At 61.3% G+C, this 57671-nt stretch carries 49 protein-coding genes and 2 tRNA genes (2 of these 51 running past the window's edge); 11 read left to right on the top strand and 40 right to left on the bottom strand.

Annotated elements, in window-relative coordinates:
- From TK06_RS06405 to TK06_RS06440, 7 genes are all read right to left on the bottom strand, one after another.
- Window positions 1-134 carry the start of a hypothetical protein gene (locus TK06_RS06405; protein WP_063321336.1) on the bottom strand. Its footprint begins 157 nt before the window's first position, so the window shows 134 of its 291 coding nt (coding positions 1-134); its start codon is at window positions 132-134; its stop codon lies beyond the left edge, outside the window.
- Window positions 134-2608 (bottom strand): toprim domain-containing protein, encoded by a 2475-nt coding sequence (locus TK06_RS06410; RefSeq protein WP_238992596.1) that lies wholly within the window; start codon window positions 2606-2608, stop codon window positions 134-136. Before TK06_RS06410 ends, TK06_RS06405 begins: the two co-directional genes overlap by 1 nt.
- 122 nt (window positions 2609-2730) lie before the next feature.
- Window positions 2731-2952: a helix-turn-helix transcriptional regulator gene (locus TK06_RS32940; protein ID WP_063321337.1), complete on the bottom strand. Its 222-nt coding sequence runs from the start codon at window positions 2950-2952 to the stop codon at window positions 2731-2733.
- Window positions 2953-3029: 77 nt separating this feature from the next.
- Entirely contained in the window at window positions 3030-3689 is a 660-nt protein-coding gene (locus TK06_RS32395) for a hypothetical protein (protein ID WP_123358466.1), read from the bottom strand.
- Window positions 3680-4999, bottom strand: a complete 1320-nt coding sequence (locus tag TK06_RS06430) for a tyrosine-type recombinase/integrase (protein WP_063321340.1) — start codon at window positions 4997-4999, stop codon at window positions 3680-3682. The genes TK06_RS32395 and TK06_RS06430 overlap by 10 nt, the downstream gene beginning before the upstream one ends.
- A gap of 160 nt (window positions 5000-5159) precedes the next feature.
- Window positions 5160-5246: transfer RNA gene (locus TK06_RS06435), tRNA-Leu, on the bottom strand.
- Window positions 5247-5438: 192 nt separating this feature from the next.
- Window positions 5439-5512 (bottom strand) — tRNA-Cys (locus TK06_RS06440).
- Window positions 5513-5905: 393 nt separating this feature from the next.
- Between TK06_RS06440 and TK06_RS06445 the strand changes: the two genes are divergently transcribed.
- On the top strand, window positions 5906-6685 hold the full coding sequence (locus TK06_RS06445; RefSeq protein ID WP_063321341.1) for a TSUP family transporter: 780 nt from the start codon (window positions 5906-5908) through the stop codon (window positions 6683-6685).
- Here TK06_RS06445 and nudC read toward each other — a convergent pair.
- The 24 genes from nudC to TK06_RS06565 form a co-directional block, all read right to left on the bottom strand.
- Window positions 6653-7483, bottom strand: coding sequence for an NAD(+) diphosphatase (gene nudC / locus TK06_RS06450; RefSeq protein ID WP_063321342.1), 831 nt, complete (start codon window positions 7481-7483; stop codon window positions 6653-6655). The genes TK06_RS06445 and nudC overlap by 33 nt on opposite strands.
- A gap of 6 nt (window positions 7484-7489) precedes the next feature.
- Window positions 7490-8302: a crotonase/enoyl-CoA hydratase family protein gene (locus tag TK06_RS06455; protein WP_063321343.1), complete on the bottom strand. Its 813-nt coding sequence runs from the start codon at window positions 8300-8302 to the stop codon at window positions 7490-7492.
- Window positions 8303-8596: 294 nt separating this feature from the next.
- Window positions 8597-10072: an efflux transporter outer membrane subunit gene (locus TK06_RS06460; RefSeq protein WP_063321344.1), complete on the bottom strand. Its 1476-nt coding sequence runs from the start codon at window positions 10070-10072 to the stop codon at window positions 8597-8599.
- On the bottom strand, window positions 10069-13173 hold the full coding sequence (locus tag TK06_RS06465) for an efflux RND transporter permease subunit (RefSeq protein WP_063321345.1): 3105 nt from the start codon (window positions 13171-13173) through the stop codon (window positions 10069-10071). Before TK06_RS06465 ends, TK06_RS06460 begins: the two co-directional genes overlap by 4 nt.
- Window positions 13174-13363: 190 nt before the next feature.
- The gene (locus TK06_RS06470) at window positions 13364-16459 is read right to left on the bottom strand and encodes an MdtB/MuxB family multidrug efflux RND transporter permease subunit (RefSeq protein WP_063321346.1); all 3096 of its coding nucleotides are present in this window, start codon (window positions 16457-16459) and stop codon (window positions 13364-13366) included.
- A complete protein-coding gene (locus TK06_RS06475) occupies window positions 16456-17772 on the bottom strand; it encodes an MdtA/MuxA family multidrug efflux RND transporter periplasmic adaptor subunit (protein ID WP_063321347.1) in 1317 nt (438 codons plus the stop codon). Before TK06_RS06475 ends, TK06_RS06470 begins: the two co-directional genes overlap by 4 nt.
- 177 nt (window positions 17773-17949) lie before the next feature.
- Entirely contained in the window at window positions 17950-18450 is a 501-nt protein-coding gene (gene tpx / locus TK06_RS06480) for a thiol peroxidase (RefSeq protein ID WP_063321348.1), read from the bottom strand.
- A gap of 127 nt (window positions 18451-18577) precedes the next feature.
- Complete coding sequence (locus tag TK06_RS06485) at window positions 18578-19249, bottom strand: DUF3313 domain-containing protein (RefSeq protein ID WP_063321349.1); 672 nt, start codon at window positions 19247-19249, stop codon at window positions 18578-18580.
- A gap of 92 nt (window positions 19250-19341) precedes the next feature.
- Window positions 19342-19836 (bottom strand): hypothetical protein, encoded by a 495-nt coding sequence (locus tag TK06_RS06490; protein ID WP_063321350.1) that lies wholly within the window; start codon window positions 19834-19836, stop codon window positions 19342-19344.
- 99 nt (window positions 19837-19935) lie between these two features.
- Window positions 19936-20433, bottom strand: coding sequence for a GNAT family N-acetyltransferase (locus TK06_RS06495; RefSeq protein WP_063321351.1), 498 nt, complete (start codon window positions 20431-20433; stop codon window positions 19936-19938).
- A 143-nt stretch (window positions 20434-20576) separates the two neighbouring features.
- The gene (locus tag TK06_RS06500) at window positions 20577-21557 is read right to left on the bottom strand and encodes a LysR family transcriptional regulator (protein WP_063321352.1); all 981 of its coding nucleotides are present in this window, start codon (window positions 21555-21557) and stop codon (window positions 20577-20579) included.
- A gap of 213 nt (window positions 21558-21770) precedes the next feature.
- On the bottom strand, window positions 21771-22715 hold the full coding sequence (locus TK06_RS06505; RefSeq protein ID WP_063321353.1) for a peptidylprolyl isomerase: 945 nt from the start codon (window positions 22713-22715) through the stop codon (window positions 21771-21773).
- Window positions 22712-23191 (bottom strand): YbjN domain-containing protein, encoded by a 480-nt coding sequence (locus TK06_RS06510; RefSeq protein ID WP_063321354.1) that lies wholly within the window; start codon window positions 23189-23191, stop codon window positions 22712-22714. Before TK06_RS06510 ends, TK06_RS06505 begins: the two co-directional genes overlap by 4 nt.
- A gap of 22 nt (window positions 23192-23213) precedes the next feature.
- Complete coding sequence (locus tag TK06_RS06515; protein ID WP_063321355.1) at window positions 23214-23861, bottom strand: hypothetical protein; 648 nt, start codon at window positions 23859-23861, stop codon at window positions 23214-23216.
- A gap of 15 nt (window positions 23862-23876) precedes the next feature.
- On the bottom strand, window positions 23877-25568 hold the full coding sequence (locus TK06_RS06520; RefSeq protein ID WP_063321356.1) for a putative porin: 1692 nt from the start codon (window positions 25566-25568) through the stop codon (window positions 23877-23879).
- A gap of 39 nt (window positions 25569-25607) precedes the next feature.
- Window positions 25608-26312 (bottom strand): energy transducer TonB family protein, encoded by a 705-nt coding sequence (locus TK06_RS06525; RefSeq protein ID WP_063321357.1) that lies wholly within the window; start codon window positions 26310-26312, stop codon window positions 25608-25610.
- A 2-nt stretch (window positions 26313-26314) separates the two neighbouring features.
- Window positions 26315-26740 carry an ExbD/TolR family protein gene (locus TK06_RS06530; protein ID WP_063321358.1) on the bottom strand — a complete coding sequence of 142 codons (426 nt, stop codon included), beginning with the start codon at window positions 26738-26740 and terminating at the stop codon, window positions 26315-26317.
- A gap of 10 nt (window positions 26741-26750) precedes the next feature.
- Window positions 26751-28550, bottom strand: a complete 1800-nt coding sequence (locus tag TK06_RS06535; protein ID WP_063321359.1) for a DUF2341 domain-containing protein — start codon at window positions 28548-28550, stop codon at window positions 26751-26753.
- A gap of 17 nt (window positions 28551-28567) precedes the next feature.
- On the bottom strand, window positions 28568-30130 hold the full coding sequence (locus TK06_RS06540) for a ShlB/FhaC/HecB family hemolysin secretion/activation protein (RefSeq protein WP_409077377.1): 1563 nt from the start codon (window positions 30128-30130) through the stop codon (window positions 28568-28570).
- 68 nt (window positions 30131-30198) lie between these two features.
- The gene (locus tag TK06_RS33370) at window positions 30199-30801 is read right to left on the bottom strand and encodes a transposase (protein WP_063321361.1); all 603 of its coding nucleotides are present in this window, start codon (window positions 30799-30801) and stop codon (window positions 30199-30201) included.
- A gap of 456 nt (window positions 30802-31257) precedes the next feature.
- The gene (locus TK06_RS06550) at window positions 31258-32055 is read right to left on the bottom strand and encodes a transglutaminase family protein (protein WP_063321362.1); all 798 of its coding nucleotides are present in this window, start codon (window positions 32053-32055) and stop codon (window positions 31258-31260) included.
- Complete coding sequence (locus tag TK06_RS06555; protein ID WP_003201699.1) at window positions 32052-33002, bottom strand: alpha-E domain-containing protein; 951 nt, start codon at window positions 33000-33002, stop codon at window positions 32052-32054. Before TK06_RS06555 ends, TK06_RS06550 begins: the two co-directional genes overlap by 4 nt.
- A gap of 3 nt (window positions 33003-33005) precedes the next feature.
- The gene (locus tag TK06_RS06560; protein WP_003201697.1) at window positions 33006-34415 is read right to left on the bottom strand and encodes a circularly permuted type 2 ATP-grasp protein; all 1410 of its coding nucleotides are present in this window, start codon (window positions 34413-34415) and stop codon (window positions 33006-33008) included.
- Between the two features lie 813 nt (window positions 34416-35228).
- Complete coding sequence (locus tag TK06_RS06565) at window positions 35229-37340, bottom strand: TonB-dependent siderophore receptor (protein WP_063321363.1); 2112 nt, start codon at window positions 37338-37340, stop codon at window positions 35229-35231.
- A gap of 290 nt (window positions 37341-37630) precedes the next feature.
- Between TK06_RS06565 and TK06_RS06570 the strand changes: the two genes are divergently transcribed.
- Window positions 37631-39427: a methyl-accepting chemotaxis protein gene (locus TK06_RS06570; RefSeq protein ID WP_063321364.1), complete on the top strand. Its 1797-nt coding sequence runs from the start codon at window positions 37631-37633 to the stop codon at window positions 39425-39427.
- Window positions 39428-39759: 332 nt separating this feature from the next.
- Here TK06_RS06570 and TK06_RS06575 read toward each other — a convergent pair whose 3' ends face one another.
- Entirely contained in the window at window positions 39760-39957 is a 198-nt protein-coding gene (locus TK06_RS06575) for a YbdD/YjiX family protein (RefSeq protein WP_003201656.1), read from the bottom strand.
- A gap of 15 nt (window positions 39958-39972) precedes the next feature.
- Window positions 39973-42033 (bottom strand): carbon starvation CstA family protein, encoded by a 2061-nt coding sequence (locus TK06_RS06580; RefSeq protein ID WP_063321365.1) that lies wholly within the window; start codon window positions 42031-42033, stop codon window positions 39973-39975.
- A 314-nt stretch (window positions 42034-42347) separates the two neighbouring features.
- Between TK06_RS06580 and TK06_RS06585 the strand changes: the two genes are divergently transcribed.
- Together TK06_RS06585 and TK06_RS06590 are read left to right on the top strand one after the other, a co-directional pair.
- Window positions 42348-43709 carry a cache domain-containing protein gene (locus tag TK06_RS06585; RefSeq protein ID WP_013693309.1) on the top strand — a complete coding sequence of 454 codons (1362 nt, stop codon included), beginning with the start codon at window positions 42348-42350 and terminating at the stop codon, window positions 43707-43709.
- A gap of 31 nt (window positions 43710-43740) precedes the next feature.
- Window positions 43741-44373 carry a response regulator gene (locus tag TK06_RS06590; RefSeq protein ID WP_063321366.1) on the top strand — a complete coding sequence of 211 codons (633 nt, stop codon included), beginning with the start codon at window positions 43741-43743 and terminating at the stop codon, window positions 44371-44373.
- A 110-nt stretch (window positions 44374-44483) separates the two neighbouring features.
- Here the strand turns inward: TK06_RS06590 and TK06_RS06595 are convergent, their stop codons facing one another.
- Entirely contained in the window at window positions 44484-45353 is an 870-nt protein-coding gene (locus TK06_RS06595) for an SDR family oxidoreductase (protein ID WP_063321367.1), read from the bottom strand.
- A gap of 60 nt (window positions 45354-45413) precedes the next feature.
- Window positions 45414-46643, bottom strand: a complete 1230-nt coding sequence (locus TK06_RS06600; protein WP_109790736.1) for an arabinose transporter — start codon at window positions 46641-46643, stop codon at window positions 45414-45416.
- Between the two features lie 141 nt (window positions 46644-46784).
- On the opposite strand from TK06_RS06600, the gene TK06_RS06605 reads away from it, so the two are divergent.
- Both TK06_RS06605 and TK06_RS06610 read left to right on the top strand, forming a co-directional pair.
- Window positions 46785-47420 (top strand): TetR family transcriptional regulator, encoded by a 636-nt coding sequence (locus TK06_RS06605; protein WP_063325090.1) that lies wholly within the window; start codon window positions 46785-46787, stop codon window positions 47418-47420.
- 108 nt (window positions 47421-47528) lie between these two features.
- On the top strand, window positions 47529-48320 hold the full coding sequence (locus TK06_RS06610; protein ID WP_063321368.1) for a transporter substrate-binding domain-containing protein: 792 nt from the start codon (window positions 47529-47531) through the stop codon (window positions 48318-48320).
- 157 nt (window positions 48321-48477) lie between these two features.
- Here the strand turns inward: TK06_RS06610 and TK06_RS06615 are convergent, their stop codons facing one another.
- From TK06_RS06615 to TK06_RS06625, 3 genes are read right to left on the bottom strand one after another with little or no spacing between them, the layout of a single operon-like run.
- Window positions 48478-49497 (bottom strand): TRAP transporter substrate-binding protein, encoded by a 1020-nt coding sequence (locus TK06_RS06615; protein WP_063321369.1) that lies wholly within the window; start codon window positions 49495-49497, stop codon window positions 48478-48480.
- A 50-nt stretch (window positions 49498-49547) separates the two neighbouring features.
- Window positions 49548-50828 carry a TRAP transporter large permease subunit gene (locus TK06_RS06620; RefSeq protein ID WP_063321370.1) on the bottom strand — a complete coding sequence of 427 codons (1281 nt, stop codon included), beginning with the start codon at window positions 50826-50828 and terminating at the stop codon, window positions 49548-49550.
- A complete protein-coding gene (locus TK06_RS06625) occupies window positions 50825-51385 on the bottom strand; it encodes a TRAP transporter small permease (RefSeq protein ID WP_063321371.1) in 561 nt (186 codons plus the stop codon). Before TK06_RS06625 ends, TK06_RS06620 begins: the two co-directional genes overlap by 4 nt.
- 489 nt (window positions 51386-51874) lie before the next feature.
- On the opposite strand from TK06_RS06625, the gene TK06_RS06630 reads away from it, so the two are divergent.
- On the top strand, window positions 51875-52123 hold the full coding sequence (locus TK06_RS06630; protein ID WP_063321372.1) for a hypothetical protein: 249 nt from the start codon (window positions 51875-51877) through the stop codon (window positions 52121-52123).
- A gap of 171 nt (window positions 52124-52294) precedes the next feature.
- Here TK06_RS06630 and hpaR read toward each other — a convergent pair whose 3' ends face one another.
- Together hpaR and hpaA are read right to left on the bottom strand one after the other, a co-directional pair.
- Window positions 52295-52717, bottom strand: coding sequence for a homoprotocatechuate degradation operon regulator HpaR (gene hpaR / locus TK06_RS06635; RefSeq protein WP_063321373.1), 423 nt, complete (start codon window positions 52715-52717; stop codon window positions 52295-52297).
- Window positions 52718-52779: 62 nt separating this feature from the next.
- Window positions 52780-53685, bottom strand: coding sequence for a 4-hydroxyphenylacetate catabolism regulatory protein HpaA (gene hpaA, locus TK06_RS06640; protein WP_063321374.1), 906 nt, complete (start codon window positions 53683-53685; stop codon window positions 52780-52782).
- Between the two features lie 186 nt (window positions 53686-53871).
- Here hpaA and TK06_RS06645 point away from each other — a divergent pair, with 186 nt between their 5' ends.
- The 4 genes from TK06_RS06645 to hpaD all read left to right on the top strand — a co-directional run.
- Entirely contained in the window at window positions 53872-54549 is a 678-nt protein-coding gene (locus TK06_RS06645; RefSeq protein ID WP_063321375.1) for a fumarylacetoacetate hydrolase family protein, read from the top strand.
- Window positions 54546-55316, top strand: a complete 771-nt coding sequence (locus TK06_RS06650) for a fumarylacetoacetate hydrolase family protein (RefSeq protein WP_063321376.1) — start codon at window positions 54546-54548, stop codon at window positions 55314-55316. The genes TK06_RS06645 and TK06_RS06650 overlap by 4 nt, the downstream gene beginning before the upstream one ends.
- A 5-nt stretch (window positions 55317-55321) precedes the next feature.
- Window positions 55322-56782: a 5-carboxymethyl-2-hydroxymuconate semialdehyde dehydrogenase gene (hpaE, locus tag TK06_RS06655; RefSeq protein WP_063321377.1), complete on the top strand. Its 1461-nt coding sequence runs from the start codon at window positions 55322-55324 to the stop codon at window positions 56780-56782.
- Window positions 56783-56969: 187 nt separating this feature from the next.
- A protein-coding gene (gene hpaD, locus TK06_RS06660; RefSeq protein WP_063321378.1) for a 3,4-dihydroxyphenylacetate 2,3-dioxygenase crosses the window boundary here: on the top strand, window positions 56970-57671 show its 5' portion. The gene runs 156 nt beyond the window's last position; only the first 702 of its 858 coding nucleotides appear in the window; its start codon is at window positions 56970-56972; its stop codon lies beyond the right edge, outside the window.

The following is a 57671-nucleotide window of genomic DNA, read 5'->3' on the forward strand; positions in this document are numbered from 1 at the left end:
ATCAGCTCCAAACGGTGCAACTTGATATAGCGGCGCTCCTCCTGTGTCAGCCTGATAGATGGCCAGACGATTAAGCGGTTACCCACCACCTTGGCACTGAACCCGCGATCACGGAGATAGTCGATAACTTTCATCAGAAGGCCTCCGCGTCGGATTCATCGAAGACCATGTCCGGCGAAGTACCGGTGTTGTCGGGGGATAGTTGCCGACTCGAAGTCCTGCAAGTCCCAATGTCCTGCTCGGGGTGATCGTCTGGCAGGACATCAGGACTTGCAGGACATTGCTTCGATAACTTTCTCCCGATGCCCCACTTCACCGTCCCCCCAGATTTACCCAGGGGCTTGCACTCGATGCCTATCTGCCGAAGAGCTGGAGCGGCACGTCGCAGGGCGTCCCCTAGCCCCTTCGCGGAACGCGGCCACGAATCGCAGCCGGTTGGACGGTACTGTTCCAGGGTACGTAGAATCTCCTTTACCGGGGCGGTAACTCCGTGCGGACGCGCCTCGACCAGTTCCACTACGGCAGCAGCTACCGGGCTAGCGTCAATGGTGCGAGCCAGACTTTCCTGCCGACTGGAATTGAACTCGTGCAGGAAATCCTTGGGCTCATGTCCCGCTGCGGCGGCGACAGCCATACCCAGGCGAGCGAATTCAACCAGCCGCGGACGCTCGTCAGCGGGGATGTGCATCTGCGGAACTAACTCCAGCGCCTTGGCGAAAATATCCAGCAGCGCCCCCAGCAAACACGGACGCTCGGCTTCGTGTTCCCGCCAAAGGTCTGTCACTTCCAGCCGCTCGCTGATAACCGGCGTCTCGATAGTGATCGTTCTGTCCACCAGATCTTGCGCCGTGACTGCCGCTGATATTCCATTCAGCACGACAGGGCGCTTCACGCTGATAACACTTTCGTCGGCATCCGAGTACAGCTTGCGCTTGGCAAAGCCGCCTCCGGTTGCCAATACGCACATGGCATCCTGAGTTGCTGCGGGCAAGTGCGAGACGTTCTCCAGGCTCACTACCGCACACACACCAGCAGAAACGAATAGGTCTTCCGACGACTTCGGTGCACTGCGCAATGGGCAGGAGTTCGGATCAATGAGCTGGCGCAGTGCTGTTTGTGTCGTGCTCTTCGCACTCCCCTGCTCGCCCAGCAGCTCTAGCACTGGATAAGGCGTATCAGGACGCAGGCATTCGATCAGCCAAGCCAGGGCAAGCAGACGGGAGCCGCGCGGGATGTTCGCCACGTGCCAAAGTTGCTCGATCGATCCACCCGGAGCGGGAGCCGGAATCGGCTGCATGGATTCAGGTCGAACGAACATGGCCTCGGGTGACTCGGCGATCTCCCACTTACCCGGCCGGATGTGAACCGCTCGACTACTGCCTGGTACAGCCAGGTCGAGAAAGTAATCACCAGCGGCACCGGCAGTGCGCAGGTGTACCTCCTGACAGTCTCCATGGAATCGGCCGAGGCCGGCCAGGGTGCCCAGCGCCTCCCGGACCGATTGATCTCGGGGCGCCTTTCCACTGTCGGAGTAAAAGCCGGCGACCAGTGCATCTCGGAACTGGCGCGCGGCTAGATTACGCACTTCGCCCGTCGTGCGATCCTTGGCGAAGACGTCCTTGTTTTGATCGTGGAACAGCTCGAAGCGTTGCTCCACGAACTTGACCAGCAGAGAAGCCTGGCTCTGTTTTTCGTCAGCATCATCACCGGGCTCGAAGTGTTCCTCGTCTGACTGCTGATCGTCGTCTTCGAACTGCTGTTTACCGGGAGCGTCCACCATTTGCAGGAGTTGCTCGCCGGTGCCGCCCGCGTCCAGCCAGTCGGATACATCGCCCTTCGGCAGCAGCCCAGGAAGGCAGAGCACGCGAACTCCGGCCTCTGCCAGACTTAGAGCCCGACAAACCTTGGCGGCGTGCTTATGTCCCGGTTCATCGTTATCAGCCAGAATCACTACGCGGCGACACGCGAAGAATTCGTTGAGCGCATCAGGCCACTTGCCAGCGCCGCCGGCGTTGCAGGTTGCGACCAGCCCCAGCGATTCCAAGCGCAGTACGTCCTTCTCGCCCTCCACGACAAACACTGGCTTACCCAAGGGTGCGTGCAGCAACTGCGGCAGACGGTAGGGAACCTGACGCACACCCTTCACAGACCACACCCAGCCGCCTTTTCCGTCCGAGCGGCGCTGGCGAAAGTCCTTTGGCTCGTAGCGAACAACTTGAAACAGAAAGTTGCCGTCTTCGTCGGTGTAGTCATAACAAGCCGACATGCGACGGCTGGCCGGTAGGACATTAGGACTTTCAGGACAGGGCGCCGGCTGCTTTTCTTTTAAGCCGTGCTGCTCAAGCCAGCCCATTTGCTCAGCCCGACTTGTGATGCCGGTTTTCCAGGCAATCAAATCCAATACGCCGCCACCGCGCCCGTCTTCGTGCGAGTGCCATACCCCCTTTTCCAGATCGACGGATAAAGAGCCATGCGCTCCGAATCGAAACTCGGTCGGCTTGCTCATTGCGGCATTTGGCTCGCCAAGAAGGTACCGGGCTACTGGCCCAATCATGGATTTCAGCCAAGCCGATCCCGCCGGCGCATGGGCGCCGTTTTGACTTTTCATGGGTTACACCCCGCGCTGCTTGGCTTTGCGCCAGGACCAATTAGAAGGAGACGGGAAGAAATCAACGTGCAGGGCGGCCATTACGCGAAGCTTCCAGGAAGCTGTAAGCGATGATGAATGGCTCATACTGCGTCTCTCGCTTCAATCTTGGTCCGTAACCAAGCCTCCACCTCAGCCAAGACGTAATAAGCCGCGGCTTGTCGGCTTTCGTTGGCCTTAATTGGCTTCGGGAACGTCGGGTCTTTCTTGCGGAGTTTGTCTAGGCCAGAGCGGGACAGGTCCAGCCATAGACAGAGCGCTGGCTGACGGATGAGAGCTTTCGGGGGAATTGTTGCTGGCTGCATTTGAGTGACTCCGTATCGGGTACAGAGTCATTTTTGTTGAACCCCCGATTGCTGTCGCAGTGCTCAAAAGAGATTAGTTAGAGGCTTATTTCCCCCCTTTTTGCACGTCGGATCAATTTTTCATATTCGACAATGTCCGCTGGCACCTCGACTCCTGCAGCAACGAGAAGCTCTCGGGCGAGCTCTGCTGCTTTGCGTTTGGTCATCTTCGCTAAGGAAGACTGCCGTAGCTTGTCCGCGGTATCAGCCAACAAATCATCTCGCGGATACTTCGGCTTCACGCCACGAATAGTTGGAGCCGCCTCCAACTTCTGCTCGGTAATGTCCAACACATCGGACACCATGGCGGCCTTCGCCATAAGGTCAGAAAGCAAGCCACCGCTGAAAAAGCACCCATGGCTTCGCCAGCAGGCGTCGTTGATGTAACCCTCGGCGAAAGGAGGGAGATTGTTTAGCCCCCGTAACGTTTCCTGAAGATGCAGTTGCACCTGCCGCACATGGCGAAGTTCTTCGTGGCGCGCGGGGCCTTTTTCCGTTTCGCGGATGACCGCTCTGTAGGACCCAAGCCTTTCCTTGAACCATTCCTGAAGATCGCCGTCGTGATGTCCGGCCAAGTCAGCGATAATTGCCCGCGCAGCATCAGACAGGCTTTCATCGACCAAATCACCTGTACCCCATTCGGGTTGATTGTCGAATACTGGAAGTGCCTTTGATCGCTTGCCCCTTTTTATTTCCATGCTTGTAGCCCCCTCTCCACGCTCACCACATCAGTGTTCCGGTGTGCAAAATCATAGGGCGTGATGTGCTTTTCCCGGTTGGCGTCCAGGTAGTCAGCCCACCACGTCATCATCAGCCGACGCTCTTCCAGGTGCTCAGCCTTGTGGATATAGGCCGCGCGCACGCCGTTGCGCTCTTGGTGGCTCATTTGCCGTTCAACCGCGTCACGCGACCATAGGCCGGACTCGACCAACGCGGAACAGGCCATAGTGCGGAAACCGTGCCCGCAAACCTCTATCTTGGTGTCGTACCCCATACGGCGCAGTGACTTGTTTACGGTGTTCTCCGACATTGGCCGCCAGTAGTAGTGATCGCCAGGCAACACCAGATCAAAACGCCCGCTTAGCCGGCGTATCTGCTCTAGCACTTCAAGCGTCTGGCGTGACAACGGGACAAGGTGCGGAGTCCCCATCTTGGCTCCTCGGTGCGACCTCTTGACGCCCTCGATTGGTGCCCGTTCGCCGGGAATCGTCCACATGCTCCGGGTAAAGTCGAACTCCGACCAGCGAGCAAAACGCAGCTCACTAGAACGAATGAACACCAGTAAAGCGAGGCTTACAGCAAGACAGGTAAGCGGTCGTCCGGTGTCAGCCTCGCAGCGTTGCAACAACTCCGGCAACCGCTCAAGGGGCAAGGCCGGGCGGTGTTTGGTCTTGCGGGTGGCAGTCCCCCCCACCAGATCAAGCGCCGGGTTGTATACGATGAAGTTGCGCTGAACGGCGATTCGCATGATTCCGGCGATGCGCTGACGCAGTCGCCCAACCACATCAAGCGCGCCGCGCTTCTCTACCGTCTTCAGACAGGCCAGCAGGTCGCGGGTTTTCAAGTCGGATACGGGACGTTTGCCCAGCATGGGGAAAAGATCAACCTCAATCTCTTTCAGCACCCTGACCGCGTGATCCTTCGACCATTTGCCGGCCATGCTGGCGTGCCATTCCAGGGCCAGCGCCTCAAAGGTGTTCCCCGCCTCATTGGCCGCCTCGATCTTTGCTTGCTTAGCGCTCTCGATGGGGTCTTGGCCATGCGCCAGCAACTCGAGTGCATCGGCTCGACGCGCGCGGGCGGCTTTCAGACCGAGAGCCGGGTAGTTGCCGAACGTTGCCAGACCAGGCTTACCGCTTGGCTTTTTATACTTGAAGCGCCAGACCTTGGTGCCGGTGGCCCTTACAAGCAAAAAAAGCCCTTGCCCGTCGAACAGGGTGTAGTCCTTTGCGCGGGGTTTGGCGGCCTCGCATTTGGGGTCAGTAAGGGGGGTTACGGTGCGCGCCATAGGTATACGCCTCGATATCGAACCGATATATACCTAAACGTATACCTAAATCGTGGGGCTGTACAGGAACATACGGGGATATTCAGACACAAAAAAACCGGCTACAAGGCCGGTTTCTCTAGGTTTCAGATGTTTACGGGAACATCTGAAATCATACTATTGGTGCCCGAAGCCGGAATCGAACCGGCACGCCCTTACGAGCGGGGGATTTTAAGTCCCATGCGTCTACCAGTTTCGCCATTCGGGCGGTAGCGCGGTTAGCCATGGAAATATCGGCAAAATCCAATGGCCGATGTTCTGGCTGGTGCAGCAAGAGGGGGAATATATACATCCCTCCCCCGCGAAGCAAGGCAGCTCATGTCCTTTTCAATACAAAAGCTTTCAATGCTTCGAAATAAAAAAGCTCCGTAAATCATAGATCTACAGAGCTTTTTAAAAGTGGAGGCCGAAGTCGGAATCGAACCGGCGTAGGTGGATTTGCAATCCACTGCATAACCATTTTGCTATTCGGCCTCAGAACGCTTGATGCGATGCTGCCACATCAACCGCAGTACAAACTGATCAGGAAACAAGCCACTTACTCAGCGCTATCTCCTTGAAAACATTGAGATTTTTTACGTCTCAGTGCGTTCGATGGGCGCAATTATGTACTCATTTGCCTAGGCTGGCAACCCCTTGATTTCAAAAAAAAATCGTCCAGCGGTCTCGGTGTGCCAGGCAGATATCAGAAGCCTTTTGGGACGGCTGCGCAGCCCTGGGTGGGCAAGCTCCCTCGCCACGGGCGATTTGCGGGGTTGTGAGGTCTACGGTGCACCGCCCAACCGGCTGTCGCAGCCCTGCACCATTATGGGTAACATACCGCCCTTCCCCGCAGCCCTTCTGCGACCTGCTAAATAAGCCTATTCCATGCCTTTTGAACTCAGCGTTGACCTCTCTACCCTCGCTATTCTTGCTGTTGTCGCATTCATTGCCGGTTTCATCGATGCCATTGCCGGTGGCGGTGGGTTGCTGACCACGCCAGCCCTGCTGACGGCAGGCTTGCCGCCTCATCTGGTCCTGGGGACCAACAAACTCAGTTCGACCTTCGGCTCGGCGACGGCCAGCTTCACCTTCTACAAGCGCAAGCTGTTCCACCCAAGGCAGTGGACTCATGCCCTCGTCGGCACTCTGGTCGGGGCCCTGACCGGCGCCATCGTCGCCCATTACTTGCCCGCCGAGTGGCTGAACAAGATGCTGCCGGTGATCGTCTTCGCCTGCGGCCTGTATCTGTTGTTCGGCGGCACGCCCAAGGCACCGCTGGACAGCGATGCACCGATCAAGAAGACATGGCAGTCGCCCCAGGGCTTCAGCCTGGGTTTCTATGACGGTGTGGCCGGGCCGGGTACGGGGGCGTTCTGGACTGTGAGCAGCCTGCTGCTCTACCCCATCGACCTGGTCAAGGCCAGTGGCGTGGCCCGTAGCATGAACTTCGTCAGCAACATCGCGGCACTGTCGGTGTTCATCTTTTCCGGGCAAGTGGATTGGGTCATCGGCCTGAGCATGGGCCTGTCGGTGATGATCGGCGCGTTCTTCGGCGCTCGCACCGCCATCAGCGGCGGTGCGAAGTTCATCCGACCGGTGTTCATCACCGTGGTGCTGGGCTTGACCGTGCGCCTAGCCTGGCAGCACTGGTTCAGCGTGGCCTAAGCGCCGCGCCACATACAGATCGATCAGGTAGCGGGCGATGGAGCGCGAGGCCGGCAATGGTGGCAAGTCATGGACGTTGAACCACTGGGCGTCCTCGATTTCATCTTCCTGGGGCACAATGTCGCCACCAGCATATTCAGCGTGGAAACCGAGCATCATCGAATGGGGGAACGGCCAGCACTGGCTGCCCATGTACTGGATGTTCTTCACCTCGATACTGACTTCCTCGCGAACCTCGCGCACCAGGCAATCCTCGGCCGATTCGCCAGGCTCGGCAAACCCCGCCAGGGTGCTGTAGACGCCCGGGACGAAACGCGGCGAACGGGCCAGCAGGACTTCATCGCCGCGAGTAATCAACACGATCATGCTCGGTGATATCCGCGGATAGTGCCGCAGCTCACAGGCATCGCAATACATGGCTCGTTCCAACGGAATCTGACCCATGCGCTTGCCGCAACTGCCACAGAAACGATGTTCGCGGGCCCAGGTGCCGATCTGCGCGGCATAGCCCAACACTTTGTACAGCGTGTGGTCATCCTCGAGCATGAACGCCCGCAGGCCTTTCCAGTTACAGCCTGGGATGTCCAGCGAGCTGTGCAATTCCAGCAGGTAGACCGGCTCGCCATCCAGGTGACCGATGCCGTGCTCGGCGAGGACCGACAGGTCTTGGCGCTTGAGCCATTCGCGGGGAAACAGCGCGCCGTTGTCATCGAACAGAAAGCCCTCAGGGCTGCGGGCGACGGCCCAGCCGCCAGCAAGAGCGGTATCGAGTACTGCGGTGGTCCAGCGTGAAATCATGGTCAATCAATCCTGAAAATCAGGTTTCTGTTTGCTCATATGGGCGGCCATGGCCACGCGCAGGTCGGTCGATTGCAACATGGCGGCGTTCCAGGTGGCGACGTATTCCAAGCCGTCGTCGATGCGGTGGTCGCGCATGTAGCTGATCATTTCCTTGGTGCCGGTCACGGCAATCGGCGACTTGACGGCGATTTCCCGGGCGATGCCCATCACACCGTCGAGCAGGCTGGCGGTGTCACTGTAGACACGATTGACCAGGCCGATGCTGCGCGCTTCGTCGGCTCCGAAGGTGCGCCCCGTATAAGCGAGTTCACGCAGCATGCCGTCCCCGATGATCCGGGGCAAGCGTTGCAGTGTGCCAACATCGGCGGCCATGCCGATATCGATCTCCTTGATGGAGAACTGGGCGTCCTCGGCCGCGTAACGCATGTCGCAGGCGGCAATCAGGTCGATGGCCCCGCCCAGGCAGTAGCCCTGGATCGCGGCGAGCACGGGTTTGCGGCAGTTGTCCACGGCGTTGAACGAGGCTTGCAGTTGCAGGATCTTGCGCCGCAGCAGGCGTGCATTGCGCCCTACGTCCTTGCCCAATTCGTTGGCCACGCCCGCCAGCATCATCAGGTCTATCCCCGAGGAGAAATGCTTGCCGGCGCCGCTCAGCACCACCACCCGTGCGGCATCGGTGTCGTCGATCCATTGGAAGATCTCGATGATCTCGCTCCAGAACGCGGCGTTCATCGAGTTGATCTTTTCCGGGCGATTGATCTGCACATGGGCAATGTTGTCTACAAGTTCGACGTTGAACGCTTGGTATTGCGACATGGCAGTGATCCTTTACCGGCTGAAAAGAGGCTTGAACTATAACAAGCCAGCGCGACAGGACGTAGGCAGTGCATCGGCCAAAAGCGGGACTGCTCGCCTTTCATGAAGATCGACCCGTGGCGAGGGAGCTTGCTCCCGCTGGGGCGCGCAGCGGCCCTAGAACCCGGCGACACGGTGGATCAGGTTGATTGAGTGAGCATGAGAGGGGCTGCTGCGCAGCCCAGCGGGAGCAAGCTCCCTCGCCACAAAAGCATCCCGGTTCTTAATACCGTGCAGCGTTACCGGCTCGACGGATTACTCATCCGTCTCTAGCTGCCCATCCCAACCACCCCCCAATGCCGCAATCAACTGCACGCTGGCGATCAACCGGCTCTGTTGCAGGCTCAGCACGCTGCGTTCGTTGCTCAGGGCGGTAGCCTGGACGGTCACCACATCGAGGTAGGCAATCAACCCGGCCCTGTACTGGTTCTGCGTCAAGCGCAGGGATTCGCGGGCGGCGTCGAGGGCTTCCTGGCGCACGCGGGCTTCGTCTTCCAGCACTTTGAGCTGGATCATGTAATTTTCCACCTCGCGCAAGCCGTCGAGCACGGTCTGGCGATAGGTGGCGACGGTCTGATCGTAGGCCGCGACAGTACGGTCGACCTCTGCCGAACGCTGGCCGCCATCGAACAGCGTCATCGCCAGTTGTGGCCCTACCGACCAGAACCGGTTCGGCACGCTCACCCAGTTGTCGTAGGTACTGCTGCTGTAGCCGCCACTGAGGCTCAGGGTCAGGTCCGGGTAATACGCGGCCTTGGCGACCCCGATGTTGGCGTTGGCGGCCATCACCGAACGTTCCGCCGAGGCGATATCCGGCCGGCGTTCGAGCAGTTGCGACGGCAGGGCCACCGGGATCTGCGGCAGCGACGGAATGTCCTGGGTCTCGGCCAGGTTGAACTCGGCCGGCGGCAGGCCGACCAGTACGGCAATGGCGTTTTCAAACTGGGCCCGTTGCCAGATCAGGTCGATCAGGTCGCCCTGGGTGGTCTTGAGCTGGTTTTGCGCCTGAGCCACCGCGTCCTTGCCGGACACCCCGGCGCGGTACTGGTTTTCGGTCATTTTCAGGGAGCGCTGATAGTTGTCGACGGTGGTCTGCAACAGGCGCTTCTGTTCATCGATCACCCGCAACTGCAGGTAGTTCTGTACCAGTTCCGATTGCTGGCTCAGGCGCATCGCCGTCAGGTCGGCAAAACTGGCTTGGGCGCTTGCCTCGTCGGCTTCCAGGGTGCGGCGCAACTTGCCCCATACGTCCGCCTCCCAACTGACGCCGGCCTGGGCGCTATAGGTGTCGCGAATGCCGCTGGACGAACTGCTCAGGCTCGAACTGCTGCTACCCGTGCCCTGACTGGAGCGGGTCTTGCCGACGGTCAGGTCCACGGTGGGGAAAAATGCGCCACGGGCGTTGCGCACCAGCGCCCGGGCCTGCCGGTATTGGGCGTCGGCCTGGGCCACGGTCTGGTTGGACGCATTGAGCTGGTCTACCAGAGCATTGAGTTGCACATCGCCATACAGCTCCCACCAGGCGCCCCTGGCCATCGCATCGCTGGGGTTGGCCTGGCGCCAACCCTGGGCCTCCTTGTATTGCACCGGCTCGGCAGCCTGGGGACGTTGATAATCCGGGCCGACGGCGCAGGCACTGAGCATCGCCACGCACAGCACCAGGCTCAGCACCCGCGAACCACGGGCGGTGGCCAGCGTTGCGGCAAGATTGAAAGGCGAACGGTCGGTCATAGCGGAGTTTCCAGGGCAGCATCAGTGCGCACACCGCGCCAGCGATTGAAGCGATGGCGCAGCTTGTCGAGATAAAGGTAAACCACCGGGGTGGTGTAGAGCGTCAGTACCTGGCTGAACACCAACCCACCGATGATGGTCAGGCCCAATGGCTGGCGCATTTCCGAGCCTTCGGCGGCGCCGAGCAACAGAGGCAAGGCACCCAGGATCGCCGCCAGCGTGGTCATCAAGATCGGCCGCAACCGCAGCAGGCAAGCGCTGCGGATCGACTCCAGTGGCGTCTGCCCGGCACGTTCGAGTTGCAGCGCCAGATCGATCATCAGGATGGCGTTTTTCTTCACCACGCCGATCAGCAGGAACAGCCCCAACAGCGAGATCAGGCTGAACTCGCCACCCAGCGCGTAGATCGACAGTAACGCGCCGACCCCGGCCGATGGCAACGTAGACAGGATGGTCAACGGATGGATGTAGCTTTCATAGAGCACACCCAACACCAGGTACACCGCCAGCAACGCCCCGAGGATCATGAACGGTTGGCTTTTCTGGGTGGCGGCGAACGCATCGGCGGTGCCGGCCATTTTCACGATGACATCCTCGGGCAACCCGAGCTTGGCAAGTGCCCGTTCGATGGCCGCGGTGCCCTGCTCCACCGTGACACCTTCGGCCATGTCGAAGGAGATGCCCTCGGACGCGAACTGACCTTCATGGCTGACCCGATCGTCCTCCAGGCTGTTCTCGTAGTGGGCAATGGCCGACAGCGGTACGCGCGCGCCATCGGCGGTGATCACCTGGACCTGCTCGAGGGTACTCGGATCCTGGGCATACTTGGGATTGACCTCCATCACTACCTGGTACTGGTTGAGGCTGTCGTAGATGGTCGAGATCTGCCGCTGGCTGTAGGCGTTGTTGAGCACCGCGGTGACCATGTCCATGTCGATGCCCAGGCGCTTGGCCTGGTCGCGGTCCACCACCAGCGTCACCTGCTGCGCCCCGCCGCCGTCACGAGCGTCGATGGCGGTCAGCTCCGGCAAGGCCCTGAAGGCCGCCACGACCTTGGGGTACCACGCGCGCAGCGACGCCAGGTCGGCGCTTTGCAGGATGTAGGAATACTGCGAGGTGGTCTGCTCGCGACCGCCACCGAACTGCAGGTCCTGGTCGGCCATCAACATCAACTGAGCGCCGGGGACCTTGGGCATTTCTTTACGAAGGCGCTCGATGACCTTTTGTGCAGAAATATTACGCTCCTTGATCGGCTTGAGGCGCACCAGCATGAAGGCGTTGTTGGTGCCGTTGTTGCCACCGATGAAACCGGCGACGCTTTGCACCGCCTCGTCCTTGAGTACGGCGCGGCGGAAGATTTCCATCTTCGGCTGCATCACGTTGAACGACAGCCCGTCATCGCCACGCACGAAACCGATCAACTGGCCGGTGTCCTGCTGCGGCATGAAGGTTTTCGGCACCACCACATACAACGCGACGTTCACGCCAATGGTCACCAGCAGGCTCAACAAGGTCAGGCGCCGATGGCGCAGCACCCAGTCTAGGCTGGTGGCGTAACCACGGACCATCCGCTCATTGAGCCGCAGGCTCCAGCGCTGCAAGCGATTCTCCTGCCCCGGCACGTGAGGCTTGAGCCAGCGGGCGCAGAGCATCGGTGTGAGGGTCAGCGAGACCACCAGCGAGACCACGATGGACGCCGCCAGGGTGATGGAAAACTCACGGAACAGGCTCTCGATGATCCCGCCCATGAACAGGATCGACAGGAACACCGCCACCAGCGAGACGTTCATCGACAGCAAGGTGAAACCCACCTCTTCGGCCCCCCTGTATGCCGCCGTCATTGGGGGAACACCTTCGTCGATATGCCGGGAAATGTTCTCCAGCACCACGATGGCATCGTCCACCACCAACCCGGTCGCGAGGATCAACGCCATCAAGGACAGGTTGTTCAGGGAGAAACCGTACAGGTACATCACCGCAAACGTACCCACCAGCGACACCGGAACCGCCAGCGTCGGGATCAACGAGGCGCGGAAGTTGCCGAGGAACAGGAACACCACCAGCACCACCAGGGCCACGGCGATCAGCAAGGTCATTTCCGCTTCATGCAGGGTGGCCTTGATCACCGGCGAGCGGTCCATCGCCAGGTTCAGCTTGACGCTGGCCGGCAGCACGGCCTGTAACGCCGGCAGTTGCGCCTTGATTTCGTTGACCGTCTCGATGATGTTGGCCCCGGCCTGGCGGTTGATCACCAGCAACACGGCCGCATCGTTGTTGAAAAAACCGCTGTTGTAGCGATCCTCGACGCTGTCGGTGACTTTCGCCACGTCCTTGAGTCGCAGTACCGAGCCATCCTGATAACGGATGATCAGCGTTTCGTAGTCCTTGGCCTTCTCCAGTTGATCGTTGGCCTGGACCTGCCACATGCGCCGATCGTCCTCCACCGAGCCCTTGGGCCGGCGCACGTTGCTATCGGCAACGGCAGTGCGCACATCATCGAGGGCCACGCCGTACTGGTTGAGCAGATGCGGCTCGAGTTCGATGCGCACCGCCGGCAACGAGCTGCCGCCGATCTGTACCTCGCCGACGCCCGATACCTGGGACAGGCTCTGGGACAGGATGGTCGAAGCCAGGTCGTAGAGCTGGCCTTTTTTCAACACATCCGAGGTCAGCGACAGCACCATGATCGGCGCCTGGGACGGGTTGACCTTCTTATAGGTCGGCATACTGCGCATGCCGCTGGGCAACAGGTTGCGCGACGCATTGATGGCCGCCTGCACTTCCCGGGCGGCACCGTTGATGTCACGGTCCAGGTCGAATTGCAGAATGACGCGGGTAGAACCCTGGCTGGAACGGCTGCTCATGGTGTTGACCCCGGCGATGGCGCCGAAGGAACGCTCCAGGGGCGTAGCCACCGTCGAAGCCATCACCTCGGGGCTGGCCCCTGGCAAGTTGGCCTGGACCACGATCACCGGGAAATCCATCTGTGGCAGCGGTGAAACCGGCAACAGCCCGAAGCACACGCCGCCGAGCAACGTGATGGCGAAGCTCAGGAGCATGGTCGCGACGGGGCGGCGGATGAAGGGGCCGGAGAGATTCATGGGTGAGCGCTCCAGCCATCAGGCGTCATGCAGCACACACTTTTGTGGCAGGCACTTTTGTGGCAGGCACTTTTGTGGCGAGGGAGCTTGCTCCCGCTGGGCTGCGCAGCAGACCTTTTTGTGAGTGCTGCGCACTCAAGCGGGAGCAAGCTCCCTCGCCACAGGGTGTACGTCCGGCCCACGCTAAGCGTCATGCCCGCACCTCTTTCCCTTCTGGCTTGGCGAAGCGGCGTCCGAGGCGATCGAAATACAGGTAGATCACTGGCGTGGTGAACAACGTCAATACCTGGCTCACCAACAACCCACCCACCATCACCAAGCCCAGGGGTTGGCGCAGTTCAGCGCCGGAACCGGTGGCGAACATCAGAGGTATTGCGCCGAACAAGGCCGCCAGGGTGGTCATCAGGATCGGGCGGAAGCGCAGTAATGCAGCCTGATAGATCGCCGTCTGCGGGTCGACACCTTGGTTGCGTTCGGCGTCGAGGGCGAAGTCGATCATCATGATCGCGTTTTTCTTGACGATGCCGATCAGCAGGATGATGCCAATGATCGCGATCATGCCCAGGTCATTGCCGCTGAGGATCAAGGCCAGCAAGGCGCCGATGGCCGCCGAGGGCAAGGTGGAAAGGATGGTGATCGGGTGGATGTAGCTTTCGTACAACACGCCCAGCACTATATACATGGTCACCACCGCTGCCAGGATCAGCAGCAAGGTACTCGACAGCGACGCCTGAAATGCTTGGGCTGCGCCCTGGAACTCGGTCTGCACGCCCACCGGCATGCCGATGTCCCGCTGGACCTTTTCGATCACGTCCACCGCATGCCCCAGGGCCACGCCCGGCGCAAGGTTGAACGACATCATCACCGCCGGAAACTGGCCAATGTGGGCAATCGCCAGTTGCGCCTGGCGTTCTTCGACCCGAGCCAGGCTCGACAGCCGTACCTGCCCACCGTCGGTGGTCTTGACGTGAATCTGGTCCAGCGCCTGGGGCCCGATCCGTTCCCCGGCCTGGGCCTGCAACACCACCCGGTACTGGCTGGCCTGGGTGTAGATGGTGGAAATCTGCCGCTGGCCGAAGGCGTCATAGAGCGCATCGGTGATGTTCGACACGGAGACGCCCAGGCGTGAGGCGGCGTCGCGGTCGATCACCAGGAAGACCTGCAAACCCTTGTCCTGCAGGTCGCTGGCCACATCGGTCAGCTCCGCCTGTTGGGCCAGGGCTTCGACCAGGCGCCCGCTCCAGAGGCTGAGCAATTCGGCGTCCGGCGACGATAAGCTGAATTGGTACTGGGTCCGGCTGACCCGGTCTTCGATGGTCAGGTCCTGCACTGGCTGCATGAACAGGCGAATGCCCACCAGCCGATCCAATTGCGGCTGCAAGCGGGCAATGATCTCGGTGGCACTGTCATCCCGTTCACTGTGGGGCTTGAGGTTGATCAGCAGGCGACCGCTGTTGAGCGTGGCGTTGTCGCCGTCCACACCGATGTAGGATGACAGACTCTCCACCGCCGGGTCCGCCAGGATCACTTTCGCCAGTTGCTGCTGCCGCTCGCTCATGGCGGCAAAGGAGATCGATTGCGGTGCCTCGGAAATGCCTTGGATCACCCCGGTGTCCTGCACCGGAAAGAACCCCTTGGGCACGGCCAGGTACAGCACCACCGTCAGTACCAGGCTACCCACCGCCACCAGCAGGGTCAGCGGCTGGTGCCTGAGCACCCACTGCAATTTGCGCCCATAGGCGGCGATCAGCCAGTCGATCCAGGCGCCGCTGGCGCGGTAGAAGCGGCCCTGTTCCTCTTCCTTGGGCTCGCGCTTGAGCAAGCGGGCACACATCATCGGCGTCAGGGTCAGGGAGACCACCAGGGAAATCAGGATCGCCACCGCCAGGGTGATGGCGAACTCGCGAAACAAGCGTCCGACCACGTCGGCCATGAACAGCAGCGGGATCAACACGGCGATCAGCGACAGCGTCAGGGAAATCAGCGTGAAGCCGATCTGCTTCGCGCCCTTGAGCGCGGCCTGCAGCGGGCTGTCGCCCTCCTCGATGAAACGCGCGATGTTCTCCAGCATGACGATGGCATCGTCCACCACGAAACCGGTGGCGATGGTCAGGGCCATCAAGGTCAGGTTATTGACGGAAAAACCGGCCAGGTACATCACGCCGAAGGTGCCGATCAACGACAACGGCACGGCCACCGACGGAATGATCGTAGCGCTGACGCGACGCAGGAACAGGAAGGTCACCATGACCACCAAGGCGATGGCGATCAGTAATTCATGCTGCACGTCGGTGACCGAAGCTCGGATGGTCTGGGTGCGGTCGGTCAGAACGGTGACATCCAGGCCGGCCGGCAAGTTGTCGGTGATGCTCGGCAGCAGGGCCTTGATCCGGTCCACCACTTCGATGACGTTGGCCCCCGGCTGGCGCTGGATGTTCAGCAGCACGGCCTGGTTTTCATTGGCCCAGGCGGCAAGGCGTTCGTTTTCGGCACCGTCGACGATCTGTGCCACGTCCTTGAGCCGCAACGGCGCGCCATTGGCGTAGGCCAGGATCAGCTCGGCGTAGTCCTTGGGCGAGGTCAACTGGTCGTTGGCGTCGAGCATCGAGACCCGGGTCGGGCCATCGAAATTGCCCTTGGGCTGGTTGACGTTGGAGGCACCGATCAGCGTACGCACATCCGCCAGGTTCATGCCGTTGGCCGCCAGGGCCTCGGGGTTGACCTTGATCCGCACGGCCTGGCGTTGGCCGCCGGCGATGGTGACCATGCCGACGCCGCTGATCTGGGCGATTTTCTGCGCCATGCGGGTGTCCACCAAGTCGTTGAGCTTGGGCAGCAGCATGGTCTTGGAGGTGATCGCCAAGGTCAGCACCGGGGTGTCGGCCGGGTTGACCTTGTTGTACACCGGCGGTGCCGGCAGGTCCTTGGGCAGCAGGTTGGTGGCCGCGTTGATCGCCGCCTGCACCTGCTGCTCGGCGACGTCCATGTTGATGTCGAGGTTGAAGCGCAGGGTAATCACCGACGCACCACCGGAACTGGTGGAGGCCATCTGCGTCAGCCCCGGCATCTGCCCGAACTGGCGCTCCAGGGGCGCGGTCACCGCGCTGGTCATCACATCGGGACTGGCGCCCGGGTACAGGGTCATCACACGGATGGTCGGGTAATCGACCTGGGGCAAGGCCGACACCGGTAGCAGCCGATAGGCGATCAGGCCGGCCAGGATGATCGCCAGCATGCTCAGGGTGGTGGCGACCGGGCGAAGGATGAACAGCCGCGAGAGATTCATGCGCCGCCCTTTTTCGCCTTGTCGGCCGCAACTGGCTCTGCGGGCACCGCTGCGGACTTGCCCTGCAGGTGCTCGGTCGGCGTGGTGGGCACTTCCTGGCTGTCGCTGACCACTTCCACTTCACTGCCTTCCTTCAAGCGATCGGTGCCTTCGAGCACCACCCGGTCACCGGCGGCCAGGCCTTCGGTGACCACAGTATTCGCACCGTCGCTGGCGCCGATCTTCAGCTTTTTGATGGTGACCTTCTTGTCGCCCTCCAGGGCATAGACGAAGGTGCCATTGGTCCCGAACTGGATGGCCGCCGTCGGCGCCAGGGTCACGCCTTTGAGGGTGTCGGCCAGCAGGCGGACATTGACGAACTGGTTGGGAAACAGTGACTGGTCGCGGTTCTCGTAGCGGGCCTTGAACTTCAAGGTGCCAGTGGTGACATCGATCTGGTTGTCCAGGCTTTGCAGCACGCCGCTGGCCTGCAGCTTCACATCGCCCCGGTCCCAGGCCTCGACGGGCAGTTTCGCCCCGCTGCGATAACGGGCGAGCACCGTGTCGAGGTTGTTTTCCGGCAAGGTGAACACGACGCTGATGGGTTGGGTCTGGGTGATGACTGCCAGGGCCGTGGTGTCGTTGGCCGCCACCAGGTTGCCGATATCCAGTTGCCGCAAACCGACCCGCCCGGAGATGGGCGCACGGATCTTGGTGAATTCGAGGTTGAGCTTGGCGTCGTTGACCGCCGCCTGGTTGGTCTTGACCGTGCCCTGGTACTGGCCCACCAGCGCCGCGGCGGTGTCGAGGGTTTGCTTGGCAATGCTGTCTTCGGCGTACAGGCCGCGATAGCGCTCAAAGTCTACCTGGGCATTTTTCAGTTGGGCCTGGTTCTGCAACAGCGTGCCTTCGGCCTGGAGCAAGGCGTTCTGGTACGGGCGTGGGTCGATCTCTGCCAGCAAGTCCCCAGCCTTGACCATTTGTCCCTCTTCGAAGGCGATCTTGACCAGTTCGCCCCCCACGCGGCTACGCACATTGATGGTGTTGAGGGCCGTGACCGTGCCCAGCGCCTTGAAGTACAGAGGGAAATCCCCGGTCACCGCCGGCGCCACCCGTACCGGAATCGGCCCCGTCGCCCCACCGAACCCTGGCCGCATGCCACCCGAGCGCCCCATGTGCCCCGCCGCGGCCTTATCCCCTGCCCCAGGCTTCTGCGCCGAGCCACTGGGCCAGAACTTCCAGGTCAGCGCCGCGACGACCAATACGATGAACAGGCCGAACAGCCAGCGACGGGAATTGCGGGAAACAGAGGATTGCATGGAGTGATCAACCATTGGACGCGTGGACTTCTTTTACGGGAGGCTGAACGATAAGCACTGGCGGGTGTTTAGCAAAGCGCCTTTACCGGCAATTTACGTTGGGCTTACCTGGCACATAGTCAGCTAACGCCTTGAAGCACAAAAGAAAACGGCCTGGACAGGGCCAGGCCGTTAACAATTGTAATAAATACCTTATTTCAGAACGGCCAGCGCAGCGTCGTAGTTCGGCTCTTCACCGATTTCCTTGACCAGCTCGCTGTGCAGCACGGTGTCGTTTTCGTCCAGCACCACCACGGCACGGGCGGTCAGGCCTTTCAGTGGGCCATCGGCGATCGCCACGCCGTAGTCCTGGATGAACTCGGTACCGCGCAGGGTCGACAGGTTCTGGACATTTTCCAGGCCTTCGGCGCCGCAGAAACGCGCCTGGGCGAACGGCAGATCGGCGGAGATGCAGAGCACCACAGTGTTGGTCAGGCCGTTGGCCTGGGCATTGAACTTGCGCACGGAGGTGGCGCAGGTCGGCGTGTCGACACTTGGGAAAATGTTCAGCACTTTACGCTTGCCGGCGAAGTCCTTCAGGGAAACGTCCGACAGATTGCCGGCAACCAGGGAAAAGGCTGGCGCCTTGCTACCGGCTTGTGGCAACTGGCCGTTGACTTGGACCGGGTTGCCTTTGAGGGTGACTTGAGCCATGAACGGATTCCTTCTGACAGGTTTGAAAAAGGTGAAGGCCGGAGTTAACCACGAAATGCTTGCGCGACCTATGGTTGGACATAAAAAGTCGTGGTTTGGACGCCGGCGCGTGAGGTTGCGGCGGTGGCTATTCAGCCTTGAATTTCAGAAACGACTGATGCAAATCCGACGCCCAGCCATCGATGACCCCTTTGACGTCATCGGGCTTCATCACCTGGGACTCGTTGGACAACGGCTTGCCCGTGCCTTTGCGCACCACCTGGGCGACCACCGCGTTGTTGCCACCGTCGAGAAAAACCGCTTCGGTGCCCAGGGTGGTTTCCTGGTCGCGAATGCCGCTTGCCGTGCTCACAGCGGCCGCCACCAGCGCAATCGGGATCACCTCATACGGTTTCAAGCCTTCGGTCTTGCTGCCGACAGCCGTGATGGCCGCCCGCATCACCAATACACCCGGCCCAGGCGCTGTCGCCAGGGGCAAGGATTTTCCTGCTTCCCGCTTGAGGGCCTGATCGTAATAAGCGGTGATACCCGACAGCGTCGCCTGAGGGATCTTCTCGGTCGGCTGCGGCTTGGGGTAAAGCTGTGTCGGCTCGATATAGAGACTGGTGTACTTGCCTGGGTCGATCTTCGGATCGACCCAACGCATCACCTCGGCCCCCGACGGCGACTTTTCTTCCTTGAGCCGACTGTAATCCCCCAGGAACCCGGAGTACTCATCCGGCTGTGTGACTTTGCTGGAGCAACCCGCCAAGGCGAGCGAGGCAATGCAAACAGTGCCGATCATCGACGAAAACTTCATGCTGTCACTCCTGTAAGCCACACGAGGCGGGGCCGGAACTACAGGTATAGCCAATGGACAGGTTTTTGCCTGCTCTGAAAAGAATGCGTGATTCAGCCGCGCTCGCGCGGTATCAGGCTCTGCAACTGTTGTGCGAGGAAGTTGGCATCGAAGGCAAACGTGTCGGGGTCCTTCAACCCGTTGGTCCGGCGCCATTGCCATTGCACCGATGGAGGTTGGCAAACCAGGGAAATACTGCCGTGACGGGTCGCGGCCAGGCCAATGATCGACAATGAAATCAACCCACCTACGCCCATCACCTCCGGTACGAATTCCACCGGCCTACCGGTAATGGTCAAGGTCAGTTTTTCAGTCTTGAAACCGGACGTCTCTACCGGCTCACTCGGCCCGTGCGCCACATACGTCTCACGGCTCAGTTCCAGCAGACCGAGCGCCATGACAGGCGCCAGCCATTGCTCGATTTGCCCATACAACGCCTTGATCTGCTCTGCCCAAACCGTCGACTGGGCCTGGTGCAATTGTTTCTTGTGCGCTTCGCTGTCGGCGTAGTGACGAAGCATCTCGCCCAATTGCTGTACATCGTCCATGGGCCGGTCCTCGATTAAGGGAGTACTGCGAAGAGCGATGATGACAGGTTCAAGACGTTGGCGTACGTAAAAGCCCTCTTTGCCTGCGAGCTGGGCCTTTCAGCGCAACCGTGCCATGGCCAGGGTGTCCACCCAGCGTCCGTCACGCACGGCGTAGTCGCGCATCAGGCCTTCGGTTTCGAAGCCAAACTTGCGGTACAGCCCGATGGCCGCTTCGTTGTCGGCGTACACCGTCAACTCGACCCGCCGCAGGTTCATCCAGTTGTCCGCGACATCCAACGCGGCGGCCAGCAACATCGAGCCCACACCCTTGCCCTGCCAGGCGACCGCCACGCCCATGCCGAGGCTGCCGCAATGGGCACGACGCACGCGGGAAAACTGCTCCAGCCCCAGGTTGCCGATGACTTCACCCTCGTGCAGGGCCACCAGTTTCAATAAACGCTCGTCGTCCATTGCCAGGCGCTTGCGCCAGACTTCGGTGGACTGGAAAGGCATCTGCAGCACCTGGCGAGTCACCGCCGGATCGTTGTAGAGCGCGGTGACACCGGCGATGTGGGTTTCAGTGAAGCGTACGAGGGTGATCGATGATTCGGACATGCGGCTCCTCCCTGGAGACGGTACAAGGCCGATCACTATAAGCCGCACCAGGCACTACGGGGAACCTGTGGGAGCGGTGGTTCAGTTGGACGCCGCTATCGCGAGCAAGCTCGCGCCCACAAGGGCGAGACACCTTTTTTCGATTATGCCTGGAACCAATCCCGGCGCTCATCCAGCGTGTGATGGATCAGCTCACGAAGCATCTGCACCTCTGGCGAGCCTTCGGCCTGGACACTGACGGCCATCCACAAGTGCCGCTGCATCGACAAGCCGAACACTTGCGGCAACGCCACCAGGCCTCGGTCGAAACGGCTCATGTACTGCGGCAACAGGCCGATGCAGGCGCTGCAGCGAATCATTTCCAGCATCAGTTCGTAGGATTGCACCTGCACCACACCGGCCCGGCGTTGTTCTATCAGGGCGTTCCACGGGGCGAAGCCGTCCACGTGTCGGTCCGCCTGCCATTGCACCAGCATGTAATCGTTCAGGTCGTCCAGGCAGTCCGGGCGCGTGGCCGAGCGGGAGTAACGCTTGGCAATGTGCGGCACATAGTCCAGCCGCGCCAGGCGATCCGCAGGCAACGTGGCGAAACTCGGCCCCGGCCCCAACGTGTGGGCATCGCTCAACCACAGCACCAGGTCGGCGCTGACGGCTTGCAGCGCCAGGTCACTGTCCAGGGTAATGATCTGCAGTCGCACGCGGGCATTGCGCCGTAGCAACGAGATCAAGTCGCGTCCCAGGATGTCATGCAGAATCGACTCGGCCACGGCGAGGCGAATCATGGGTTGTTCGTTCAACGGCGGCGCGCTTTCGTGGGCCAGAGTAATCAATCGCGCCTGCAACTGCCGGCCTTCGCGAGTGAGGGTCAAGGCGCTGCCCTGGAAGCTGAACAACGAGCGTTGCAGCCGCGTCTCCAACTGCGCCAACTGCTTGCGCAGAAAGGTTGCCTTGACGTTGAGGCTACGGGCCGCTTGCATGAAGCAGCCGCAACGGGCACTGACCAGGAAACACTGCGCCACCTGCGGTTCAATACCGCCGGCCAATGTCAGCCAGGGATCGGGGACACGCAACGGCGTGCGGTATGCGGTGACAGCCTGGCGTCCTGCGGGCTCGGTGAAGGTCATGGGTGACTCCCTGTCGGTTGTACGAATACGTGGTGCTGCGCGAGTCTTCAGCACAAACACCCTGTGGCGAGGGAGCTTGCTCCCGCTGGGTTGCGCAGCAACCCCAAAAAGCTCTGCCGGGCTCTCACTGAAGGACTGCGGTCAGTTCGTGAGGGGGCTGCTGCGCAACCCAGCGGGAGCAAGCTCCCTCGCCACAGGTCTGGTGTGAACGGTCTAAAGCCCCTCCTCCAGCACCTTGCTCAACTGCGCGCCATCGATGCTCAATGTGGCCGTGTCGAGCATGCCGTCCAGGTAGGCCTTGGCGATCTGTTCCTGGCGCTGGGCGCGCAGGGCCTGGGTCAGGCGTTCGCGGACTTCGTCCAGGGTCGCTTCCCGGGCCGGCTGTTGATCGGTGAGCTTGATGACATGGAACCCTGCCGGGCTCTGCACCGGGTCCGATACCGCGCCGACCTTCAAGCGTGCCACCGCCTCACGCACCGGCGGGACCAGTTGCTGCAACGGCTGGTAACCGCTGTCACCGCCGCGTTCGGCACTGGTGCGGTCCTGGGAGAAACGGCTGGCCAGGGCGGCAAACTCGACAGGTGACGCCTGGGCCTTTTTACTCAGTTCCGACGCTTGCCGGCGCACCGCCTCTACGGTTTGCGGCTCGGTGGCTGCCAGGAAAATCTGGCTGACGCGGTACAACGCCGGTGCGGTCCAGTTGGCTTTCCCGGCGTCGTAAGCCTGCTTCAGTTCTTCGTCACTGGGATACCCGGCCGGCACCTGACTGACCGACTGCATGTAGTCGCGAAACACAATCTGCTCAGCCGCCGCTCGCGTCTGCCGCTGCACCTCGGGCCGCTCGCGCCAACCCTGGGCGTCGGCTTGCTCCAACACGGCCTTTTCCGCCAGGCGCGCACGGATCCAGCCTTCCAGTGCAGCGCGATTGCCACGCATTTGCTGGCGAACCTCCGGGGCCAGTGCGGCCAGCAAGGTCTTGAGCTCTTCGGGGCTGACCTGCTGGTTGCCCAGTCGGGCCAAACTCGGCGTGTCGGCCGAAACAACGCTGGCGGTCTGTACCGCGGCGACCGGATCGCTGCCCGGCCGCAGGCCCAGCACCAGCGCCACGGCAATCAGCCCCAGTGCGGCGGCGCTGATGACGAAGGTCGGCTTTTTCACGATGCGACGGCCTCCTCCGATGGCGCTTCGACGGGCTCGGCCGGGGTTTGCAGGTGCGCCGCGTTCTGGCTGTACTCACGCAGGTAGACAATGAACTCCTGCAACAGGCGGTCCCACAGCTCCAGGTGGCTGCGCAGATGATCGGCACTCACGCCCGCCGCAACCACGACGTCCATTTCCATCACCAGGAATTCGCCTTGCAGCGACAACCGGGCAAAGCGGCGCGAGGCGTTCCACAACGCTACCAACCCCACTGGCAACTCGCCCTGTACCCGCAAGGCACAACTGAACGTGAAGTCCAGGTACTGGCCCGCTGTTGGCGCAGGATTACCCAAACGCACCGCGAAGCCGATGCCCTGGCTGGCACTGAGCAGCTGCACGATACCGTTCTGCTCGGTTTCATTGACCCGATAGCCCGCGGCCTGCAACCACTCGGTCAGGGATTTTGCACCAACGTATTCAATCATTGAGGTCATGTTCGCTTCTTCCTTGTTCTGTTCAGTGAGTGATCGAGGCCTGGGGGGCATCGAAACGGTTCTTGTAGAGATCATCGCCGAACCCCTGGGCCAGCTCTTCGAAACGTACCCGGGCCTTGGCCGCGAACGGCTGGCGGATCTTCACGATGTCGGTCACATCAATGGTTTCGTAGGCATGCAGCAGCGCCTTGGCGACTTCGTACATTTGCTGATTCTTGACCGAACATTGCTGCACTTGTGTGTCACGCTCGGTCAATTGCGCCTCCAGGCGAGCGCGCTCGGTCTCTTTGCCGCGAGCCAGGACCAGCAGCTCGTCGTAGGCTTTCTTGAACTTGCCCATTTGCTCGTTGCTGGCCGCCACCTGGGCCTGGGCCTGGCTTTGCAGGTTTTGCTGATGCCCAGCCAGTTGCTCATTCAGGCCCTGGGCCTTGGTCAGTTGTGCGGTCAATTGCTTGATCTGCGCCTGGGCTTCTCTGGCCTGGCTCTCGGCAGCCTGGCGAGCGGCGCTGGCCTGGGCCTGCTCGCTTTGCAGGGCCTGCAACTGGGCGGTGGTGCTGCGCAGTTGTGCCCGCAGCCGCTCTTCCAGGCCTTCGCCATGAGCCACGCCACTGAGCAGCAGGCCCAGCACCAATAACGCGGCCGGGCATGGGTATTTGGCTCGCCTTTTCATGAGGCCTCCCTGCGCTTAGAAGCGCGTGTTGATTTCAAGCTGCAAGACATCGATGTCGTACGGCGCGCCGTACACCGCTTCGGAACTCAACCAGCGACCGGTGGCGAAGACGTTGCTCGCCAGGCCATAGTTGCCACCCAGGAAATAACCCTTGGCGTTGGTGCCCCCCAGATGGAATGACGAATCGTTGAAGCCGTCCGGCAAGGCATCGGGCTGGATGTACTTGTAGCCGGCGAACAGGTTCCAGTCGCCCTCGCGCTTGAGCTCCAGCGAGTTGCCAAGGGTGAACTGGAGCATCCAGGCGTTGGCGCCGCTTTCCACCTCGCCATTGCTGTCCAGGTTGTTGGCGAACTGCCCCGCGGAGCGCTTGCGCATCTCGCCTTCGTCGTAGCCCAAGTTGTGGACGTAGTGGGCCTGGCTGCGCAGTTTCAGGTCTTCGGGAAGATCGGTGTCCAAGGCCAGATTCAGGTCCAGCAGGTTGAATTCCGAGGCCAGGCCGACGTATTGCGGCTGTGGCGTGGTGGACGGGTTGAGGGGATTGGGCGTGATGTCGCGCAACAGGAACACGGTGTTGCCCTTTTGCATGAACGCAACGCGTGAACCGTCGCTGTCGCAGCCTGGATCACCGACCCAAGGCTGGCACGGCGAAGAGCGCTGGCCTTCGATGTCGTCGAAGCGGTAATAGGCCATGGCCCCCTTGATCCGGTTACTGTCGTTGATGGCCCAGTTGGCCCCCAGTTGCGCGCCGTACAGCCACTTGTTGTCGCTCTCTTCCTTGTCGCTGCCATTGCTGGTGCTGGTGTCGTTGGTGTACTCCACCGGGAACGCGCCAACAGTACCGAACACGCCCCAATCCTGATTGAGCTTGTGGTTGAAGTTCGCCGCCACACCGTCGAAGTTCAGGTCACCGGAATACAACAGGTCGGTGGAGAAGAACGGGTTGGCGAAACGCCCGCCGGTGAGGGTCAATTCGTCCGAAGGCTTCCAGGTCAGGTAGCCCTGGTCGAGCCAGATGTCTTTCTTGCCAAAGCCACCACCGAGGGTCTGAGTGGTGGACACCGGGTTGTTGTCCGAGCCGGTGCCGATGCGGATACCCGCCGTCCATTGCGGGGCAATCACGGCCTTCATGCCCAGGCGTGCGCGCAGGCGGAACAGGTTCTCGCGGTCTTCACGGGTATTGAGCAACGGCGGCAGGCTGGAGCTGCTGTTGGGGTTGACGTCGTAGGGCCCCTTGTCATTGAGCCGGGCGAAGTCGACGATTTCGTTGCTGTTGGTGCCCGAGTAATAGCGCGACTCATCCCGCAGGCGAATGTCGCCGTCAAAACTGATGCGCGAAACCCAGTCCGGGAAAGTATTGGGTTGGGCCCAGTTTTCCTGCTTGGCGGTGGCCATGACTTCAGCCTTGACCTGGTCGCGGATCTGCTCACGCACGATGTTCGGCACGTATTGCACCCGCACGTCCCCCGGCGCACCGGCCGGCGCTGCGGCAACCGCCGTGGCCGCCTGGCGGGCCTGCACGGCTTCCCGTTCGGCCTGGGCAATCAGGCCGTCGGCCTGCTCCTGCTTCAATACGCCCTGCTGCACCAGCAGGCGGATCAGATTGATCGTGGCGTTTTCCGAAGGCGCCGGGGCGGCCAACGAGTGCCCGGACAGGCCCAGAACGATCAGGCCGACTGCCCACGACAATCGATTCACATTGGAAATCATCTGCACACAACTCCTGTTGGCAAACTTTCAAATAGTCGGTTAACCCGGCCGCCGTCCCTGCAAGGACAGGCGCACGGGTAAAGTCAGGGAGGCCGGTGGCCGTTCACTCAAATGGGGTGCGGCACGCAGGGCGGAAATCACTTGTTCGTCCACCTGCGGGTTGCCGCTGGACTTGACCAGCTCGACCCGGGTGATTTCGCCCACGGCACTGAGCCAGACATCGGCCTGCAGCGAGAACGCCAGGCTGCGCAGGTCAGGGTTTTCCCGCAGCAAGCGCTGGAAGGTGAACGCCAGGAACTGGCTGTAAGTGCCATTGCCGAGGCGTCCGCCCCCTGCCCCGGCCATGCCACCGCCCTTGCCGGCACCGATGTTGAAGGCGTCATTGCCGGACTGGGCATCGCCGTCCATCTGCATCGGATTCGCCAGGTCATCGACTGGCGACGGCGGTGCCTCTTCCTCGGGCTTGACCTCTTCGGGCTCCGGGGTCGGTTCTGGCTCGACCACCTTCTCCTCGACCTGAGGCTCCGGCTCCTTGGGTTTCTCCGGCGGTGGTGGGGGCGGAGGCGGCAACGGGATGATGGTCGGCACCTTCGGTGCTTCACGGCGCACGCCACTCATGTCGTTGGCCCACTGCCACAGCAGCCAGGCCGCGACGGCGCCCAGCAGCAGGCCGGCGGCCCACTTGAGCAGGCGCAGCGGCGAAGTCTTCACCGGGGGCGGATCGATGGGAAGTCTGGCGGTCATGATCAGCCCCGGCTCGGTTTGCCGGTCACCAGACCGACCTGGGACAGTTCCAGGCGCCGCAAGAGGTCTAGCACTTCAATGACTTTCTGGTACTGCACCGTCGCGTCGCCGCGCACGATCACCGGGAAGTCCGGGCTCTGGGCCTTTTCGATGCGCAGGCGCTCTTCCAACTCGACCAGGGTCACCGGATAGGCATCGAGGAAAACCTGCCCGCCGTCGTTCACCGAAATCGCCTTGGTCTTGGCTTCGGACAACGACACCGAGGCACTGGCCTTGGGCAGGTTGATCTGGATACCCGACACCTGAGCCGTGGCGGTGAGGATGAACATCACCAGCACCACCATGAGCACATCCACCAGCGGTGTGATGTTGATGCTGTCGACTGCGGCATCATCGTCGTCATCATGTGAGGCGTTTACGCTAGCCATGGCGATTTCCTCAGGCCGGAACGGACGATGGGGCGTGATGATTGCGCCGATGCGCCGCTTCACCGGACTGGCCTTCGCCGTGCATCTCCGCCAGGCGCGTGATGAACTCGTCGACGAACACGCGCATGTCGGCGCTGACTTCCTTGTTACGGGTGATCAGGCGGTTGTAGCCAAACAGTGCAGGGATCGCGACGAACAGCCCCATCGCAGTGGCGAGCAATGCCGCGGCCATGCCCGGGGCAATGGCGTTGATGTTCACGTCACCGGCCATGGCCGTGCCGAGGAACACCACCATAATCCCCAGCACGGTGCCAAGCAGGCCGATGTACGGGCCGCCGGCAATGGCGTTGGACAGGGTCGAGAGCTTCGAGCTGAGCTGCTGGTTTTCCCGGGTACGCACGCCGTCCATGGAACAGCGGATCGCTTCGATGGTGGCCGCCGACACCGACGAAGTGTCGGCGCCTTGCTCGCGACGGGTGCGGATTTCCTTGACGGCCACCAGGTATAAGCGCCACAGCGATGAATGTTGCAGGCGCTGGGCGAGGTCCTGGTCGTCGGCGAACATTTCCAGGCGCGTGCCGATCCTGGCGAATTGTTCACGGAAGGCTTCGTTGGCCGCGCTGAGACGGCTGACCATGCGGTTCTTGCGGATCATGATGATCCACGACTGGAACATCATCAGCACCAGCACCCCGATGATCACCCAGGCGTCCATCGGCACGGCGTTGAGCAGGAAACCCAGGCTGCCGAAACCGAAGCCGGACTGCTCTTCATCGACGCCGTAGGCCACCAGTTTCGATTCGGCGCCCTGGGCATTGGCGTCAGCCAACAACAGTGGCGCCGGGCGGGCGACCTTGGACAGGCGCGCTTCGTCCATGGCCCCACCAAATGGCGCGAAGGCACCGGCGGACACGTCTGCGCCCAAGGCCATCGGCGAGTTGAACGCGGGCATCGCCACCGCCAGGCTCGCGGTTTCACGCCCGTTGACGTAGAGCACGACCCGGTCGCCCGAGGCGGTCAACGCCAGGTGCTGCCACTGGCCAGGATTCAGCGGCTGGGTCGAGACCGCACGCTGGTCATTGATCGCAACGAACGGCACACCCTGGTTCACGCCAATCAACAGGCTGGTGGTGGCTTCGCGACGGGCCAGGATGATCTGTTCGCCACTGGCCTGGTCCTGACGCAGCCAGGTACTGAAGGTGAACGCCGCACCGGCACTGTGTTGCAACGAAGGGCTGGCGGGCAACAGTAGCGGCTGGCCGTTGAACTGCAAGGCACGCCCGATCACGCCGTCGATGCTGACACCGGCTGCGCCCTGGGCATTGTTGCCGTAGGCCGTGGTATCCCGGGGCGGTACACCGGTGGCGCCTTCAAAGTGATACAACGCGGTGTAGTCCGGGTCGAAGGTCAACTGGCCGCTGCCTGTGGCCGGCGCCTTCTGGTTGCCGTAATACATCCACATGTCCTGACGCTGACCGCCCTCCACATTGGGCACATCGACCCAGATCAGCGCCATGCCCATCAGCGGGTCGAAGCTTTCGATCTGGTGATTGAGCACGGTCTTGTCGTCGGCACTGACGAAGCGCAGGTCCGAGCCGTCTTCCTTGACCCCGTCGAAGGTGAAGTTGCCGGTGTGCAGGCGCACCAGCAACGCCGTGCGTCCCAAAGCCTGGGCGATGGCGGCGCCCTGGGGGGTGGTGTCCACCGAAATCTGTTTGCGATAGTGCCAATCGTCCTGCCACCAGGCATTGGCGGTCGCCGGAAGCACCAGCCCCAGGCAGATAAACAGGGATAACAGTAAGCGTTGCATGGACATGACTCCTGGGTTCAAAACGTCGCTTGCAGGTTGAAGTGCAGGCGCGATTCCTGTTTCGAGGTGTTCGGCCCTTCGAGCAGCGGATAGCCCCAATCGAGGCTGCCGGACAGCCATTTGCTCAGGCTCGCGCGGGTGCCGAGGCCGACGCTGGCGAGGCTGTAGTCGGCTTCCTGATCGGGCAGTTCGTCGCGCAGGTACAACTGCGCGCCTTCGGCGAAGGCATAGAAACGCCACTCCTGGACGTAGCTGCCGAGGAATTTGGCGAGGGACGGTGTGCGCAGCTCCTGGGACAGCAGGTAACCGTCATCACCGGTGCGCTCGGCGGCCAGGTAGCCACGTACCGAGGTCGCGCCACCGGCAGAGAATTGTTCGTTGGAAACCAGTGGCCCGGAGGCGAGTTGGAAGGCGGCCTTGGAGGCGGTCTGCCAATCATTGGCGAAGGTGAAGGTGTAATTGCCGTCGCCCTTGAGTACGGCGAAGCTGGGGCTGGCGCGATAGCGCTTGTAGTCGAATTCTTCGTCGGAGCTGCCGTAGCCCAGCAGACTGCGGGTACCCGCCACCAGGCTCAGGCCGAGGCCCAACTGGCTGGTTTCGGTGTAGCGAAAGCCGTTGTAGGCGAAGGTGAATGGCGCGTACTTGAGCGGTGCCTTGTCGCTGGCGCCGCCGAGGTTGAGCTCCTCCTCGAAATCCTTGAAATCGACTCCGACGGAAAAGGTGTTGGCCCAGGTGCCGCTGGACGGCAGGGTGTAGATCGCCGAGACACCATAGGAATGACCTTTGCCCAACACATTGCTACCGCCCACCGTTGCCACGTTACTGTCGGATTGGTAACCCGAGAACTGCACGCTCCAGCGTTCGCTCAGCGGCGCGGTGTAGGAGCCCGACCAGACCTTGGCATTCTCGGTGTCCTGGGGCGCGGTGAAGAAGGTCAGCGAAACGCTGTGGCCCAGTTGCCAGAGGTTGTTGTAGCCCAGGCTGGCGACGGTGCGCAGCTTCTCGGTGTCGGCGCTGTAGTCGTTGTTCACCCCCAGGCTGGCCTGCCAGGGGTCCTGGTCTTCGACTTGCAAATCCACGTCCATGGTGCCGGAGCGCTGGCCTTCGCGCACCAGCGGCATGACCTGGCGCCCCGGGGTTTTGTTAAGCAGCGCTAGTTCTGCCTGGACCTGGGCGAAATCGGGCACCTCGCCTTCCTTGAGCGCTGGCACGTCATCACGAATTTCGACGGGGGAATAATGCTTGGCCCCCACCACCCGCACCCGGCCAATCTTGGTCTCGCTGACTTGCAGGTAGACGATGCCGTCTTCGACTTTCTGCTCTGGCAGTTCGACGAACACCGATTGATAACCCCGGGCCTGATAGGCCTTCTGCAAGGCCTCCCGGGCACCTTCGATGTCGCTCAAGGCCTTTTGCGGGCCGAGGAACGGGTACACCGCTTCCTCGATGGCCCGGGCATCGAGCACGGTGTTGCCCCGCACGAAATACTCGTTCACGTCCACCAGGCGCGTCGGTGCCGCTTCGGCCTCCTGCCCTCCTTCTGCAGCGATTGCCGACGGCCCCCCGACCGCCAGCAGCAACCAGCCCCACAGCGCCGGCCGCGATTTGAAGAAATGCTCCACACCACCCCCTGAATTCAAAGTACGGCTCAATTGCTTGCGGTCGATGTCGTGGCGTGCCGGGCCAGCCAGGTGTGCAAAAGCGCGAAGTTCAAGGAGAACTCCGGCATTTGCAGCAAGGCGCCACAGAACACTTCACCGATGATTTTCTGGATGAGCCGCACTGCCCGCGCGTCGCCCAGCAGTGTGGCGAGGTCTTTGCTCAGGACGTTGAAGCTCCAGACCTTCTGGTTCAGGTCCAGGCCGACGAACCAGCGAAACAGCAGGTTGTAGTTGAGTTGTTCGTAGAGTTGCTGCTCGCTGGGCACTGAATAGAGCAGTTGTAGCAAGAGGATATGCATGGCGGTTTGCGGTGCGATCAGCATCTGGGCGCCGGCATTCAGCCCCTGCAACACATCGCGATGGTCATCCAGCAGGTCGTCGATCTGCGGGCGTAGCAAAACCAGTGAATGGCCTTGCGGAATGTAGCTGGACACTTCCTTGAGCGCGACCTGCCAGTCATCCTGGGAAACAATCCAGACCCACGGCGCGCCGTAGCGATACACCGAGACCGGCTGCTTGCGCGCCGCCTCGACGATCTTCGACAGCCGCTGGTCAAGCTCCTGCATGCCCACTTTCGAATAACGTTCCATAGTCCCCATCGCCTCACTCCCGGCTTCGCGCCCCGGCTCCAAAACGACCTGAAAGGTCCCCTTGAACACGTCACACAGGCATGACGGGAATGGCGATGTGCTACCGAACTTTTGTCATGAAAGCTTCATTTTGGAGGGCAAGGAGGGGTGGGATCTTGTGGGAGTGTTCAACCAAGTGATGGGCGACACCGAACCCTGTGGCGAGGGAGCTTGCTCCCGTTGGGGCGCGACGCGGCCCCGGGACCTGCCGACGCGGTGTGTCAGGAAAATCCCTTGGGGGCCGCTGCGCAGCCCAGCGGGAGCAAGCTCCCTCGCCACGGGGCAATGAGTACCGGCCCTATCGCGACCAGGTCGCTCCCACAACAGATTCTCGGGTGTTCACGACAATGACGTCCACCGTCAATCTCCTAGTGTGGAAGCGAGCCTGCTCGCGATGAGGCCGCCAGGTTCCGCGGGCTATTGGTGCTGCACCTGCACCATTGAACTCACCTGCACCCGCGCCTGCATCTGTTCCGCCCCGCCCCCCCGGCGCATGCCGCGTACCGGGCAGGCGTCGAGGTAGTCCAGGCCGACTGCCAGTTTCAGGTGGCGGTCTGGAAGGGTCAGGCGGTTGGTCACGTCGAAGCTGTACCAGCCATCATCCAGCCAGGCCTCCGCCCAGGCGTGGCTCGCCAGGTGGCTTTCATCCTCGGTGCACAAATACCCGGAAACATAGCGCGCAGGAATGCCCAGGCTGCGAGCGCAGGCCAGGAACGCGTGGGTATGGTCCTGGCAAACCCCCGTCCCACCGGCAAACGCCTCGGCGGCCGTGCTGTTGACCGCCGTCGTGCCGGGGCTGTAGGGCATCCGCGCCGCCAAACCGTTCATCAGATCGGTCAAGGCCGAACGATCACGCCGGCCGGCGCATTGCTCGACGGCGAAGGCGCTGAGGGTCTCATCCGCCTGGGTCAGGCGACTGGTGCGCAGAAAAGGCAGCGGCGACTGGTTGTCCGGTTCCATCTCGATGGACTGATGGATTTCCACCTCGCCATAAGCTGTCAGGATCAAGGCACCATGGGGCTCGTCCATGGTCATCACATGCAAGATGTTGCCATAGGGATCAAGCTGGCTGCGGACCAGTCGCGGCAGTTCCAGGTGCCATTGCAGGATACGCTGGCGCTGAGTGTCCCGGGGCGTCAGGCGCAGGAACTGGATGCTGGTGCAGACTTCATCGGCATAGCTGTAGGTCGTGTCGTGGCGTATGGACAGTTTCATACGACCTCCAGGTAAGACTCATGGACGGTCTGGCCCAAGTGGCGGATCTGCCCGATCAAGTCGGTCAACCATTGATGCAGGCCCGACGCCAGGATCTCATCGATCCCCGAATAACGCAGGCGTGCATTCAGTTCGGCGGCCAGGCGTTGCGCTGGCCGGCCGTTGTTGCCCGGCAGGCTGGCGAGAATGTGGTCCAGCTCCTCGATGCAGGCATGCAGCGAGCGCGGGACGTCAGCGCGCAGCAGCAACATCTCGGAAACCTGCTCGGCATTGGGCGCATTGCGGTAGATCTCGTTGAACGCCTCGAACGAAGACAACGCGCGCAACAAGGCACTCCACTGGTAGTAACCACGGGCCGAGTTGTCGCTGACCTCCTCCGATTCCTCGCCGAACATTTCATAGCGCGCATCCAGTAGGCGCAGGGTGTTGTCGGCCCGTTCGATAAAGGTCCCCAGGCGAATGAAGCAGTAGGCATCGTTGCGCATGATGGTGCCCGACGTCGCGCCACGAAACAGGTGCGAACGCTCCTTGACCCACTCGCAGAAATGGCTGATGCCGTAGCGCCCCAGGCCGTTGCTGGCGATGTTGCGCATCTCCAGCCAAGTGGCGTTGATGTTTTCCCACATGTCGGCGGTGATGCGCCCGCGCACGGCATGGGCATTGGTCCGCGCAGCTCGCAGGCAGCTGTAGATACTGCCGGGGTTGGTTTCGTCCAAGGCGAAGAAATGCAGCATGCGCTCGGTGTTGAGCGCGTCATAACGGGCGTTGTAGTCGTCCAGCGTACCGGCCGCCAGCAGCGACATCGCCAGTTCCGCATGGCCATCGCTGCGCCCGGCCTGGGGCATCAGCGACAGCGAATAGCTGACTTCAAGCATGCGCGCCAGGTTCTCGGCGCGCTCCAGGTAGCGGGACATCCAATAGAGGTCCGAAGCAGTTCTTGAAAGCATGTCTTAGTCCTCCACTACCCAAGTGTCTTTGGTGCCACCGCCCTGGGACGAGTTCACCACCAGCGAGCCTTCGCGCAGCGCCACGCGGGTCAGCCCGCCAGGCACCAGGCGCGTTTCCTTGCCCGACAGCACGAACGGACGCAGGTCGATGTGGCGCGGTGCGATGCCGCTCTCGACAAAGGTTGGACACGTGGACAGACTCAAGGTGGGCTGGGCGATGTAGGCTTCAGGCCGAGCCTTGAGGCGCGCGCGGAAATCTTCGATCTCCGCCGCGCTGGCGGCCGGCCCGACCAGCATGCCGTAGCCGCCGGAGCCCTGGGTTTCCTTGACTACCAGATCCGGCAGGTTGGCCAGCACATGGGACAGGTCCTGGGGCTTGCGACACTGCCAGGTGGGCACATTCTTCAGGATCGGTTCTTCGGTGAGGTAGAAGCGGATCATTTCGTCGACGTAGGGGTAGATCGACTTGTCGTCGGCCACGCCGGTGCCGACCGCGTTCGCCAGCACCACATTGCCCGCGCGGTACACGGCGATCAGCCCGGGCACGCCCAACATCGAATCGGGGTTGAACGACAGCGGGTCGAGGTAGGCATCGTCAAGGCGACGATAAATCACGTCCACCTGTCGTGGGCCGGCGGTGGTGCGCATGTACACGTGGTCGTCACGCACGAACAGGTCAGCGCCCTCCACCAGTTCCACGCCCATTTCACGGGCCAGGAACGCGTGCTCGAAATAGGCACTGTTGAAGCGCCCCGGGGTCAGCACCACGGCGGTGGGGTTCTCGAGGGGGCTTGAGCTCTTGAGGGTGTCGAGCAGCAGGTTCGGGTAATGATCGATGGGGGCCACGCGCTGGGCGGCGAAGAGCTCGGGGAACAGGCGCATCATCATCTTGCGGTCTTCGAGCATGTAGCTCACGCCGCTGGGGGTACGCAGGTTGTCCTCCAGCACGTAGTAGCTGCCGTCACCGTCGCGAACCAGGTCGACACCGGCGATATGGGCGTAGATGCCCCGGTGCAGGTTCAGTCCCTGCATCGCGATCTGGTAGCCCTCGTTGGCGAGCACCTGCTCGGGCGGGATGATGCCCTCCTTGAGGATGTGCTGCCCATGGTAGATGTCGGCCAGGAACATGTTCAGGGCCTGGACCCGCTGAATGCAGCCACGCTCGACCATCTGCCATTCGCTGGCCTTGATGCTGCGGGGAATGATATCGAAGGGGATCAGGCGCTCGGTGCCCTGCTCGTCCCCATAGAGGGTGAAGGTGATACCGGCTCGATGGAACAGCAGGTCGGCTTCGCGGCGGCGTTGTTCAAGCAGTTCAAGCGGGGTGTCCGCCAGCCAGCGCGAGAAGGCTTGGTAATGCGGGCGGCAGTCACCCTTTGCGTCGTACATTTCATTAAAAAAAGCGTGGGGCATAGCCAACTCCCAGCCGCGTTCTACACGGCATTTCTTATCACTTCGTCATTCCAATGGTCTGGCCTTGCTTTGTTTTAATGAACCCTGTTTCTCCGTGATACCTCGATAGCAGTGGTCTCTGATCTGGCCTTTGCGTCTGGATGACGTGCGCCCCCTGATTAAATCTGCGTGGTCACTCCTGTACTGAATCCAACGGTTCGGTGGTTTCGCTGTTGAGGTCTAGCAAAGGCTGTGCCTAAGCGCGATGCCTCAAGACTGCGCTAGAAAAACCATCGCAAAGTTGTTTAAAAGCGAAATTTGTTTTCATTTATACGACAAAACACCGTAAGAAGGCTGAAACGTTTATTTCAGCCTTCTCCAGCGAACCCTGGAACGGGTCGAATAGGTGCAAAAAGGCAGGTGCCAGGGATTCAATGCCCTGAAAGGGGGAAATTTTTACTCACAGCTGATGCCAAACGCTTGGTTCCTGCGGGGAGCGCCTTCTAGATCATGCTTGGATGTTGTTTTTGGGGGCTCAGAATTTGTATGCGCCACAAATCCCTTGTGGCGAGGGAGCTTGCTCCCGCCGGCGTGCGAAGCAGGTCCCGGCGGTTCTTCAGGGCGACCGTATCAGCCGGTTTTGCGACTGCTGCGCAGCCGAGCGGGAGCAAGCTCCCTCGCCACGGGCAAGCTCACCGGTCCAGGCCAGCAAGGCTGCCAGCAGGAAAAAACTGCCGCAAGCCGACTCTACCTTCTGCTCCCCAGTGGAGCAGATTCGGTAGCAATGACTGGAAGACGTCCGCAAGTCATCCGGGCACTCTTATTGAGATGTCCTCAGAAGGTCACGCTGGCACTCAAACGGGCGGTACGCGGCTCGCCGACATTAACCTGCAACTGGCTGCCAGTGGACGAGGGGTAGTACTGCTTGTCGAACAGGTTGTCGACGTTCAATTGAAGCGACGTCTTGTGCCCGAACATTGGAGCGTCCCAGCGCAGGAAGGCGTCGGCGACGGTGTAGCTGCTCAGCCAGAAATCGTTGGCGTTGTTGGCGGCGCGTTCGCCGACGTAACGAGCGCCGGCCCCCGCATGCCAGGCACCGAATTCGGCGGGTACGTTCAGGTGGTGGGACAGGTAGAGGCTGGCGGTGTGTTTAGGCGCGTCGGAGAGACGATGACCCTCGTCGTCCGGATCGTCCAATATTTCTGTGTGGGTGTAGGCGTAAGTGCCGATCAAGTCCCAACGCTCGGCCAGGCGGCCGGTGATGTCGAGCTCCAGGCCTTGGGAGCCGACTTTGCCGGCGGCTTCGGAGACTTCATCAACGGTGGTCACGACGTTCTTCTTGACGATGTCGAACAGGGCAAGATTGATATTCAGCCCCGGCAGCGGATCGTACTTGGCGCCGACCTCATAGCTGCGCCCTTCCTCCGGTTTGAAGGTACGACTGTCCTTGTCGACGACGTCGTTGGGCTTGAATGACCGGCTGTAGTTACCGTACAGCGACAGGGCGTCGGTAACTTTGTAGACCAGCCCGAGGAACGGAACAAACGCATCGCCATTGTCGTCGCGAACCGGCGGTGCCGGGACCAGTCCCTGCGTGGTGTATTGATCGTAATGTTGGTAGCGGCCACCCACGACCAGAATCCAACGATCATCAAGGTGCCAGTTGTCCTTCAGGTACACCGAGCTGGAAGTCAGTTGGTTGCTCAAGTTGCTTTGGGTCGGGTTTATTACGCTGGGTTCTGCCAGGCTACCATATACCGGAGCGGTAATATCGATGCGCCCTTGTGTCGTCCCACGGTAGGTCTTGCCACGGTATTGATCGGACACCTGGTTATCAACGCCAACCAGCAGGTCATGACGCTGGCCAAACAATTGCTGCTTACCCATGAAATCCCAGCTCGCGTAGCGGGTTTCATCATCGTAATGAGCGCCGTTGGCCCTTCGGCTCAACATATTTCCGGTCAGGGTGCCAGGCTGCGCAATCGAAAGACTGTACCGATCATTGTTCCAGCCATAGGTGACCCGCGTCTTCCACGCCTCGCTCAGTTCATACTCAAACCGCGCGGTGGCCGTTTCACGAATTCCCACGCTCTTGGCCCATGGCTCGTCGAGGCGCTTGTCGTAGTCGATGTCCGCCGGATGCCCGTTGCGGAACACCGTCCCACGATCGAATGGATTGGAATATTCGTTGTACTCATAGCTGAGATTCAACGAAGCCCGCTCCCCCGTCCAAGCCAGGGACGGCGCGACCAGCGTGCTCTCGTTGACCCCGTAGTTGCGCCAGTAATCCTCGTGACCACGCTCGGCAATCAAGCGATAGGCCAGGCCGGTGTCTCCCAATGGCCCGGTCGTGTCCAAGGCCATGGTGCCGCCGCCTTCGCTGTAGGCCGAGCCGCTCAGCGTGGTGCTTTGCGTGTATTCCGGTTTCTTGCTGATGACGTTGACCAGGCCGCCGGGCTCCAGCGCGCCGTACAACATCGAGGCCGGGCCCTTGAGCACTTCGACGCGGTCGGTGGTGGCGCTGAAGTTGTGGCCCAGGTTCGAACGCACGCCGTCGCGCAGGATCGAGCCGTCGTCGTTGGTGCCGAACCCGCGCTTGACCAGCGAATCCCTCGAGCCGCCCAGGGTGTTGCCCTGGCTGACGCCGCTGACGAACTTCATTGCATCGGCCAGCGAGCGCACCTGATAGTCGGCCAGGGTCTGCTGGGTCACCACGTTGATCGATTGCGCTTCTTCCTTGATCGGTACATCGCTCTTGCTCGCCGTGCTGGCTTGCGACGTCGTATAGCCCTCGTCCTGAGTGACGCGACTGCCCTGGATGTCCGTGGCCGGGAGTTCGAGAGCGTCCTGCGCCCACAATGGGCTCGCTATGAAACAGCAGGACAGCGTTGGTAACACACACTTGATAAAGACGTTGCGATTAGCGAGGGGGGTGGAACGTTTCAAGACGCGCACTCATTGAAGGGACGTTAATGAGAGCAAATATACTTTGAGAATCATTCCCAGTAAATCTTTTGTATCAAATGATGATTGCCGCAAACCCTTGTAGGAGTGGGCTTGCTCACGATAGCGGCGGTACTTCCAACATCAATGCAGCAGACCCATCGCCATCGCGAGCAAGCTCGCTCCCACAGATTTCGCGAACGGTGATATCAAATCGCCCTATCACCCTAAAGCTTTGGCGTGCGCGGTCGAATGTATTCCATTGAGAGATTTTTTTGCCCAGGAGCAGCGGCATGCAGACGTTAAAGGCCTTGTACGAGTCTATCGAGATGCAGTTTTTCGATACCCTCACCAAAAAACTCTCGAGCCTTTTCCTGTTGGTGCTGGTCAGTGGCTTGCTGTACTGGGTGGCCCTCAGCGCCCGCGCCCAGATCGTGCTGCAGTTGCGCAATGCGCAGTTGGACGGCGCCTTGCTTGGGCAGATCGAAGGTCGGCTCGACAGCCTCACCCATGCCCTGCTCTTCGGCGCGTTCCTCACGCTGTGCATGATCAGCTTCATGGTCTGGTATTTCCGTCACCTCATCGTGCGCCCCGTCACCGCCATGACCAAAGCCCTGGAAGAGATCGCCAACGGCGAAGGCGACCTGTCCAGAGACCTGCCGCTGGTGACTCACGACGAAATCCGCGTGCTGGCCGGCACTTGCAACCGTTTCCTGGCCAAGCAGCGGGAGATCATCAGCAACGTCCAGGCACTGACCGTGCACATCGCCGTCGAATCGGCCCGCTCATTGAAGAACATCAGCGACTCCAGCGACAGTGCCACCCACCAGGCTCGCTTCGCCAAGGAAGTCATGGACCAAAGCAACACCGCCGTGGGCCGTATCGAAGAAGTCTCGCGCCAGACCCAGGGCATTTCCAGCACTACTGCCCAAAACCTGAGCATGGCCCGCGACTCCTACGCCGAGCTGCTGGAAGTGACTGGCAACATCAGCGAAATATCCAGCAGCCTCGGTGAATTTGCCACGCTGGTGAGCGCCTTGAACCAGCGTTCCTCAAGCATCAAGTCGATCGTCGGGTTGATCCAGCAGATCTCTGCCCAGACCAACCTGCTGGCCCTCAATGCCGCCATCGAAGCCGCCCGGGCCGGCGAAAGCGGTCGGGGCTTCGCGGTGGTCGCCGATGAAGTGCGGACCCTGGCACAAAACGTCAGCCGGGCCACCGATGACATCTCACGCAACATCGACGCCATGCTCGAGGAAGTCAGCTCCACCCACGAACAGACCACCCAGATCAGCCATAGCGCCCGGGAAACCCAGAAAGTGGTGGAGCGCGCCTCCGGCCATTTTGAGAGCATGATCGGCGATTTCGAATCCACCAACGGCAAGCTGGCGGACATCGCGACCCATATCCAGCAGTTCGCCGACAGCAACACGGGGATCAACGACCGAGTCACTCAGATCCACGCCGACAGCCAGTTGATCGACCAGCGCATGCAGCATTCGGCAACGGCCACCCGCGACCTGTCCGGCGTGGCCGAAAAGGTCCAGGCGCTGCTGGGTCGCTTCGTGCTCGGCCACGGCAAGCTGGACGCCGCCATCACCCGGGCCAGCGAGTGCCGCGACACGCTTCAGGTTCGCCTGGAGGCGCTGCAAGGTGAAGGCCTGAACCTGTTCGATCAGAATTACCAACCGATTCCCGGCACCGACCCCAAGCAGTACATGACCAGCTACACCGAACGCTTTGCCCAGGTCTGCCAGGAAGAATGCGACAAACTCACCCGCAGCACGCCGGGTGGCAAGGTTTCGTTCATTGTCGACAGCAAGGGCTACTGCCCGGTGAACAACAGCTGGGTCTCGAAGCCGCCAACCGGCGACCGCGCGGTGGATTTGCCGGTGTGCCGCAACAAGCGAATCTTCAACGACCCGATCGGCCTGCGTGCGGCGGGCAACGTCCAGCGTTTCCTGCTGCAGACCTACCTGCGCGATACCGGGGAAATCATGACCGAGATCGACGTACCGTTCTTCTTCGGCGGCCGTCATTGGGGCAATTTGCGGGTGGGCTTCGATGCGGCGGTGTTGTTGGCGGAGTGATCAACAGCGCAATCAAGCCAGACAACTAACCATGTCCCCGGACCAAACACTACCCTGTGGCGAGGGAGCTTGCTCCCGCTCGGCTGCGCAGCAGTCGCAAAACCGGCTGATACGGTCGGCCTGAAGGACCGCCGGGGCCTGCTTCGCACGCCAGCGGGAGCAAGCTCCCTCGCCACAAGGGATTTGTGGCGCATACAAATTCTGAGCGCCCCAAAAACAACTGTGGGAGCGAGCTTGCTCGCGATGGCGGAGTGTCAGTCAACATGATCGTAACTGACCCACCGCCATCGCGGGCAAGCCCGCTCCCACATGGGGTTTGAGGCGACCTCAACTCAACAGCACTTGGGCCCACCCTTGCCACCGTAACGGGCCTCCTGGCGTTCGCGGAAGAACGCCTCGTAGTCCATCAACGGTTTGTCCGGGTGCTTGGTTTGCATGTGCTCGACGTAGTTGTCGTAGTCGGGCATGCCGACCATCAGGCGCGCGGCCTGACCGAGGTATTTACCGAGGCGACTCAAGTCATTGAACATCGTTGCAATCCTCTATCATGCGTCCGGCACGGCCTGGAATGGCGCTTCCTTGTCCGTGCGTTCCTTGGTGCCCCAGGCGGCGATGCCGACCTTGAGGGCGTAGAACAGGATGCTGAAGACCACGAACAGGAATAACACCGTCAGCGTTGCGTTGGTGTAGGCGTTGAACACCACGTGCTGCATCTGCTCGATGCTCTTGGCCGGGGCCAGGACCTGGCCGGCGGCCAGGGCATCGTTGTATTTGCGCGCCAGGGCCAAAAAGCCGATCGCCGGGTTGGCGTCGAACAGCTTGATCAGGCCCGCGGTGGTGGTGCAGATCAGCAACCAGCTCGCCGGCAGCAGCGTGACCCAGACGTAGCGCTGGCGCTTCATCTTGATCAGTACCACGGTGGCGAGCATCAGGGCGATACCGGCCAGCATCTGGTTGGAGATGCCGAACAGCGGCCACAAGGTGTTGATGCCGCCCAGCGGATCGATCACGCCCTGGTACAGCAGGTAACCCCACAGCGCCACGCAGCCGGCGGTGGCGATCAGGTTGGCGGTCCAGGATTCGGTACGCTTGAGGGCCGGCACGAACGAGCCGAGCAAGTCCTGCAGCATGAAGCGCCCGGCACGGGTGCCGGCGTCCACCGCAGTGAGGATGAACAGCGCTTCGAACAGGATCGCGAAGTGGTACCAGAACGCCATGGTGTTCTCACCCGGCAGCACCGAGTGCAGGATCTGCGCGATACCGACCGCCAGGGTCGGTGCACCGCCGGCACGGGCCAGCACGGTGGTCTCGCCGATGTCCTTGGCCACCGCTTGCAGGGCCTCGGGGGTGATTGCAAAACCCCAGCTGCTGACGGTTTGCGCCACGGCCACCACGTCACCGCCGACGATCGCCGCCGGGCTGTTCATGGCGAAGTACACGCCCGGCTCGATCACCGACGCCGCGACCATGGCCATGATCGCCACGAAGGACTCCATCAGCATGCCGCCGTAACCGATGTAGCGAGCGTTGGTTTCGTTATCCAGCAACTTGGGCGTGGTGCCCGAGGAGATCAGCGCATGGAAACCCGAGACCGCGCCGCAGGCGATGGTGATGAACAGGAACGGGAACAGACCGCCCTTCCACACCGGGCCCGTGCCGTCGGTGAACTGGGTCAGCGCCGGCATTTTCAGCTCGGGCATGGTGACCAGGATGCCGATCGCCAGGGCGACGATGGTGCCGATCTTGAGGAACGTCGACAGGTAGTCCCGCGGTGCCAGGATCAGCCACACCGGCAGCACCGCCGCGACAAAACCGTAGCCGATCAGCATCCAGGTGATCTGGATTCCGGTGAAGGTAAAGGCCTTGGCCCAGACCGGATCGGCAGCGATCTGCCCGCCCAGCCAGATAGAGCCCAGCAGCAACAGCACGCCAATCACCGAGATTTCACCGATGCGGCCCGGGCGGATATAGCGCATGTAAATGCCCATGAACATCGCGATCGGGATGGTCGCCATCACCGTGAAGATGCCCCACGGGCTCTCGGCCAGGGCCTTGACCACGATCAGCGCCAACACCGCGAGGATGATGATCATGATCAGGAAGCAGCCGAACAGCGCGATGGTGCCGGGGATACGGCCCATTTCTTCCCGGACCATGTCGCCCAGGGAGCGCCCGTTGCGGCGGGTGGACAGGAACAGGACCATGAAGTCCTGCACCGCACCGGCCAGCACCACGCCGGCGATCAGCCACAGCGTGCCGGGCAGGTAGCCCATCTGCGCCGCCAGCACCGGCCCGACCAGCGGCCCCGCGCCGGCAATGGCCGCGAAGTGGTGACCGAAGAGAATGTGTTTGTTGGTCGGGACGTAGTCCAGGCCATCGTTGTTGAGCACGGCGGGGGTGGCCCGGCGCGCATCGAGTTGCATCACGTTGTTGGCGATGAAGAGGCTGTAGTAGCGGTAGGCGACCAGGTAGATGGCCACGGCTGCGACGACGATCCAGAGGGCGTTGATGGGTTCGCCGCGGCGCAAGGCCACGACACTCAACGCACAGCCCCCCAGAACGGCGACGGCAAACCAGGCGAGGTGTTTAACCAGACGGGTTGTCATTGCGTGTCTCCTGCCGATATCCAGTGGATTGCGGCGATTGTTTTTATAGTGTGCCCCGGCTATTCGGAGCCGGCCCAATATCCCTGCAACGGGTCAATAAATAAATCCGTAGTACTACGTAGAACCCCAATTCCCCCTGTGGGAGCAAGGCTTGCCCGCGAGAGAGTCAATACGGTCTTTCATACACCGCGGCGCCAGCGTCGCGAGCAAGCTTTGCTCCCACATGTCTTGCGCCACAGGTTTTATGCCTCATCCATGGGTTTGGCATATGATGCCGCCATTCGCCTCCCCGCCGAGTCCGGACAGGAGTACAGATGCTGCTCAAACACAAAATCGTCGCCCTCGGGATTTTGCCGCTGGTCCTGGCCATCGCGGTCATCTGTGCCCTGGTGATCTCGCTCAATCGCCAGTTGGGCGATCAACAGGCGCAACTGATCGAAGACAGCATCCTGGCGAGCAAGCGCGCGGAGCTGAAGAATTATGTCGAGATGGCGCAGAGCCTGATCGCCCCGCTGTATGACAACGGCCGGGGAGACGAGCGCGCGCAACAGCAGGTCCTGGAAGAACTGCGCAAGCTCAGCTTCGGCATAAACGGTTATTTTTTCGTGTATGACCGCCAGGGCCGCAGCCTCATGCATGCCCGCCAGTCGGAACTGGTGGGGCAATACCTCTGGGATATGAAGGATCCCCACGGCCTGCCGGTCATCCAGGCATTGCTCAAGAGTGCCGAGTCAGGCGAAGGGTTCCAGCGCTACGCCTGGAACAAGCCCTCCTCCGGCCAGGTGACCGACAAGCTGGCCTATGTCGTGATGCTCGATCAATGGGGCTGGATGCTCGGTACCGGGATTTACCTGGAGGATGTCGAACGCGCCACCCAGCAAGCCCGCGACGAAGTTGCCCATGGCATCCACAGCACCATGCAAGCCATCGCCGCGATCGCCTTGGTGGCGGTCCTGCTGGTATTTGCCGGCGGCATGACCCTCAACGTCAGCGAACATCGCCTGGCCGATAAAAAGCTGCAGCGACTGAACCAGCGTATCGTCAGCTTGCAGGAAGAAGAACGCTCGCGGGTCTCGCGCGAGTTGCACGACGGCATCAGCCAACTGCTGGTGTCGATAAAATTCCAGTTTGAACTGGCCAGCCATGTGTTGGAAAACGGCCAGGAAAACGGCCTGGGCATCCTCAAGAATGCGACCGACCGGCTGGGCGAAGCCATCGGCGAGATCCGTAGCATCTCCCACGACTTGCGCTCGTCCCTGCTCGACACCCTGGGCCTGCCCGCCGCCATCGGCCAGCTCGCGACCGAGTTCCAGCAGCGCAGCGGGCTTGAGGTGTCCTACCGAAGCAACGAATTCGATTGCCGCCTGGAAAATGGCGCCCCTGTCTCGCTGTTCCGCATCGCCCAGGAAGCCCTGACCAATATCGAGCGCCATGCCGGGGCGAAAAGTGTCGGCATCACCCTGTTCGGCTCCAGCCAGTCCTTGCGTCTGACGGTCGTGGATGACGGGATGGGCTTCAACGTCCCGCAAGTAGAACGCGGCCACGCCGGCATCGGCCTGCGCAATATCCGGGAACGGGTCGAGCATTTCGGCGGACGCCTGGAAGTGACCTCGGCACCGGGACGAAGCGAACTGGATATCCTGCTGCCCATGAACCTCTCGGTAACGGAAAACTGATGCGCACCCCTTCCAACAAGAGCACCTGCCGATGAACCTGCCTCCAGTGATTCGTGTCGCGCTGGTCGATGATCATTCCCTGGTCCGCGACGGCATCAAGGCGCTGCTGTCCGTAATGCCCCGACTGGACGTGGTGGGCGAAGCCGAGAACGGCGCGCAAGCGATCGAAATGGTCGGTCGCAGCCAACCGGACCTGCTGCTGATGGACATCAGCCTCAAGGACATGAACGGGCTCGAGTTGACCCGGCTGCTGGGCAAGCAATACCCCAGCCTCAAGATCCTCATCCTCAGCATGTATGACAATTACGAGTACGTGAGCGAATCCGTGCGCTCCGGCGCCAGCGGCTACGTACTCAAGAACGCGCCGTCGCGGGAAATCGTCGCGGCCATCGAAGCCATCATCAGCGGCGGCACGTTCTACAGTGCTGAGATCGCCCAGCGGCTCGCCACCGACCCGCACACCGATAACGAGCTGACGCCGCGCGAGAGCCAGGTGTTGTCCAAAATGGTCCAGGGCCTGAACAACAAGGAAATGGCCCGTGAACTGGACATCAGCGTACGCACCGTCGAAACCCATCGCCTGAGCATTCGCCGCAAGCTGAACATCGACAAGCCCGCAGCCCTGGTGAAATACGCGATCGACCACGGGATCATTTCGCGCTAAGCCTTTGTGGCGAGGGAGCTTGCTCCCGCTCGGTTGCGCAGCGACCGTAAAATATCGGGGTCGCTGCGCAACCCAGCGGGAGCAAGCTCCCTCGCCACAGATCGTTCATTTCAATCGGCGTGGTAATAGCCTGGTTGGTCAAGATCATCCAACAACCCCGGGCCGCTTGGCATCCAGCCCAGCAAGGCACGGGTGTACGCGCTGGACACTGCCATGTTCGCGCCCGCCATGTGGGCGAACCAGCCGAAATGCTCGCGCTCGCGGGATTCGACCGGCAACCCCAGGCCACGACCGATCGCCTGGGCAATGTCCTTGAACGGCACGGCCTCGTCGGCGACGGCGTGGTAGACGGATTGCGTCACGCCCTGCTCCAGCGCCAGCCGATAGACCCGTGCGGCGTCCAGTCGATGCACGCCCGACCAGCAATGGACGCCGTCCCCGAGATAGGCCGAAACGCCCGTCTCCCGGGCCAGGCGAATCAGGATCGGCACGAACCCATGGTCGCCGAGGCCATGGACCGAGGGCGCCAGTCGCACCGTCGCCACACGCACCCCACGCTCGGCCAGGTCCCGGGCGGCGGCTTCGGACTTGCGGGGCGAGGCCGGGCTCACCACTTCCAGTTCACTCGCACCCCGCGTCAATCCAAACAGGCCCGACGTCACCAGCAACGGCCGGTCGGAGCCTCGCAACGCGTCGCCCAACGTTTCGATGGCGCGGCGGTCCTGCTGGGCATTTTCGGCAAATCGCGAGAAGTCATGATTGAACGCCGTGTGAATCACCGCGTCCGCCGCCGAGGCTGCGCCGTGCAAGATCTCAAGATCATCCAAAGTGCCTGAAATCACCTTCGCGCCTGTCGCAGCCAGTGTTGCGCCTTTTTCTTCGCATCGGGCCAGGCCCGTGACCCGATGCCCGGCGGCGATCAGGTCCTGTACCACGGACGCCCCAACCCAGCCCGTGGCACCGGTAACGAATACGTGCATATGCAACGCTCCTGTTCTAAAAAAACCAAGACCGAAAATCTTCTATAACCCATCGAAGACTCAGAATTTGTATTGAACTTGTGCATGCCGTCCTCTCAGCAACATCAGGGCCACCCCGAAAGACAGCCCAACGGCAATGGCGCCGCCCAGGTAAACCGCACCAATACCCCAGCCACTCGCCAACAAACCGGCCAGCGGACTGGTGATGCCCAGGGAAATATCAAGAAACGCGACGTAGGCCCCCATGGCGAGACCGCGTGCCTGCGGTGGCGCACGCCGTACCGCTTCCACGCCGAAGCCGGGAAACGCCAGGGAATAACCGAAGCCAGTGAAAGCCGCCCCCAAATAAGCCATGGTCGCGGTGTCGGCGCTCCAGATCAGCAGCAACCCAACGGTTTCGATCAATACGCAGACCAGCGCGACGCGAGCGCCGCCAATCTTGTCCGGAAGGTGCCCGAAAAGCAGGCGAGCAGCGATGAAAGCCACACCGAACGCCGTGAACGCCAAGGAAGCGTTGCCCCAATCCCTGGCCGCGAATAACAGGGCAATGAACGCCGTGACGACACCAAAGCCGACGCTGCAGAACGCCAACCCCATGCCGGGAACCCATACAGCACCGAGCATCGTGTAGAACGGTGTACGCCGGGTCGCCGTAGGGGCGACAGCGCGCACGCCCGCGACAATCGCCATGGCCAACAGAGGAATGAACATCGAGGCCATGGCAATGCCCGTGAATCCCCAGCCGCCATTCAACGCCACGCCAAGCGGAGCGCCCAGGGCATAGGCGCCGTACATGGCGATGCCATTCCAGGCCATGACCTTGCCGGCATGCTGCGCCCCCACCAGGCCGATGCCCCACCCCAGCGCACCGGTGACAATGAGGCTTTCGCCAATTGCCAGCAGCACCCGACCGCCAGACAAAAGCCAGACCGACGTGACTGGCGCAGCAACGAACGCCAGGGAAAGCAGATAGACCAGCCCTGAAACCGCGGCTGTCACCAGCCCGGTCATGACGGCGCGTTTCCCACCGCGCATGTCAGCAAAGTTGCCGGCCCAGGCCCGTGACAACAGCGCAGCGGCGAACTGCGCCCCGACCACCAGGCCAATCACCAGCGTGCCCATGCCCAGCGCGTCGTGCAGATGGAGGGGCAAGACAGGCAACTGCATGCCGATCGTGAGGAAGCCGATGAATACGGTCAGAGTGAGCGGCGACAGCTTGAGTGCCGGATTGGCCTCGACGGCTGCCTTAGGCGCCGAAGAAGCGCCGAGATGAATATTGTCTTGTGTCATAACCCTACCCACGGAAAGGATGCGATATGACGTTGAACGCTGCCGGTGGAGCCGACTAGAATGCGATCAATTCGTCGCATTCAAGATACGAACAATCCGTCGCATTTCCTATTCGCATTCCCTGCCGAGGTTCATGCCCACATGTCCGAACGCTCAAGCCCGCAGATTTCCTCGCGTAAACAGCCGCAACAGGCACGCTCCACCGAGCTTGTCGCCGCGGTTCTGGAAGCGGCTGTTCAGGTTCTGGCGACCCAGGGCGCGGCACGTTTCACGGTGGCCCGGGTTGCCGAGCGAGCTGGCGTGAGCGTCGGCTCGGTGTACCAGTACTTCCCGAACAAAGCGGCGATCCTGTTCCGCCTGCAAAGTGATGAATGGCGACAAACCAGCGATATGCTGCGCGAGATCCTTGAAGACAACCTCAAGCCGCCCTTCGAGCGCCTGCGTACCCTGGTGCAGGCGTTCATCCAGTCCGAATGTGACGAAGCCCAGATACGCGTCGCCCTCAACGACGCCGCCCCGCTCTACCGCGACGCGCCCGAGCACCAGGCCGCGCGGATGTCGGTGCAGCAGTCGGTGGATGCTTTCATGCTGCAAGCATTGCCAGACGCCCCGGCACAAACCCGCAACCTGGCAGGTGACCTGGTCATCAGCACGCTCAGTGCCGTGGGTAAGCGCTTCTCATCAGCGCCCCGCTCTCCTGCGGACGTTGCCATCTACAGCGATGCCATGGCCGATATGTTCTGCGCCTACCTTGCAAGCTTGCAGCGCCCCCTTTGAGACCGCTGCCTGCTGACGGTTCGTCAGCCATGCTCCAGTGACAGCCTGCCAACACTTTTACTACACTCCCTGATCTTGTTTCCCTCCGCTACGAGACGTCCCCTCACGATGAAAACCATAACAAGCTCGATGACGTTCTGTGGCCTGTTGGCGCTCTCTTGCGGCGCCTTGGCCGAACCGACACCTTCGCTACTGGACCAGGTCCTGCAACGCGGCGAACTGAAGGTGTGCACCACCGGCGACTACAAGCCCTATACCTTTAAAACCGCAACCGGCGAATACGAAGGCATCGACATCGACATGGCGCGCTCGCTGGCCGCCAGCCTGGGCGTCAAGGTGCAATGGGTACAGACCACCTGGAAAACCCTGATGCCGGATATGGTTGCCGGTCAATGCGACATCGGCATGGGTGGGATTTCGGTGACGCTGGAGCGCCAGAAGAAAGCCTATTTCAGTGACACCCTGGACGTGGATGGCAAGATCCCGCTGGTGCGTTGCGAAGACAAGGAGCGTTACCAGACCCTCGAGCAGATGAACCAGCCTTCGGTGCGCCTTGTCGAACCGGCCGGCGGCACCAACGAAGCCTTCGTCCGGGCGTTCCTGCCCAACGGCCAGTTGAACTTCCACGACAACGTGACCATCTTCCAGCAACTGCTGGACAAGAAGGCCGACGTGATGATTACCGACGCGTCAGAAGCGCTCTACCAGCAAAAACTCAAGCCCGGCCTGTGCGCGGTCAACCCGACCCGCTACCTGCAATATGGCGAGAAGGCCTACCTGCTGCCTCGGGATGACAACACCTGGAAGATGTACGTCGATCAGTGGCTGCACTTGAGCAAGGCCAATGGCAGCTACCAGAAAGTGATTGGGCAGTGGTTGGCCGTTCCTGCCGCCCAATGACCGTTCGCTGAGAAAACAAAAAAACCTGTGGGAGCGAGCTCGCTCGCGATGGCGTCAGGTCAGCCGCATTGATGTCGACTGACACACTGCAATCGCGAGCAAGCTCGCTCCCACAGGGGACCTGTGACGGGGTCTGCTCCGGACAGGCCCATTCGCCTCACTGTGCCGCGCGCACCTTGGCGATTTCCTCATACATCGTCTTCACCAGGTCGGCATCCAAGGATTTGGCGAACTTGTCGACTACCGGTTTCACCCGCTCACGAAAGCGATCTTTCTCCGCCGGGGTGACTTCGTTCACGGTCATGGCGCCGGCCAACGTCACCTTGGCCTTGTCCATGCTCGCCGCCGTGACTTCACGCTGGAACTTCTGTGCCTCAGTGGCAGCCGAGCGAATCATCGCCTTCTCATCGTCGTTGAGGCGGTTCCAGGTTTTCTGGCTGATGATCAACGACTGCGGGTTGAAGATGTGGCCCGTGACGGAGAGATACTTCTGCACCTCGTAGAACTTGTTGCCCTCAATCACGGTGAACGGGTTTTCCTGACCGTCGATGGTGTGCTGCTCAAGGCCCGTGTAGACCTCGGGGAACGCCATCGGCACCGGGTTGGCACCCAGGGCGGAGAAGGTCTCCAGGTAGATCGGCGACTGGATGACGCGAATCTTCAAGCCCTGCATGTCTTCAAGCTTGGTCACCGGGTGCTTACTGTTGGTCAGGTTACGAAAACCCAGGTCCCAATAACCCAGCGCGACCAGCCCTTTGCTGTCCAGTTGCACGGCCAGTTTCTGTCCGACCGGCCCATCGATGACCGCATGGGCTTCCTCGACGTTGTTGAACAGGAACGGGAAATCGAGCATGGCATAATCCGGTGCCTGGGCGGCCAGGATGCCGGAGTTGAGCACGGTGATGTCCAGCGTGCCGCCCTGCAACGCCGACACCGTTTGCACATCACCGCCCAGCGTACCGCCTGGGAACAGGCGGACCTTGATCTTGCCACCACTCTTCTCGCTGAGCAGGTCGGCGAACTTCTGCGCGCCCTGGCCTTGCGGATGCTCCTTGACGTTCTGGAAGGCGAATCGCAAGGTGCGTTCGCGGATTTCATCTGCGTGACTGACCACGCTACCCAGCAGCAGTCCCGTTGCGCAAGCCCCGGCCAACAGGGTTTTCATCAGTTGTCCCATGTCACTCTCCGATCATTATTGTTTTAAGGTCGAGCTAGCCAGCACCGGTGTTATCCGGTGAAGAATTTCAACGGTCCCAGGACCAATTGCGGAAACAGGACCAACAAGAACAGCACCACAAACTGCGCAAACATGAACGGCCACACCCCACGCACGATTTCCTCGAAGTCCAGCTTCGCCACCCCGCAGACCACGTTGAGCACCGTGCCCACGGGAGGCGTGATCAGGCCGATGGCTGTGTTGATCAGGAACAGCACGCCGAAGTACACCGGGTCGATCCCCGCCTGGATGACCGCCGGCATCAGCACCGGGGTGAGGATGAGGATGGTCGGGGTCATGTCCATCACCGTTCCCACCAGGATGATCAGCGTCATCATCACCAGCAACAGAAGGGTCTGGTTGTCCATGAAGGGCGCCAGCATTTCCGCCAACTGGCCCGGCAGATCGGCGATGGTCACCAGCCACGATGAAACCATGGCCGCCGCCACCAGCAGCATCACCACCGAGGTGGTCTTGGCCGAGGACAGAATCACTTCGTACAACTGGCTGACTTTCATTTCCCGGTAGATCACCAAGGACACGAACAGCGAATAGACTGCCGCGACCACGGCGGCTTCCGTGGGGGTAAAGATGCCGAACTTGAGGCCCAGGATGATGATCAAGGGCAGGCCCATCGCCCAACTGCCGTCGAGCAACGTGCGCAGCACTTCGGCACGGGAACGCTTGGGCGGCGTCTCGACGTTCTCGCTGCGGGAGATGTACCACCAGGCAACAGCCAGCGAAGCCCCCAGCATCAGGCCCGGCACAATACCGGCCAGGAACAGCTTGGAAATCGACACCCCGGACGCCACACCAAAGACGATGAAACCAATGCTCGGCGGAATGACCGGTGCGATGATGCTACCGGCGGCGATCAGCCCGGCCGAGCGCCCTCGGTTGTGCCCGGCCAGCACCATCATCGGCACCAACAAAGCCGCCAGCGCCGCCGCATCGGCCACGGCCGAACCGGAGAGCGAAGCCAACAGGCAGGAAGCGATGATCGCCACGTAACCCAGGCCTCCGCGCTTATGCCCCACCAGCGCCATGGCGATATTGACAATGCGTTTGGACAGGCCGCCGACGTTCATGATTTCGCCGGCCAACATGAAGAACGGCACGGCCATCAGCGGAAAGCTGTCCGCGCCGTTGAGCAGGTTCTGGGCGATGATTTGCGCGTCGAACAGATCCAGGTAGAACATCAACGCCACACTGACCACCAGCAAGGCAAACGCGATGGGCATGCCCAGTGCCATGCTGCCCACCAGAGACCCGAGGAAAATAACCAGCGTCATGGGCGGGTACTCTTTGTAGGGTTATGGGTAATGGGGTCATGGGTGAGCACCTCGGCATCGTTGTCCTTGACCATCACCAACTCGTCATCCCCAAGCTTGCCGAACAGCGCCAGGTAGAGTTCGTAAAGCAGGATCGCTGCGGCACTGGCGCCAAACACCAGGCCGGCACCATAAAACAGCGCCATGGACAATCCTGACGCCGGAGCAACGACATTCAGGTTGATCGCAGCCTGTTGCCAACTGCCACTGAAAATCAGCCAGCAGATGTACAACATCAAAAGATGACTGATGACCAGGCAGATACGCTTGCCTGTCGGCGGCAAGCGCTTGACCAGGCTGTCCATGCCCAGGTGAGCACGGTCCTTGAGCGCCACCAGGGCACCGAGAAAAATCATCCAGACGAAGAACCAGCGCGACAGCTCCTCCGACACACTGATGCCCGAGTTGAAGGCATAGCGCAGCACCACATTGCCGAACACCAGCAAGATCATCGCGACCATGCATAGCACGATCAGCAGCTTGAGCAGCTTGAAATACAGATTCACCACTTTTGTCATCTTGAAGGCCTCAGAGGCTTGTCGAGCGCCCACACTCTACTGGCGCGATAAAACCGCAACAGCATGGGGTCGCTATAGGATCGAACCTGGGAGACTGGAAGATGCGCTGCAAAGACAGATCAAGGAGAAAGCTTGCGGTGCTCGGGTAGGCATGGGTGTTCCTCTATTTTTATTATGGTCTTTGCCTCGTCGGGCGAGACAGCTGTCGCTAAAATGTACCACCCGGTTAGTTTGGTCAATATCCCAGGCTGGCGCACACTGCAAAGCGTGCGATTATCGACCAGACAATTGGCGTTTTTCATCGCATTGAGCTGCCACACCAACAAGATTTGTATCGGTTTGTATAGGAAACGCGGCCTGATACGAAATGATGGATTTCGTCCCTTCTTGGCACACATCGTCGATACATCTGCGCGTTTAACTGTGATCACCGGACAGCAACACGTTCGTTGCCACCGGCCCACTCAATCAAGCGCAAGGAGAATCACCATGTTCAACTTCTCGAAACTTTCGTCTCTTGCAATCGCCCTGACACTGGTTGGCGGCGTCGGCCTGTCGAACGTTGCCTCGGCAAAGAGCGCCCCGGCCCAGGCTGCGCATCAACTGGCTGAAGGCGGGTCTGATCGTTTGATCCAGAATCATGTGGCCGAGGGCGGCTCCGATCGCTTGATCGAGAATCGCGTGGCTGAAGGCGGGGCTGATCGGTTGCAGGAGTTGCGTGAACGTAGCGCGGTGTGAAGCGATTTTGTGGCGAGGGAGCTTGCTCCCGTTGGGCTGCGTAGCAGCCCCCTGCCCCCTCCCACTCGTTTAGTCACCGGTCGGCTGGTTTTGCGACTGCTTCGCAGTCGAACGGGAGCAAGCTCCCTCGCCACAGAAGCGGATGGCGACTCATGGCTTGTGGCTCAAACCTCAGGGTTTGATGTTCTTCAGCTCATTGAGCAATCCGAGCAACTGCTCCATCTTTTCCTCGCCAAACTGCTCTTCGATCCGTCGATAGTTGCCTTCCATGCCCTCGCTCATGGACACGAAGCACTGCTGGCCGCGCTCGGTCAGCCCGACAAAGACCCGCCGCTGATCCTGGCTGGACTTCTGCCGCCGCACCAGACCGTCACGCTCCAGGCGACTGAGTACACCGGTCATGCTCGGTTTGAGGATGCACGCCTGGTGGGCGAGCTGATGGCTTTCCAGCTCCCCTTGCTGATGCAGGATGCGGATCACCCGCCATTGTTGTTCCGTGAGGTCATGCTGGTTCAGCGCAGGTCGAAAAAAAGCCATCGCCGCTTCGCGGGCTTGCAACAGCGTCAGGGTCAATGAGGGTCTGGGGTTGGCCATGTTCGAACTGTGTGGATGGGCGAGTCGGCAGCTTAGTGTCGCTATCACAGGGCTGCAAGCGCTCAGCGCAACCCTGATTGCCGCTGGCGATACTCCCCCGGCGTGAGTTGGGCGTAACGCTGGAAAAACCGACTGAAATACGCCGGGTCCTTGAACCCGAGCTGGTAGCAGATTTCATTGGCCGAGCTGCCGGTGAACAGCAACAGGCGCTTGGCCTCCTGCATCAGCCGCTCCATGATCAGGCGCTTGGAAGGCAGGTCGGCGATGCGTCGGCACACGTCATTGAGGCGCGCCTCGGTCACGCCGATGCCTTCGGCGTAGCGCGATAACGGCCAATGCTGCAGGTAGTGGGCCTCGATCAACTCGTTGAAGCGGTGAAAGATCTTCAGATCTTCATGCCGGGCCGGCCTGGCCTCCAGGGAGTTGGAACATAACCGCAGCAGGCTGATCATGATCAGCCGCGTCAACGCGTCCAGTGTTGCGCTGCGCCCCGGGCGCCCGGCCGTCACCTCCTCACTCAACTCCTCGAACAGGTACTCCAACCGCCGCACCTCCCCCGCCTGCCCAGGCCCCAGTTGCGCCAGCGCTACGCAGGCCGCCGGCATTTGCACGCCCGCCGGCGCCAGGCCTGGGTCGGCGTCGATCAACTGCCACACCAATTGCTGGCGCACCGTCAGCACATGCCCGTCACTGTCGGCCTCGGTCACGAAGGAATGGGGAATGGTCGGTGGCGTGAGGAAGAACATCGGCCCGGATTCGACGTACTGCTGGTCATCGAGATATACGCGCACGGTGCCGCTCTTGACGTAGTGCACCTGGAAGAACCGGTCGTGACGATGAACCGGCATGTTGCGACCAAAAAAATCCGCCAGGTTGGCGAGTCGGTCGTAATGCACTTCGGCATCGCTGTAGCGCTGGTCGTACACCTGACCAATGTTGATGTTGGGGATCGGCTGACGGTCAGTCATCACGCAGTACTCATTTTCTTATTCTGGTCCAGATACCTGCCGCATTCATCCTGCACCGAATCCGGCAAGGCAACCAGTGCCCGCTCATTCTGTCACGCTTGACGATAGTTAACATCTTAATTATAACTGTTAACACATTAACAATAACCGCAGAGCCCTCACCCTCTGCATCGCCAGGAGACAAGCATGAGCCGTGCCCTGCATGACGTCGCGACCGGCACCCTGTTCGGGGTCGCGCTGAACTACCAGGGGCTGCTGAAACAGCGCCTCGCCGAGTTCGAGCAACCGCCCTACCAAAAACCGCCGCTCAAGCCCGTGCTGTTCATCAAGACCCCCAACACCCGCAACCGGCACGGTGCCGAGGTGGTTCACCCCGGTCGCAGCGAAACACTGCAACCAGGGCCGGCGCTTGGCGTGGTCATGGGCAAGTCAGCCAGTCGCGTCAGCGCCGCCGAAGCCCTGGACTACGTGGCCGGCTACACCCTCATCAATGAATTCAGCCTCCCGGAAGACAGCTATTACCGCCCCGTCGTCAAGGCCAAGTGCCGGGACGGCTTCTGCGCCATGGGCCCGGAGCTGGTGCCCACCACTCAGGTGTCCGACCCTCACAGCCTGGCGATCACGCTGTACGTCAACGGCGAGGTTCGCCAGCAGAACAGCACCGCCAACTTCGTTCGCAACATTCCCCAACTAATCGCCGAGATCAGCGAGTTCATGACCTTGCATGCTGGCGACGTGCTGATCACCGGCACGCCTGAAGGCCGGGTCGACGTACTGCCCGGTGACCGCGTCGAAGTAGACATCAGCGGCCTGGGGCGTCTGGTCAATATCATCGTGGCCGAGGAAACAGGAGCAGGTTCATGAAACACGCGCGCATTCGTTTTGAAGGCCAGGATCAAGCCGTCACCGTTGAAGCTCACAACGCGGTACGCCTGGCGGACGGCCGGCTGCTGGCCGAGGACCAGGTCCAGTGGCTGCCACCGGCCACCGGCAGCATGTTCGCCCTGGGCCTGAATTATGCCGATCACGCCGCCGAGCTGGCGTTCAAGCCGCCGACCGAGCCCCTGGCATTCATCAAGTCCCCCGGCACCTACACCGGCCACAACCAGGCGACCTGGCGTCCCGACAACGTCGCCTACATGCACTACGAGTGCGAGCTCGTGGCGGTCATCGGCAAAGCGGCGCGCAACGTCAAGCGCGAGGATGCGTTGGAATACCTGGCCGGCTACACCGTGTGCAACGACTACGCGATCCGCGATTACCTGGAAAACTACTACCGCCCCAACCTGCGGGTGAAGAACCGTGACGCGACAACGCCCGTCGGCCCATGGATTGTCGACGTGGCCGATGTGCCGGACCCGAGCAACCTGAAGCTGCGCACCTGGATCAACGGCCAGTTGCGCCAGGAAGGCAGCACGAAGGACATGATTTTCGATATCCCGTACCTGATCGAATACCTGTCCAGCTTCATGACCTTGCAGCCCGGCGACATGATCGCCACTGGCACGCCGGAAGGCCTGGCGGACGTGGTGCCCGGTGATGAAGTGGTGGTGGAAGTGGAAGGCGTCGGTCGCCTGGTCAATCGAATTGTCAGCGAAGCCGAGTTCTTCGCATCCCGTAAAGAGGCTTGAGCAGCATGATCAAACACTGGATCGACGGCCGTGAGGTCGAAAGCAAAGACGTCTTCGTCAACTACAACCCCGCCACCGGCGAGGCCATCGGCGAAGTCGCCAGCGGCGGCGCCGAGGAAGTGGCCCAAGCGGTCGCGGCAGCCAAGGAAGCGTTTCCGAAATGGGCCAATACCCCGGCCAAGGAACGCGCCCGGCTGATGCGCAAGCTCGGTGAACTGATCGAGCAGAACGTGCCGCAACTGGCCGAACTGGAAACCCTCGACACGGGCTTGCCGATCCACCAGACCAAGAACGTGCTGATCCCGCGGGCCTCCCACAACTTCGATTTCTTTGCCGAAGTCTGCACGCGAATGGACGGTCACACCTATCCGGTCGACGACCAGATGCTCAACTACACCCTGTACCAACCGGTGGGTGTCTGCGCGCTGGTATCGCCCTGGAACGTACCGTTCATGACCGCGACCTGGAAAACGGCACCGTGCCTGGCCCTGGGCAACACGGCCGTGCTGAAGATGTCCGAACTGTCGCCGTTGACCGCCAACGAGCTGGGGCGCCTGGCCGTCGAGGCCGGCATTCCCAATGGCGTATTGAACGTGATCCAGGGTTACGGCGCCACCGCCGGCGATGCGCTGGTGCGCCACCCGGATGTACGGGCGATCTCCTTCACTGGGGGCACCGCCACCGGCAAGAAAATCATGCAGACCGCCGGGTTGAAAAAGTACTCGATGGAACTGGGCGGCAAGTCGCCGGTACTGATTTTCGAAGACGCCGACCTGGAACGCGCCCTCGACGCCGCGCTGTTCACGATTTTTTCCCTCAACGGCGAACGCTGCACCGCCGGCAGCCGGATCTTCATCCAGGAAAGCGTCTACCCGCAGTTCGTGGCCGAGTTCGCCGCCCGCGCCAAGCGCCTGATCGTCGGTGATCCGCAGGACCCGAAAACCCAGGTCGGTTCGATGATCACCCAGGCCCATTACGACAAGGTCACTGGCTACATCAAGATCGGCCTCGAAGAAGGCGCCACCCTCCTGGCCGGTGGCCTGGAGCGTCCGGCCAATTTGCCTGCCCATCTGAGCCGCGGCCAGTTCATCCAGCCGACGGTGTTCGCCGACGTCAACAACAAGATGCGCATCGCCCAGGAAGAAATCTTCGGCCCGGTGGTGTGCCTGATCCCGTTCAAGGATGAAGCCGAGGCCCTGCATCTGGCCAACGACACCGAATATGGCCTGGCTTCGTACATCTGGACCCAGGACATTGGCAAGGCCCATCGCCTGGCCCATGGCATCGAGGCCGGCATGGTGTTCATCAACAGCCAGAACGTGCGCGACCTGCGCCAGCCTTTCGGCGGCGTGAAGGGTTCCGGAACCGGCCGCGAAGGCGGACAGTACAGCTTTGAAGTGTTTGCCGAGATCAAGAACGTTTGCATCTCCATGGGCAGTCATCACATACCGCGATGGGGTGTTTAACCCAAGGTAAGTGATGAACCCTGTGGCGAGGGAGCTTGCTCCCGCTGGGCTGCGAAGCAGCCCCGCTTTTCCTGACGATTGCTGCGCAATCGAGCGGGAGCAAGCTCCCTCGCCACAACTCATCATCAAGACCCGATTCACCGATTATCCAAGATCCAACAAGAACAATCTTTTCAGGAGAATCATCATGGGCGAAGTCGTCCTGGCTGCGAAAATCTGCCACGTTCCCTCGATGTACCTGTCGGAGCTGCCCGGCAAGCACCACGGTTGCCGCGCCGCCGCGATTGCCGGCCACAAGGAAATCGGCCGTCGCGCCCGTGAGCTGGGGGCCGACACCGCCGTGGTGTTCGACGTGCACTGGCTGGTCAACAGCGCCTATCACGTCAACAGCGGCGCGCACTTCAAGGGCATCTACACCAGCAACGAGCTGCCGCACTTCATCAAGAACATGGAGTACGAATACTCAGGCGCCCCGGAACTGGGCGAGCTGATCGCCGCCGAGGCCAATGCCGCCGATGTGCGCACCCTGGCCCACAACATCCCAAGCCTTGAACTGGAATACGGCACGCTGGTGCCGATGCGCTACATGCACATGGACGTCCCTCAGGAACAGAAATTCGACGTCGTATCGATTGCTGCCTGGTGCGCCTGGCACCGCCTGCAAGACAGCTTCACCTTCGGCGCCGCCGTGCGCCGGGCCATCGAAAAAAGCGACCGCAAGGTCCTGGTGCTCGCGTCCGGCTCGCTGTCGCACCGTTTCTCCGACGATCGCAACGCTGAAGCCAACATCCACAACTGGACGCGGGAGTTCGACAAGCAGGTCGACCTGCACGTCGTCGAGATGTGGCGCCAGGGCCGCTGGAAAGAGTTCTGCGCCATGCTCCCGGAC

It is taken from the genome of Pseudomonas fluorescens (genome assembly GCF_001623525.1).
In the GTDB taxonomy this organism is placed as follows: domain Bacteria; phylum Pseudomonadota; class Gammaproteobacteria; order Pseudomonadales; family Pseudomonadaceae; genus Aquipseudomonas; species Aquipseudomonas fluorescens_Q.

Bases quoted from the DNA above. Each gene is read 5' to 3' on its own strand.
- TK06_RS06410 (WP_238992596.1), bottom strand. From the start codon at position 2,608: ATGAAAAGTCAAAACGGCGCCCATGCGCCGGCGGGATCGGCTTGGCTG.
- TK06_RS32940 (WP_063321337.1), bottom strand. From the start codon at position 2,952: ATGCAGCCAGCAACAATTCCCCCGAAAGCTCTCATCCGTCAGCCAGCG.
- TK06_RS32395 (WP_123358466.1), bottom strand. From the start codon at position 3,689: ATGGAAATAAAAAGGGGCAAGCGATCAAAGGCACTTCCAGTATTCGAC.
- TK06_RS06430 (WP_063321340.1), bottom strand. From the start codon at position 4,999: ATGGCGCGCACCGTAACCCCCCTTACTGACCCCAAATGCGAGGCCGCC.
- TK06_RS06445 (WP_063321341.1), top strand. From the start codon at position 5,906: ATGCCTTTTGAACTCAGCGTTGACCTCTCTACCCTCGCTATTCTTGCT.
- nudC (WP_063321342.1), bottom strand. From the start codon at position 7,483: ATGATTTCACGCTGGACCACCGCAGTACTCGATACCGCTCTTGCTGGC.
- TK06_RS06455 (WP_063321343.1), bottom strand. From the start codon at position 8,302: ATGTCGCAATACCAAGCGTTCAACGTCGAACTTGTAGACAACATTGCC.
- TK06_RS06460 (WP_063321344.1), bottom strand. From the start codon at position 10,072: ATGACCGACCGTTCGCCTTTCAATCTTGCCGCAACGCTGGCCACCGCC.
- TK06_RS06465 (WP_063321345.1), bottom strand. From the start codon at position 13,173: ATGAATCTCTCCGGCCCCTTCATCCGCCGCCCCGTCGCGACCATGCTC.
- TK06_RS06470 (WP_063321346.1), bottom strand. From the start codon at position 16,459: ATGAATCTCTCGCGGCTGTTCATCCTTCGCCCGGTCGCCACCACCCTG.
- TK06_RS06475 (WP_063321347.1), bottom strand. From the start codon at position 17,772: ATGGTTGATCACTCCATGCAATCCTCTGTTTCCCGCAATTCCCGTCGC.
- tpx (WP_063321348.1), bottom strand. From the start codon at position 18,450: ATGGCTCAAGTCACCCTCAAAGGCAACCCGGTCCAAGTCAACGGCCAG.
- TK06_RS06485 (WP_063321349.1), bottom strand. From the start codon at position 19,249: ATGAAGTTTTCGTCGATGATCGGCACTGTTTGCATTGCCTCGCTCGCC.
- TK06_RS06490 (WP_063321350.1), bottom strand. From the start codon at position 19,836: ATGGACGATGTACAGCAATTGGGCGAGATGCTTCGTCACTACGCCGAC.
- TK06_RS06495 (WP_063321351.1), bottom strand. From the start codon at position 20,433: ATGTCCGAATCATCGATCACCCTCGTACGCTTCACTGAAACCCACATC.
- TK06_RS06500 (WP_063321352.1), bottom strand. From the start codon at position 21,557: ATGACCTTCACCGAGCCCGCAGGACGCCAGGCTGTCACCGCATACCGC.
- TK06_RS06510 (WP_063321354.1), bottom strand. From the start codon at position 23,191: ATGACCTCAATGATTGAATACGTTGGTGCAAAATCCCTGACCGAGTGG.
- TK06_RS06515 (WP_063321355.1), bottom strand. From the start codon at position 23,861: ATGAAAAGGCGAGCCAAATACCCATGCCCGGCCGCGTTATTGGTGCTG.
- TK06_RS06520 (WP_063321356.1), bottom strand. From the start codon at position 25,568: ATGATTTCCAATGTGAATCGATTGTCGTGGGCAGTCGGCCTGATCGTT.
- TK06_RS06525 (WP_063321357.1), bottom strand. From the start codon at position 26,312: ATGACCGCCAGACTTCCCATCGATCCGCCCCCGGTGAAGACTTCGCCG.
- TK06_RS06530 (WP_063321358.1), bottom strand. From the start codon at position 26,740: ATGGCTAGCGTAAACGCCTCACATGATGACGACGATGATGCCGCAGTC.
- TK06_RS06535 (WP_063321359.1), bottom strand. From the start codon at position 28,550: ATGCAACGCTTACTGTTATCCCTGTTTATCTGCCTGGGGCTGGTGCTT.
- TK06_RS33370 (WP_063321361.1), bottom strand. From the start codon at position 30,801: ATGGAACGTTATTCGAAAGTGGGCATGCAGGAGCTTGACCAGCGGCTG.
- TK06_RS06550 (WP_063321362.1), bottom strand. From the start codon at position 32,055: ATGAAACTGTCCATACGCCACGACACGACCTACAGCTATGCCGATGAA.
- TK06_RS06555 (WP_003201699.1), bottom strand. From the start codon at position 33,002: ATGCTTTCAAGAACTGCTTCGGACCTCTATTGGATGTCCCGCTACCTG.
- TK06_RS06560 (WP_003201697.1), bottom strand. From the start codon at position 34,415: ATGCCCCACGCTTTTTTTAATGAAATGTACGACGCAAAGGGTGACTGC.
- TK06_RS06570 (WP_063321364.1), top strand. From the start codon at position 37,631: ATGCAGACGTTAAAGGCCTTGTACGAGTCTATCGAGATGCAGTTTTTC.
- TK06_RS06575 (WP_003201656.1), bottom strand. From the start codon at position 39,957: ATGTTCAATGACTTGAGTCGCCTCGGTAAATACCTCGGTCAGGCCGCG.
- TK06_RS06580 (WP_063321365.1), bottom strand. From the start codon at position 42,033: ATGACAACCCGTCTGGTTAAACACCTCGCCTGGTTTGCCGTCGCCGTT.
- TK06_RS06585 (WP_013693309.1), top strand. From the start codon at position 42,348: ATGCTGCTCAAACACAAAATCGTCGCCCTCGGGATTTTGCCGCTGGTC.
- TK06_RS06590 (WP_063321366.1), top strand. From the start codon at position 43,741: ATGAACCTGCCTCCAGTGATTCGTGTCGCGCTGGTCGATGATCATTCC.
- TK06_RS06595 (WP_063321367.1), bottom strand. From the start codon at position 45,353: ATGCACGTATTCGTTACCGGTGCCACGGGCTGGGTTGGGGCGTCCGTG.
- TK06_RS06600 (WP_109790736.1), bottom strand. From the start codon at position 46,643: ATGACACAAGACAATATTCATCTCGGCGCTTCTTCGGCGCCTAAGGCA.
- TK06_RS06605 (WP_063325090.1), top strand. From the start codon at position 46,785: ATGTCCGAACGCTCAAGCCCGCAGATTTCCTCGCGTAAACAGCCGCAA.
- TK06_RS06610 (WP_063321368.1), top strand. From the start codon at position 47,529: ATGAAAACCATAACAAGCTCGATGACGTTCTGTGGCCTGTTGGCGCTC.
- TK06_RS06615 (WP_063321369.1), bottom strand. From the start codon at position 49,497: ATGGGACAACTGATGAAAACCCTGTTGGCCGGGGCTTGCGCAACGGGA.
- TK06_RS06620 (WP_063321370.1), bottom strand. From the start codon at position 50,828: ATGACGCTGGTTATTTTCCTCGGGTCTCTGGTGGGCAGCATGGCACTG.
- TK06_RS06625 (WP_063321371.1), bottom strand. From the start codon at position 51,385: ATGACAAAAGTGGTGAATCTGTATTTCAAGCTGCTCAAGCTGCTGATC.
- TK06_RS06630 (WP_063321372.1), top strand. From the start codon at position 51,875: ATGTTCAACTTCTCGAAACTTTCGTCTCTTGCAATCGCCCTGACACTG.
- hpaR (WP_063321373.1), bottom strand. From the start codon at position 52,717: ATGGCCAACCCCAGACCCTCATTGACCCTGACGCTGTTGCAAGCCCGC.
- hpaA (WP_063321374.1), bottom strand. From the start codon at position 53,685: ATGACTGACCGTCAGCCGATCCCCAACATCAACATTGGTCAGGTGTAC.
- TK06_RS06645 (WP_063321375.1), top strand. From the start codon at position 53,872: ATGAGCCGTGCCCTGCATGACGTCGCGACCGGCACCCTGTTCGGGGTC.
- TK06_RS06650 (WP_063321376.1), top strand. From the start codon at position 54,546: ATGAAACACGCGCGCATTCGTTTTGAAGGCCAGGATCAAGCCGTCACC.
- hpaE (WP_063321377.1), top strand. From the start codon at position 55,322: ATGATCAAACACTGGATCGACGGCCGTGAGGTCGAAAGCAAAGACGTC.